The 47,027-nt window shown below is 30.9% G+C and carries 39 protein-coding genes, 1 tRNA gene and 1 rRNA gene (1 of these 41 running past the window's edge); 37 read left to right on the top strand and 4 right to left on the bottom strand.

Annotated features, from left to right (window positions below):
* Positions 1-69 precede the first annotated feature (69 nt).
* The 11 genes from rrf (at position 70) to KQI89_RS14400 (ending at position 12,745) form a co-directional block, all read left to right on the top strand.
* Positions 70-186: ribosomal RNA gene (rrf, locus tag KQI89_RS14450) — 5S ribosomal RNA — on the top strand.
* 33 nt (positions 187-219) lie between these two features.
* Positions 220-294: transfer RNA gene (locus tag KQI89_RS14445), tRNA-Asn, on the top strand.
* A 306-nt stretch (positions 295-600) separates the two neighbouring features.
* Positions 601-1,620, top strand: a complete 1,020-nt coding sequence (locus tag KQI89_RS14440) for a polysaccharide deacetylase family protein (protein ID WP_216457633.1) — start codon at positions 601-603, stop codon at positions 1,618-1,620.
* 215 nt (positions 1,621-1,835) lie between these two features.
* A complete protein-coding gene (locus tag KQI89_RS14435) occupies positions 1,836-2,537 on the top strand; it encodes a response regulator transcription factor (RefSeq protein ID WP_032120714.1) in 702 nt (233 codons plus the stop codon).
* The gene (locus KQI89_RS14430; protein WP_425514091.1) at positions 2,521-3,921 is read left to right on the top strand and encodes a sensor histidine kinase; all 1,401 of its coding nucleotides are present in this window, start codon (positions 2,521-2,523) and stop codon (positions 3,919-3,921) included. The genes KQI89_RS14435 and KQI89_RS14430 overlap by 17 nt, the downstream gene beginning before the upstream one ends.
* Before the next feature lie 42 nt (positions 3,922-3,963).
* A complete protein-coding gene (locus tag KQI89_RS14425) occupies positions 3,964-5,439 on the top strand; it encodes a hypothetical protein (protein ID WP_216457631.1) in 1,476 nt (491 codons plus the stop codon).
* Between the two features lie 182 nt (positions 5,440-5,621).
* A complete protein-coding gene (locus tag KQI89_RS14420; protein WP_216457630.1) occupies positions 5,622-7,001 on the top strand; it encodes a TldD/PmbA family protein in 1,380 nt (459 codons plus the stop codon).
* Positions 7,002-7,018: 17 nt separating this feature from the next.
* Complete coding sequence (locus KQI89_RS14415) at positions 7,019-8,371, top strand: TldD/PmbA family protein (protein WP_216457629.1); 1,353 nt, start codon at positions 7,019-7,021, stop codon at positions 8,369-8,371.
* 188 nt (positions 8,372-8,559) lie between these two features.
* Positions 8,560-9,138 (top strand): sulfurtransferase-like selenium metabolism protein YedF, encoded by a 579-nt coding sequence (gene yedF, locus KQI89_RS14410; RefSeq protein ID WP_032120719.1) that lies wholly within the window; start codon positions 8,560-8,562, stop codon positions 9,136-9,138.
* 344 nt (positions 9,139-9,482) lie between these two features.
* Positions 9,483-10,370, top strand: coding sequence for a diacylglycerol/lipid kinase family protein (locus KQI89_RS14405; protein WP_216457628.1), 888 nt, complete (start codon positions 9,483-9,485; stop codon positions 10,368-10,370).
* A 392-nt stretch (positions 10,371-10,762) separates the two neighbouring features.
* Complete coding sequence (locus tag KQI89_RS14400) at positions 10,763-12,745, top strand: fructose-1,6-bisphosphatase (RefSeq protein ID WP_216457651.1); 1,983 nt, start codon at positions 10,763-10,765, stop codon at positions 12,743-12,745.
* Between the two features lie 14 nt (positions 12,746-12,759).
* Here KQI89_RS14400 and KQI89_RS14395 read toward each other — a convergent pair whose 3' ends face one another.
* Entirely contained in the window at positions 12,760-13,254 is a 495-nt protein-coding gene (locus KQI89_RS14395) for a LiaI-LiaF-like domain-containing protein (RefSeq protein WP_032120722.1), read from the bottom strand.
* Positions 13,255-13,574: 320 nt separating this feature from the next.
* Here KQI89_RS14395 and KQI89_RS14390 point away from each other — a divergent pair, with 320 nt between their 5' ends.
* From KQI89_RS14390 to KQI89_RS14355, 8 genes are all read left to right on the top strand, one after another.
* Entirely contained in the window at positions 13,575-15,611 is a 2,037-nt protein-coding gene (locus tag KQI89_RS14390; RefSeq protein WP_216457627.1) for a urocanate hydratase, read from the top strand.
* A 93-nt stretch (positions 15,612-15,704) separates the two neighbouring features.
* A complete protein-coding gene (gene ftcD, locus KQI89_RS14385; RefSeq protein ID WP_216457626.1) occupies positions 15,705-16,610 on the top strand; it encodes a glutamate formimidoyltransferase in 906 nt (301 codons plus the stop codon).
* A 5-nt stretch (positions 16,611-16,615) separates the two neighbouring features.
* Positions 16,616-17,863, top strand: coding sequence for an imidazolonepropionase (gene hutI / locus KQI89_RS14380; RefSeq protein ID WP_216457625.1), 1,248 nt, complete (start codon positions 16,616-16,618; stop codon positions 17,861-17,863).
* 338 nt (positions 17,864-18,201) lie between these two features.
* The gene (locus KQI89_RS14375) at positions 18,202-18,705 is read left to right on the top strand and encodes a hypothetical protein (protein ID WP_216457624.1); all 504 of its coding nucleotides are present in this window, start codon (positions 18,202-18,204) and stop codon (positions 18,703-18,705) included.
* 262 nt (positions 18,706-18,967) lie between these two features.
* Complete coding sequence (locus KQI89_RS14370; RefSeq protein WP_216457623.1) at positions 18,968-19,951, top strand: hypothetical protein; 984 nt, start codon at positions 18,968-18,970, stop codon at positions 19,949-19,951.
* A 202-nt stretch (positions 19,952-20,153) separates the two neighbouring features.
* A complete protein-coding gene (locus tag KQI89_RS14365; RefSeq protein WP_216457622.1) occupies positions 20,154-21,590 on the top strand; it encodes an NAD(P)/FAD-dependent oxidoreductase in 1,437 nt (478 codons plus the stop codon).
* Between the two features lie 36 nt (positions 21,591-21,626).
* The gene (locus KQI89_RS14360) at positions 21,627-22,886 is read left to right on the top strand and encodes an NAD(P)/FAD-dependent oxidoreductase (protein ID WP_216457621.1); all 1,260 of its coding nucleotides are present in this window, start codon (positions 21,627-21,629) and stop codon (positions 22,884-22,886) included.
* 5 nt (positions 22,887-22,891) lie between these two features.
* Positions 22,892-23,257 carry a DUF1667 domain-containing protein gene (locus KQI89_RS14355; protein WP_216457620.1) on the top strand — a complete coding sequence of 122 codons (366 nt, stop codon included), beginning with the start codon at positions 22,892-22,894 and terminating at the stop codon, positions 23,255-23,257.
* Positions 23,258-23,336: 79 nt separating this feature from the next.
* Here the strand turns inward: KQI89_RS14355 and KQI89_RS14350 are convergent, their stop codons facing one another.
* Entirely contained in the window at positions 23,337-23,933 is a 597-nt protein-coding gene (locus KQI89_RS14350) for a GDSL-type esterase/lipase family protein (protein ID WP_216457619.1), read from the bottom strand.
* An 83-nt stretch (positions 23,934-24,016) separates the two neighbouring features.
* Here KQI89_RS14350 and KQI89_RS14345 point away from each other — a divergent pair, with 83 nt between their 5' ends.
* Complete coding sequence (locus tag KQI89_RS14345; protein ID WP_216457618.1) at positions 24,017-24,856, top strand: homocysteine S-methyltransferase family protein; 840 nt, start codon at positions 24,017-24,019, stop codon at positions 24,854-24,856.
* Here KQI89_RS14345 and KQI89_RS14340 read toward each other — a convergent pair.
* The gene (locus tag KQI89_RS14340; RefSeq protein ID WP_032120732.1) at positions 24,853-25,479 is read right to left on the bottom strand and encodes a RusA family crossover junction endodeoxyribonuclease; all 627 of its coding nucleotides are present in this window, start codon (positions 25,477-25,479) and stop codon (positions 24,853-24,855) included. The two genes, KQI89_RS14345 and KQI89_RS14340, sit on opposite strands and share 4 nt — an antisense overlap.
* Positions 25,480-25,730: 251 nt before the next feature.
* Between KQI89_RS14340 and tsaD the strand changes: the two genes are divergently transcribed.
* The 14 genes from tsaD to KQI89_RS14270 all read left to right on the top strand — a co-directional run bounded on the left by tsaD (position 25,731) and on the right by KQI89_RS14270 (position 40,946).
* Positions 25,731-26,753 carry a tRNA (adenosine(37)-N6)-threonylcarbamoyltransferase complex transferase subunit TsaD gene (gene tsaD, locus KQI89_RS14335; protein WP_216457617.1) on the top strand — a complete coding sequence of 341 codons (1,023 nt, stop codon included), beginning with the start codon at positions 25,731-25,733 and terminating at the stop codon, positions 26,751-26,753.
* Between the two features lie 2 nt (positions 26,754-26,755).
* A complete protein-coding gene (locus tag KQI89_RS14330; RefSeq protein WP_216457616.1) occupies positions 26,756-27,766 on the top strand; it encodes an alpha/beta fold hydrolase in 1,011 nt (336 codons plus the stop codon).
* Positions 27,767-27,998: 232 nt separating this feature from the next.
* On the top strand, positions 27,999-29,291 hold the full coding sequence (locus KQI89_RS14325) for a S1C family serine protease (protein ID WP_216457615.1): 1,293 nt from the start codon (positions 27,999-28,001) through the stop codon (positions 29,289-29,291).
* Positions 29,292-29,470: 179 nt separating this feature from the next.
* Positions 29,471-30,367 (top strand): intracellular short-chain-length polyhydroxyalkanoate depolymerase, encoded by an 897-nt coding sequence (phaZ, locus tag KQI89_RS14320; RefSeq protein ID WP_216457614.1) that lies wholly within the window; start codon positions 29,471-29,473, stop codon positions 30,365-30,367.
* Between the two features lie 465 nt (positions 30,368-30,832).
* Positions 30,833-31,699 carry a branched-chain amino acid ABC transporter permease gene (locus KQI89_RS14315; RefSeq protein WP_216457613.1) on the top strand — a complete coding sequence of 289 codons (867 nt, stop codon included), beginning with the start codon at positions 30,833-30,835 and terminating at the stop codon, positions 31,697-31,699.
* A gap of 2 nt (positions 31,700-31,701) precedes the next feature.
* Positions 31,702-32,706 (top strand): branched-chain amino acid ABC transporter permease, encoded by a 1,005-nt coding sequence (locus tag KQI89_RS14310; protein ID WP_246583127.1) that lies wholly within the window; start codon positions 31,702-31,704, stop codon positions 32,704-32,706.
* Position 32,707: 1 nt separating this feature from the next.
* The gene (locus KQI89_RS14305) at positions 32,708-33,487 is read left to right on the top strand and encodes an ABC transporter ATP-binding protein (protein WP_032120738.1); all 780 of its coding nucleotides are present in this window, start codon (positions 32,708-32,710) and stop codon (positions 33,485-33,487) included.
* Positions 33,480-34,184 carry an ABC transporter ATP-binding protein gene (locus KQI89_RS14300; RefSeq protein WP_032120739.1) on the top strand — a complete coding sequence of 235 codons (705 nt, stop codon included), beginning with the start codon at positions 33,480-33,482 and terminating at the stop codon, positions 34,182-34,184. Before KQI89_RS14305 ends, KQI89_RS14300 begins: the two co-directional genes overlap by 8 nt.
* A gap of 36 nt (positions 34,185-34,220) precedes the next feature.
* On the top strand, positions 34,221-35,450 hold the full coding sequence (locus tag KQI89_RS14295; RefSeq protein ID WP_216457612.1) for an ABC transporter substrate-binding protein: 1,230 nt from the start codon (positions 34,221-34,223) through the stop codon (positions 35,448-35,450).
* A gap of 23 nt (positions 35,451-35,473) precedes the next feature.
* Complete coding sequence (locus KQI89_RS14290) at positions 35,474-36,289, top strand: alpha/beta fold hydrolase (protein WP_216457611.1); 816 nt, start codon at positions 35,474-35,476, stop codon at positions 36,287-36,289.
* A 172-nt stretch (positions 36,290-36,461) separates the two neighbouring features.
* On the top strand, positions 36,462-37,856 hold the full coding sequence (locus tag KQI89_RS14285) for a sigma-54 interaction domain-containing protein (RefSeq protein WP_032120742.1): 1,395 nt from the start codon (positions 36,462-36,464) through the stop codon (positions 37,854-37,856).
* A gap of 302 nt (positions 37,857-38,158) precedes the next feature.
* The gene (locus KQI89_RS14280) at positions 38,159-39,187 is read left to right on the top strand and encodes a 3-oxoacyl-ACP synthase (protein ID WP_343216376.1); all 1,029 of its coding nucleotides are present in this window, start codon (positions 38,159-38,161) and stop codon (positions 39,185-39,187) included.
* A gap of 19 nt (positions 39,188-39,206) precedes the next feature.
* Positions 39,207-40,502, top strand: a complete 1,296-nt coding sequence (locus KQI89_RS14275; protein ID WP_216457610.1) for an acetyl-CoA hydrolase/transferase family protein — start codon at positions 39,207-39,209, stop codon at positions 40,500-40,502.
* 21 nt (positions 40,503-40,523) lie between these two features.
* Positions 40,524-40,946, top strand: a complete 423-nt coding sequence (locus KQI89_RS14270; protein ID WP_216457609.1) for a MaoC family dehydratase — start codon at positions 40,524-40,526, stop codon at positions 40,944-40,946.
* Positions 40,947-41,081: 135 nt separating this feature from the next.
* Here KQI89_RS14270 and abc-f read toward each other — a convergent pair whose 3' ends face one another.
* On the bottom strand, positions 41,082-42,995 hold the full coding sequence (gene abc-f / locus KQI89_RS14265) for a ribosomal protection-like ABC-F family protein (RefSeq protein WP_216457608.1): 1,914 nt from the start codon (positions 42,993-42,995) through the stop codon (positions 41,082-41,084).
* Between the two features lie 450 nt (positions 42,996-43,445).
* Between abc-f and KQI89_RS14260 the strand changes: the two genes are divergently transcribed.
* The 3 genes in view from KQI89_RS14260 to KQI89_RS14250 are tightly spaced (at most 24 nt apart) and all read left to right on the top strand, a layout consistent with a single transcriptional unit that may run on beyond the window.
* Positions 43,446-44,069, top strand: a complete 624-nt coding sequence (locus tag KQI89_RS14260) for a TetR/AcrR family transcriptional regulator (RefSeq protein WP_216457607.1) — start codon at positions 43,446-43,448, stop codon at positions 44,067-44,069.
* A gap of 24 nt (positions 44,070-44,093) precedes the next feature.
* Positions 44,094-46,190, top strand: coding sequence for an efflux RND transporter permease subunit (locus KQI89_RS14255; protein ID WP_216457606.1), 2,097 nt, complete (start codon positions 44,094-44,096; stop codon positions 46,188-46,190).
* Positions 46,191-46,210: 20 nt separating this feature from the next.
* On the top strand, positions 46,211-47,027 hold the beginning of the coding sequence (locus KQI89_RS14250) for a hypothetical protein (protein WP_216457605.1). The gene runs 1,979 nt beyond the window's last position; the window shows 817 of its 2,796 coding nt (coding positions 1-817); its start codon is at positions 46,211-46,213; its stop codon lies off the right edge, out of view.

Below are 47,027 nucleotides of genomic sequence, written 5' to 3'. Positions count from 1 at the left end.
GAAACTCACTCAGCAAAGCTGAGGAGTACGATTCTGTAAGCTAAATCAAAGATTTAGACAGAAGTCGCATCTGGTGATTATGGCTTAGTGGTAACACCCGTTCCCATTCCGAACACGATGGTTAAGCACTAAAGCGCTGATGGTACTGCAAGGGAGGCCTTGTGGGAGAGTAAGTCGTCGCCAGGTAAATCCTTAAGATTTACCTTAAGGATTACATATTCCGCGATAGCTCAACGGTGGAGCACTCGGCTGTTAACCGATAGGTTGGAGGTTCGAATCCTCTTCGCGGAGCCATTTTTTTATTTTTAATAAATTTTAATATTGAAATTAGTAAGATAAAGCTACAAAATATGTAGCTTTTTTTGTTTTTAATACCAATTATAGATTTTAATTCATATGGTTGAAAATTAATTAAATTTAAGAGATAATAGATTGATGTTTTTATAACCTTATGCAGAAATTAAAGTTGTTTTTACTAATTTGTAATTTTTTATTATCAATAAAGAGTTATTATTGTATTATAAGGTATTTTTATAGATTAACTATGTAGATATAGATTAATTTATGAAAAACATGAGGATAAATCTAAGGAGTGGGGATATGTCAAATTTTCGTTCAAGAAGGAAAAAAACTGTTTTTAAAAATCGAAAAAAGGTGAGAAATAAAAGGTTAGCTGTTAGCATTTTAGTTTTGGCTGTATTGTTAGGCTGTGTATTGTTAGGACAATTAATAATAAATAGATCTAATGAAAAGAAAACACAGGCTACTGCATTAGAAGCAGGGTTACCTGAAGCTAAAGATGAGACAAAAGATTCACCTAGTGTAGATAAAAAGGCAAATGAAGCTAATGCCAATAAATCGGACAAGCAACAGGATAAGTTAAAAGATGATCAAAGTAAGTTAGTTTACAAAAATACTTCTGATGAAGGACAAAAATATATATCTTCTGCTGAGGAGGCGGAAAAGGCAGTAAAGGGTAAAGCTCAATCAGATGGGAAGAAAATAGTTTACTTAACCTTTGATGATGGACCTTCCACCACTGTTACACCTAAGGTGTTAGATATTTTAAAAAAAGAAGATGTAAAAGCAACATTTTTTATAGTAGGTAAAAATTTATCTAAGGATGGAACAAACATCAATGAAAAATCCGGAGAAATTTTAAAGAGAACATATAATGAGGGACATGCTATTGCAAATCATAGTTATTCTCACAATTATGAGTATTTATATCCGGGTAGAACTATAAATGTTAATAGATTTTTAGAAGAGGTAGAAAAGACCAATTCATTAATGAAAAGTATTATAGGTGAGTCTTTTGAATCTAAAGTTGTAAGATTTCCAGGAGGATTGATGTCTTGGAAGGGACAAGATGCAGCATTAAAAGCTTTAAAGGATAAAGGCATTAATTATGTAGATTGGAATGCATTAAATGGTGATGCAGAAGGAAAGAAAAGGGATGCGCAAGGATTAATAGAAAGAGCTATAAGTACTAGTGGAAGTCAGGAAAAAGTTGTTTTACTTATGCATGATACTTATGGTAAAGAAACTACAGCAGAAGCTTTACCAAAAGTAATTCATCACTTTAAGAGTAATGGATATGAATTTAGAACATTAAATTAGTTAGAAATAAGCATATAAAAGTGAAAAATTAAGAAGTAAGGTTTTGTGTTTACAGAAGATGGGAACTATTACTAGTAGTCATAGGATAAATTATGGTATAATAAAAGAGAAGTTATTTAACTTCTCTTTTATTATAGGTTTATGTTTTGAATAGAATAAATAGTATCAACAATTTTATTAAGCATAACTTATTATAAATATGGAGAGAGGATATTATGGATAAAAAAGTACTTATTGTGGAAGATGAAAACAGTATAAGAGGTTTTTTAAGAATAAATTTCCAAAGAAATGATTTTATTGTAATTGAAGCTAGTTCTGCTGAGGAGGGGCTTAGAAAAGCTATATTGGAAAAGCCTCATATTGCAGTGTTAGATGTTATGTTACCAGGGATGGATGGATTTAGTCTTTGCAAAAATTTAAGAGGACGTTTTCCAGAAATGGGTATCATTATGCTTACTGCTCGAAATCAAGATATGGACAAAATAATGGGATTAGAACAGGGAGCGGATGATTATTTAGTGAAGCCATTTAACCCTCTGGAGTTAATGCTTAGAGTTAAGGCAATAATTAGAAGAATTGAAGGAAAACTCATATCCGCCGATGAAGAAATAATTCATAGGTATGATTTTAAATTGAATCTATACTCTCAAAAATTATATAAAAATGAAAAAGAAATATGTGTTACGCCTAAAGAATATTTGCTCTTTAAATTGTTTATTGAGAATCCAGGTAAGGCATTTACTAGAGATGAATTATTGAATATAGTATGGGGATATGATTTTTTTGGGGACCCTAAGATAGTTGATGTTAACATAAGAAGGTTAAGAACTAAGATAGAAGAGAACCCATCAGCGCCTAAGTATATAGAAACGGTTTGGGGTACAGGATATAGGTGGAATGATGAAAAAGAAGGATAACTTTAGGGAAAGTATTAGAATAAGACTTGCAAAAAAATTTTTAATAATAATACTATTTACTGTATTTATTTTGGAAATTTTACTTATAGGTTTTGTTCGTCAGTATTTTTATAAAAATACTGACGATATTCTTACAAGTCAAATAATTAGTGCTGCAAATTTTTATAATAGCTATTTTTCAAATGCATCTTTAGAAGAAAATATATTAGAAAATGTAGATGTATTTTGGAAGCAAACTAATGCGCAAGTACAGATATTAGATAGTGAAGGAAAACTTTTAATGGATTCCCTTGGAGCTACCTCAAAAGAGTATATAGATTCTGTAGATGTTAAAAAAGCTATTGCTGGAGAAAAGGGAAAGTGGACTGGAAATGTAAGCTATTACAATCATAAGGTTATGGCGGTTTCATATCCACTAAAGTCTCATACTGATACAGTAGGGGTTATTAGATTTATAACTTCTATGGAAGAGGTAAATAAGTCCATATATGCTATATCAATAATGTTTATATTAATAGGATTACTTGTGTTATTATTATCAGGAGTAATTAGCTGGTTTGCAGCAAGAAGTATAATATATCCAGTAAAAGAACTTACTATAACTGCGGAGAAAATGGCGGAAGGAAATTTCTATATACGAAATAATAAGGTAAAGGATGATGAGATAGGAAGGCTATCGGATACTTTAAATTATATGGCAGAAGAGATATTAAAAAAGGATCAATTAAAAAATGAATTTATTTCAGCGGTATCTCACGAACTTAGAACACCTCTAACTTCAATAAAAGGATGGACTGTTACTTTAGGTTATGATTTAGAAGATAAGAGGATGATAAAAGACGGTTTAGACATAATCGAAAAAGAATGTGACAGACTTACTAAAATGGTAGAGGAATTATTAGATTTTTCAAAGTTTGTATCTGGAAAAATAACTTTAGAAAAGAAAAAGATTAATATAATTGACTTAATTAATTACATTGATAGATATATGAGACCAAGGGCTGAAAGAGAAGGCATAAATTTCGTAATAATAGTTGAAGATAATATTCAAGAAATTTATATAGATGTAAATAGAATGAAGCAAGTACTTATAAATTTATTAGATAATGCATTTAAATTTACACCAAGTGGAGGAGATATAATCTTAAAGACATGGTGTAATAAAGAATACGTAGTTATTATGATAAAAGATACAGGTACTGGAATTAGTAAAGAAGACCTTCCAAGAGTAAAGGAAAAATTTTATAAAGGAAAAAGCAGTAAATCACAAAATGGAATTGGATTATCTATTTGTGATGAGATAATACGGCTTCATGAAGGCAAATTTACCATTGAAAGTGAGGAAGGAAGAGGAACAGAAATAAGGGTGAATCTTCCATTATAAAAGTATTTAGTTTATAAGTATTATGATTTTGTGGGTGAAAAAATGAGAAGGTTTAATATAATACTGTGCTTTTGTTTAATTTTTATTCTGTCTGGTTGTAATGCACCAAGATTTAGTGGAGCTCCTAAGATACTGTCACCTGAGAATAATGATTTAATGATAAAGGGAAAGTGGTACGTAGAGGATTATAAAAATATAAATCATAAAAGTGTACAAGGTAATAATTCTAATAAGTATATAAATTCATATATTCAAATAAACAATAATTTTTTATCCCTGGGTGGAGAACTATACTTAAATCCAAAGTATAAGTATAGAAGAGTAAATGCTCAAAATTATTTCTTAAATCACCATAAGATCGATGGAAAAGTCTTAGGTATAAATAGAGAGGAACTAGAAATATTTTCTGTAAGTATAGAAGGGAAACCTCTATATGAATTTATAAAGTATAGTCCAGATAAAATACTGTTTTTGTCAGATGGTGTATATTATTTTGCAAATAGAAGAAGCAATGATACAGATTCAAATCCTAAAGCTAAAAGTGTAAAAGAGGAATCTAAGGATAGCTACGAACCAGTAAATAAAAATGTTAAGTCAGGAATTTTAATTGGGCTAAGAAGTGAAAGAGATAAGGATGAAGATGGTAATATAGGTGAAAGTGAATACAGGACTTTGTGGATATCAGCTATAAATAAAAATATTTTTTCTTATAGAAAAAAGCCTAATATAATATTCCCAAGAACTTCTGGATTTTGGGAGTTGGAAGTAAGAAGAGAAAATTTTGATGGATATTTCAATGAGGGGATATATATAAACTCTTATGGAAATAAAAGTAATGGATATGTTAGAAATTATTCCAGAGGATTAGATACAAACATTTGTAGAAATATAAAGTTCATAAGTAACGATTATCTTGGAATGGAATTTATTGAATGGGATAAAAATAATATATCAAAAGCAGAAAGTTATGTGGTTTTACCTGTAGATAATATCCAGCAGATTAAAGGATTAAAGTTTTCAGATATTTTAGGTGAACAAGGGAAGATAGTTCAAGAAAATTCAGCTAAAGGAGCAATAGCATCACATGAATCTTTGAAGAGTAAATTAGAGACTAATATAAAGGAAGAAAATTTTACAATGGTAAGAAAAAATGGACATTGGATGTTTAAAGGTAGGATTGATTCTAAAAATGGGGAGAAGGATTTATTTTTAGATTATAATATAAATATATTGCCACCAAAGAAATTTATATTTTATGATGAACTGCAAGTACCTTGGAATAAAATCAAAGAAAGAATACCTGAAGCGGTAGATGTTTATACATCTCCTAATAATGACATAGCAGTAGTTCTTACAAAACACAATCTGTTTGTTTATGATATATATGGAGGAGAACTAGGAGAAAAACCATTAAAAAAAGTGAAACTAAAAGATGGAGAAACTGTTATAATGGCTGAATGGGCTTTAGATGATTTTGTTGATAAATGGGACAGATTATTTAAAGAGCAAAATCATTAATTTTTAATAATTTTAAGAAAATATTTAAAAAAGAGCACTATCAGTTTCAAAAAAATGCAATACAGACTTTTATAATATTTTAATAATATTATTGTGAATATTTCTATAATAGTATAAAATTGAAAACAGATACCATATGGATATCTGTTTTATTTATTTTAAATTTATTGGGGAGTGATTTAATGTTAGCAAAAAGTGTAATTAAACAGGTACTAGCGAAAGCTCTAAGTACAGGGGGAGATTTTGCAGAAATTTTTGTTGAGAATAGCATAAATAATAATATAACTTTAATAGATGGAAAAATAGACACTGCAGTGTCAGGTAGAGATTTTGGAATAGGTATAAGAATATTTAAAGGCTTTAAAAGTGTATATGCTTATACTAATGATAATAGCCTTCAAAGCATGATGGACACAGCTTATAAGGCAGCTTGTGCCATAGGAGATTTGAAAGAAAACATAGATATAAACCTTATGGAAAGAATGAATACTAATATACATCCTATACTGTATGTACCTTCTAGCATAAACAATCAAAATAAAATAGAAGTAATGAAGAGGGCATATAAGGCAGCAAAGGATTATAGTTCGGAAATAGCTCAAGTTGGAGTAAATTATCTAGATAGAGATCAAAAAGTTCTTATTGCCAATAGTGAAGGATTACTCACAGAGGACAGAAGAATAAGAACTAGGATAGCTATAAGGTCTATTGCTAGTAATGGAGTAGAAAATCAAATTGGATCTGAAGCTCCAGGTAGATTTATGGGATTTGAAATGTTTAATCATATAGATGTAGAAAATTTTGCGAGAGAAGCTAGTAAGACTGCTATTACTATGCTACATGCAAAAAATTGTCCAGCAGGAAAAATGATGGTAGCTATTGAAAATGGGTTTGGAGGAGTTATATTCCATGAAGCATGCGGACATGCTTTAGAAGCAACTGCTGTGGCCAAAGGTAATTCTGTATTCTGCAATAAACTAGGTGAACAAATAGCTTCAACTAAGGTAACAGCTATAGATGATGGAACAATGAAGAATTTATGGGGATCACTAAATATAGATGATGAAGGTACTAAAACTAGAAGAAACGTACTTATAGAAAATGGTATATTAAAAGGCTATATGATAGATAAGCTTAATGCTAGAAGGATGAATATGGATCCCACTGGTAGTTCAAGAAGAGAATCCTATAGATATGCTCCAACTTCAAGAATGACTAACACCTATATTGATAATGGTGACGATGATAATGATGCTATATTAGCTTCCATTAGTGAAGGATTATATGCTAAAAAAATGGGAGGCGGTTCTGTAAATCCTATAACTGGAGACTTTAATTTTGCAGTAGCAGAAGGATATTTAGTTAAAGATGGGAAAATCCAAGAGCCAGTAAGAGGAGCTAGTTTAATAGGTAAAGGTTCAGATATATTAATGAAGATAGACATGGTAGGTAAAAACTTAGCACAAGGACAAGGTATGTGTGGTTCTGAAAGTGGAAGTATACCTACAAACGTGGGGCAACCTCTTATAAGAGTATCAGAGATAACTGTAGGTGGAAGATAAAAGGGGGTAAGAACATTATGGATATAAAAACTTTTAAAGAAATAATATTTGAAAGAGCTAAAAAAGAAGGTTTTTCTGATTTTGAAATATATTATAGTAAAGACGAAAATCTTAACATAGGAGTATATAGTGGAGAAATAGATAAGTATAGTGTAAATACTACTATGGGAGTAAGTTTTAGAGGTCTATACAAAGGCAAAATGGGTTATTCCTACACAGAATTAATAGATGAAGAATCTATAGATGCTCTTTTAGAAAGTGCAAAGGAAAGTGCCTTATCTATAGATAATGAAGATAAAGAAATTATATTTGGAGAAAGACAAGATTATGCTAAACTAAATACCTACAATGAAGAATTAGAAAAAGTATCTACAGAAGAAAAAATAAGTTTTATAAAAGCTTTAGAGAATAGGGTGCTAAATTTCAATGAAAAGGTTGAAACTGTAGCAGGTTGTGAATTAGAAGGTTCCACTATAGAATATGGAATAATGAACTCTAAAGATATAGAACTTATGAATAGGAAAAATTTCATAGTATCTTACGTTGTACCAGTAATTAAGCATGAGGAAATAAGATATGATGGATTTAAATTTAAGATAACCCAAGATTTTAAAGAATTAGACATTGAAGAATTTGCAAAAGAAGCTGTAGAAGAAGCTATGTCTAGAGTTGGAGGAGAGTCAGTAAAATCTGGAAACTATAAAATAGCATTAAAAAATGATATTATGGCTGTAATGTTAAGAACTTTTATAAGCGTTTTTAATGCTGAAAATGCACAAAAAGGATTGTCTCTACTAAAAGGAAAAGAAGGAAAAGTTATAGCATCCTCTTTAGTTAATTTGGTTGATAATCCACATTTAGAAGGTGGATTTGCTTCAACTACATTTGATGCAGAGGCTGTAGCAACTTATAATAAGCACATGATTAAAGAGGGTAAGCTAAGCACACTTTTATATAATTTAAAGGCGGCAGATAAAGAAGGAAAGAAAAGCACAGGAAATGCATATAAAGAATCTTTTGCTTCACCAGTAGGCATAGCGCCTACTAACTGCTATATAGAAAAAGGTAAGGGAACCTTTGAAGAGGTGTTAAATCACGTAGGTGAAGGGATATTAATAACTGATCTAGAAGGAACTCACTCTGGAGCTAATGCTATTACAGGAGATTTTTCACTGGCTGCTAAAGGATTCTGGATAAAGGACGGTAAAGAGGCAGAGCCAATAGAGCAAATAACTGTAGCAGGAAACTTCTTTAAATTACTTGAAGATATAGAATATATAGGACAAGATTTAGAATTCACTATACCTATGGGAGCTAATTTTGGATCTCCAACAGTAGTGATAAAATCTCTATCCATAGCTGGGAAATAATTAAGGAAATACACCCCCGGGGGTGTATTTCCTATTTATTTCCCCTTTGGGTTATATTTGATTATCAAATAAATAAGTTAAATGCTATTGATAAAATAAATAATTACTATTTACCAATGATGTTATAATTGAATTAGTATTTTAAATAATTAAAATATTTATTATTAAATATATATGAGGTGAATAAAATGATTTATACAATTGATTGCAAAGGTTTAAAATGTCCTCAACCAGTTATAAATACTAAGAAGTATTTTGACTCTATAGATGAAGGACAAGCAGTGATTATTGTAGATAATGAAGTAGCAAAGAATAATATATCTAAATTTGCAGAAAGCAATGGATATAAATTTGAGGTGAAGGAAGAGGAAGGTTTATATAACATAGCTATAGAAAAAGAACACTGTGATTGTGAAGTTATGTCTTTTGAAAAAAAATTTGTTATAGTAGTAAGTACTGATAAGCTTGGAGAGGGAGATGATACATTAGGGTATAATCTTATGAAGAGCTACATGTATGCTTTATCTGAAAGTGATGATATGCCTTCAGATATTATATTTTTAAATGGTGGTGTTAAACTTACTACAGAGGGTTCAGCTGTTATAGAAAGTCTAAATGCTCTAAAAGATAAGGGAGTAAATATAATGAGTTGTGGAACTTGTCTTGATTTTTACAATATAAAAGATAAGTTACTTATTGGAGATATATCAAATATGTACACTATAGTAGAATTAATGAATAAGGCTGATAATACTATTAAACTGTAATCTTTAGTATGGAAGCAAGATACATGATCTTGTATAAGTCACTTAAGCAGATACCAAAATCTATGATTTGATGGTATTCGTTTACTTTTCGAGTACTATCTGAAGTCATGGAGATAAGTTTCATACTACATTTATAATTTAAAAAGTAAATAAAGAAATAAGATTTATTAAGCTTCTCAATTAAATTTGAGAGGCTTTTTAAATTTTTCTTGTGATTTTATTAAAGCCTATTTTTATATTTCTTATTTTACATTACACTATACATATTCTTATAAGATATAATTAATACATTATAGGTTATAATTAGTATTATAAGCTTAATTTTAGACTAAAGGGGAAGGTATATGAAGCACTTATTTATAATAAATCCTGTAGCTGGAAAGGGAAAGGCAGTTGGCTTTATTCAAGATATAAAAGAGTATTTTGATAAAAGAGATGATTATTTTTTAGAGGTTACAAAAAGGCAAGGTCATGCCGCTGATTTAGTACGCGAATATGTATCTAAAGATACTTATAGGGTATATTCTATAGGGGGAGATGGAACCTTAAATGAAGTATTAAATGGCCTAGTTGGTAGCAATAGTAGCCTTGCTGTTATTCCAGCGGGAAGTGGAAATGATTTTATTAAGAGCATTATCCAAGATGAAAATAAAAACTATGAAAATATACTTGAAAGAACTATAGAAGGAGAGGAACAATTAGTTGATTTAGGATCTATAAACTATAGATATTTTATAAATATATCCTCTGTGGGTTTTGATGCAGCGGTTACAAAAAATGCAAGAAATCTAAAGAAAAAGCCCCTTATAAGTGGAAGCTTGGCTTATCTTTTAAGCATTTTTTCAACTATATATAAATTTAGAGGAATAGATGTGGACATATATATAGATGGAGTGGAAATGAAAAGAAAGGCAATCTTGATTGCTATAGCAAATGGAAAGTACTATGGTGGTGGAATGAAAGTGGCACCAAATGCGGAGATTTCAGATGGAAATTTAGATATTTGTGTGGTTAATAATATGAATAGATTAAGACTTCTAAGACTATTCCCAAAACTTATAGACGGAACTCATGGGGAAGTAGAGGAGGTAGAATTTTTTAAAGGAAAAGATATTTTAATTAAGGGTAAGGAAAACTTTCCTATTAACATAGATGGAGAAATTCTTGAAGATGGTAAGGTACAGGTACAAGTGAGGGAACAATACGTAAAAATAGTTAAACCTAGGGTATAGTTACCTAAGCAGAGAACTAAGAACTACAATCTTCTGTGAATCGTTTAAGCAGATACCCCAAATTATGGTTTGCTGGTAGTGGCTTACTCTTTGAGTACTCATCTGAAGTTATGAAGATGAGTTTCCTAAGCAGAGAACCAAGATCTACGATCTTGTGTGAATCGGTTAAGTGGATACCCAAACCTATGGTTTGCTATAAAAAGTATTACATCAAGTAGTTACAGAATAAAAAGAAATTTCATTAAAACACTTCTAGAAAGAAGTGTTTTTTTAAACAAATAATTACTATAGAATTTATAGAATCACACTAAATAGTATAGTATAATACAAATATGTAATATACTATATATGGTTTACTATAATATTTGGGTGGAGGGGTATCAATGGCCTTTATGTATGAACCGTCAACTAAGGAAGTGACTAAAGACTTAAGATATTTAAATCTGTTAGCTAATCAATATCCTACAATTGCAGCAGCAAGTACTGAAATAATTAATCTTCAGGCAATACTTAATCTTCCAAAGGGTACTGAACATTTTTTAACGGATATACATGGAGAGTACGAGCCTTTTATACACGTGCTTAAAAACGCTTCTGGAGTAATAAAGAGAAAGATTGATGATATATTTGGAAACTCTTTAAGAAGTTCTGAAAAAAAGAGTTTGGCTTCTCTTATATATTATCCAGAGCAAAAGCTAGAGATAATATTAAAAGAAGAGGATAACATCGAAGATTGGTATAGAATAACACTTTATAGGCTTATTGAGATATGTAGATATGCTTCATCAAAGTATACAAGGTCCAAGGTTAGAAAGGCTCTGCCAAAGGATTTTGCTTATATAATAGAAGAGCTACTTCATGAAGAGCCTGGTAGAGTAGATAAACAGGAATACTATAGTGAAATAATTAACACAATAATATGTATTGATAGGGCAAAGGAGTTTATAATAGCTTTGTCTAAATTAATTCAAAGATTAGTTATAGATAGACTTCATATTGTTGGGGATATATATGATAGGGGACCGGGAGCACATATAATACTAGATACGTTAATTGACTACCATGCAGTAGATATTCAATGGGGAAATCATGACATACTTTGGATGGGAGCAGCAGCAGGGTCAGAGGTATGTCTTGCAAATGTACTAAGGATTTCAGCTAGATATGCTAATTTAGATACTGTAGAAGATGGATATGGTATAAATATGCTACCATTGGCTACTTTTGCTCTAGAACATTATAGAAACGATCCTTGTTTACATTTTAAACCTAAATTTGATTGTGAAAATGCTTATAGTTTAAATGAAATAGAACTCATATCAAAAATGCATAAGGCTATAGCTATAATACAGTTCAAATTAGAAAAGGATATAATAGATAGAAGACCGGAGTTTTATATGGAACACAGATTATTATTAAATAATATAAACTATGAAGAAGGTACTATAGAACTTTATGGAAAAACCTATAAACTTACAGATAATAATTTTCCAACCATAGATCCAAAAGATCCATATAAATTAACTCCAGATGAAAGAATTTTAATAGAAAAATTAAAGTCATCATTTATTAATAGTGAGAAACTTCAAAAACATGTAAGTTTTCTTTTTGCAAAGGGAAGTATATACTTAAAGCACAATTCAAATTTATTATTTCATGGATGTATGCCATTGGAAGAAGATGGAAGATTTGCTACGGTTAGATTAAGAGATAAGGAATTTAAGGGAAAAGCACTTTTAGATGAATTTGAAAGACTGGCAAGGGAAGCTTATTTTTATAAGAGCAAATCTTCTGTTAAGCAGTATGGATTAGATGTAATATGGTATTTATGGACAGGTGAATTTTCACCTTTATTTGGTAAGGATAAGATGACTACCTTTGAAAGATACTTTATAGAGGAAGAAGAAACTCATAAGGAACCCAAAAACCCTTATTATAAATACAGGGATGATGAGAATACTTGTAATATTATATTTGAAGAATTTGATTTAGATAAGGTCAATTCTCATATAATAAATGGACATATGCCAGTACAAAAGAAAAATGGAGAAAGTCCAATAAAAGCTAATGGAAAACTTTTAGTTATTGACGGAGGCTTTTCAAGGGCTTATCAAGGCAAAACAGGAATTGCTGGATATACCTTGATATATAATTCCTTTGGACTGCAGCTAGTTTCTCATGAGCCTTTTAAATCCACAGAAGCTGCTATAATAGAAGAAACGGATATACTATCTTCCATGGTAGTATTAGAACAAAATGTAGATAGAAAAACTGTAGGAGATACAGATGTAGGTGAAGAGCTAAAGATGCAAATTAAAGATTTAAAGATGTTACTTTCAGCTTATAGAAAAGGATTAATAAAAGAAAAAAGATAGAGAGAATTTTCTCTCTATCTTTTCCATTCATTAAATAATATATATAAGCCTATAGCTATTAAAATTATTGGGAAGATTATTTTGTAATTCATCCAATAGAATACTTGACTAAATAATTGATTTATTAGTGATATGGTAGAAACTAGAGTCAAGATAAACACTGGAATTAAAAGTCCTCTTTCTCTATTTCCGAACCAGTATAATTGAAATAATCCTACTGCCACGGAAAGAGGGTATAAAGGCCATATATATTGTTTAAGTTGCCAGTTTGTAAGATTTTCTAGTAAAAACAATACACCTAGAGTAGTTAATATTCCACCAGGTACTAGTATGCCTGGATCCTTTCTTGTTTCAAAATATCTTACTTCAAACATTATTCCTGGTATCAATAGAAAAAGAGGCCAAAGATTCTTAAAACTAATAATATCTATAAAGAAAATTCTATTTATTAAAGATCCTAAGCCTATAAGTATTAATACAATACCAAAGGTCATATTACTTTTTTTCATTTATTTCCACTCCTCTGCAAGATTTATTCTATATATAAATTCTATTACATCGCATAGAAATTGTAAAATGATTAAAGTAATAATTATAGTGATAACTATTATGACTACAGTCATAACTTAATAAATTTTAACAATTTATCAAAAAAGTTTTTGAATACTAGATAGTTTTTTTATAAGAGGCACTATCTATTCATATATTCGAAAAAAAAAACAAGGTTTAAAGAATATGTGGATTATTCTGAATTTAACATATAAAATATAATTGTATGGATATTTAAATATTAGGGAATATTTAAAATATTTCAGAAAGGGTGGTTTTTATGATAAGCAATGTAGATATTTCAGAAGCAATGACCATAAAGTTAGATGATGTGCTTCCGGAGATGCCTGAATTTAAAGAAGGCATAAGACGTGCTCCGGACAGAGGATTTACTCTTACGAAGAAACAAACAGAAACAGCCTTAAAAAATGCATTAAGATATATACCAGAAAAATATCATGAGGTTTTAGCTCCAGAATTTATGGAGGAGCTTATGACTAGAGGAAGGATATATGGATATAGATTTAGGCCAGAGGGAAGAATCTATGGTAAATCCATAGATGAATATAAAGGGAACTGTGTAGAAGGAAAAGCTTTTCAAGTTATGATTGATAATAATTTAGATTTTGAAATAGCTCTTTATCCTTATGAGCTTGTAACCTATGGAGAAACAGGACAAGTATGCCAGAATTGGATGCAATATAGATTAATAAAAAAATACCTAGAAGTTATGACAGAAGAACAAACTCTGGTTATAGAATCAGGACACCCATTAGGGCTCTTTAAATCAAAACCAGATGCTCCAAGAGTTATAATAACAAATGCTTTAATGATTGGTATGTTTGATAATAACGAAGACTGGCATTATGCTATGCAAATGGGTGTAGCTAACTATGGACAGATGACTGCTGGAGGTTGGATGTATATAGGACCACAGGGAATAGTTCATGGAACCTTTAATACAATATTGAATGCAGGAAGACAAAAGTTAGGGGTAGGACCAGATGAGGATTTAAGAGGTCATATATTTGTATCCTCTGGGCTTGGAGGAATGAGTGGAGCTCAGCCAAAGGCCATAGAGATAGCTGGTGGAGTAGGTATAGTTGCAGAGGTAGATTATTCTAGAATAGAAACAAGATATAATCAAGGATGGGTTGCAAAGGTATCATCAAACTTAAAAGAAGTATTTACTTTTGCTAAAGAATATATGGATAAAAAAGAGCCTATATCTATAGCTTATCATGGAAATGTTGTAGATTTGCTACAATATGCAGTGGATAATAATTTCCATATAGAATTATTATCAGATCAAACTTCCTGTCATGCAGTTTATGAAGGTGGATATTGTCCTCAAGGAGTAAGCTTTGAAGAAAGAACGAAACTTTTAAAAGAAGACAGGGATAAATTTAAAGAGTTAGCAGATAAGAGTTTAAGGAAACATTATGAACTTATAAAAGTTCTAGTTGATAGAGGGACCTATTTCTTTGATTATGGAAATTCCTTTATGAAGGCTGTTTACGATGCAGGTGTTAAAGAAATAGCTAAAAATGGGGTAGATGAAAAAGATGGATTTATATTCCCTTCATATGTAGAGGATATAATGGGGCCAGAGTTGTTTGATTATGGATATGGACCTTTTAGATGGGTATGTTTAAGTGGAAAACATGAAGATCTTATAAAAACTGATAAGGCAGCTATGGATTGTATAGATCCAAATAGAAGAGCCCAAGATAGAGACAACTATGTATGGATAAGAGATGCAGAAAATAATAAGCTAGTGGTAGGAACAGAAGCAAGAATATTATATCAAGACGCTATGGGAAGAACAAAAATAGCTTTAAGATTCAATGAAATGGTTAGGAAGGGTGAAGTTGGACCTATAATGCTAGGAAGAGACCATCATGATGTAAGTGGAACGGATTCACCTTTTAGAGAGACTTCTAACATAAAAGACGGAAGTAATATAATGGCTGATATGGCAGTTCAATGTTATGCTGGAAATGCCGCTAGAGGAATGAGTCTTATAGCCCTTCATAATGGAGGAGGCGTTGGTATAGGTAAGTCTATAAATGGAGGATTTGGTCTTGTTTTAGATGGTAGTGAGAAAGTAGATAATATAATAAAAACTGCTATGCCCTGGGATGTAATGGGAGGAGTAGCAAGAAGAGCTTGGGCTAGAAATGAAAACTCTATAAGTACAAGTATGGAATATAATAAGATGAAATCAGGAGAAGATCATATAACGTTACCCTTTATACCAAAAGAAGACTTAGTGGAAAATGTTATAGAAAAAGCTTTTAATAAGTTGAATAATTAAGGGTTAAGAGTGAAAATAGCTCTAACTCTTTAATTAAAGAAATAATTTAAATGGACAATATATAAATGTACCAAAGAAAGGATGGACTTTAATATGAGTAATGATAGAAAAATAATTGAGTGTGTTCCAAACTTTAGTGAAGGTAGAGATTTAGAAAAAATAGAAAAAATTATAGGAGCCTTCAGAGGAAAAGAAGGAGTAAAGTTATTGGATTACAGTAGAGACGAAGATCACAATAGATTAGTTGTTACTGTGGTTGGAGAACCAATAGCATTAAAGGATGCAGTATTAGAAGCTATGGGAAAGGCTATAGAAGTTATAGATATGAGAGAACATAAGGGACAGCATCCAAGAATGGGAGCAACAGATGTAGTACCTTTTATTCCTATAAAAAATGTAACTATGGAAGAGGCTATAGATCTTGCAAAACAACTGGCTAAAGAGGTATCAGAAAAGTTTAATCTACCAATTTATTTATATGAAAAGGCTGCTTCACGAGCAGAGAGAGAAAATCTTGCAAAGGTTAGAAAAGGTGAATTTGAGGGAATGAATGAAAAGTTCCAAGATCCTAACTGGAAACCAGACTTTGGTCCAGACAAGGTTCATGAAACTGCTGGAGTTACTGCTATAGGTGCTAGAATGCCATTAGTTGCTTTTAATGTGAACTTAGATACTCCAAATTTAGATATAGCTAGTAGTATAGCAAAAAATGTTAGATTCATAGGAGGAGGATTAAGATTCTGTAAAGCTATGGGCGTTGAACTAAAAGAAAGAGGAATAACTCAAGTATCCATGAATCTTACAGATTATACTAAGACAGCTATATATAGGGCCTTTGAAATGGTTAAAATGGAAGCTAAAAGATATGGTGTAAATGTAGTAGGTAGCGAAGTTATAGGACTCTTACCTATGGAAGCTTTAATTGATACAGCAGTTTATTACATGGGAATAGAAGACTTCTCCTTAGATCAAGTTTTAGAAAATAGATTAATGGAGTAGTAGGAATGAAGGATAAGGTAATAATAAAAAATGCTTCTGAGGTAGTTACGTGTACAGGTTTTAAAGAAAAAAAAGGAGAAGCTATGAAGGATATAGGAGTGATATATAACGCTTCTATAATCATAGAAAATGAAATTATAAAAGCAGTAGGTGCTACAGAAGAGATATTAAAAGATATAGATGAAAGCCAATATGAAGTTATATCTGCAGAGGGAAAAACTATACTTCCTGGATTTGTAGATCCTCATACTCATTTCATATTTGGAGGATATAGAGCAGAAGAGTTTTCGTGGAGATTAAAGGGCGATAGCTATATGTCCATTATGGAAAGAGGTGGAGGTATAGTAAATACAGTAAAGAGTACAAGAGAAGCTACAGAGGAAGAACTTTATGCTTTAGGCAAGGAAAGGCTAAACTCTATGCTTGAATTTGGGGTAACCACTGTGGAAGGAAAAAGCGGTTATGGATTAGATCTAGAAACAGAGTTAAAACAACTAAAGGTTATGGAAAGATTAAATAAGGATCATGAAATTGATGTAGTGTCTACATTCTTAGGAGCCCATGCTACACCAGCAGAATACAAAGGTAGAACAGAAGAGTATGTAGAATTTATAATAAATGAAGTTTTACCTAAGGTTAAGGATAATGCGGAATTTTGTGATGTATTTTGTGAAAAGAATGTATTTTCTATAGAGCAATCAAGACGTATATTAAAAGCTGCTAAAAGCCTTGGCATGAAACTTAAACTTCATGCAGATGAAATAGTTCAATTAGGTGGAGCAGAGCTTTCGGCAGAATTGTCAGCTATTTCAGCGGATCACCTATTGCAGGCTTCCGATGAAGGTATAGGGGCTATGGCAAAAGCAGGAGTGGTAGCAACTTTACTTCCTTGTACTGCTTTTAGCTTAAGAGAATCTTTTGCAAGGGGAAGAGAGATGATAGATAAGGGGTGTGCCGTTGCATTAGCTACAGATTTTAATCCAGGTAGCTGTTTTACTAATTCAATACCTTTATTATTTGCACTTTCTTGTCTTCAAATGAATTTAACTATAGAAGAGTCTATAACTGCTCTTACTATAAATGCGGCAGCAGCTATTCATAGAGCAGAAAGTATAGGCAGTATAGATGTAGGAAAGAAAGCAGATATGGTAATGCTGAAATACCCATCCTATAAGTTTATTCCATATAATATAGGAGTAAATACTGTAGAGAAGGTAATTAAGAAGGGCAGAATAGTTTATAGCAAAGCCTAAATTTAAAAGGATAATCATTAAATTAAATAATAAAAATCCCCACTTTAATAAAAATTAAAGTGGGGATTTTTATATATTTTTATCTCATTGCTAATAGTGTATTAAGGAAACTCATCTTCATGACTTCAGATGAGTACTCGAGGAGTAAGCGACTACCATCAAATCGTAGATTTGGTTACCTGCTTAAGTGATTCACACAAGAGGGGAGATATTGGTTCTGCAGAAATAATTTAAAAGAAATATTTGAAAGTATATAGGTAACATTGGATACTGATTTAAAGATTAAAATTGAGTTATACTATTCAGTAGTAAGTTCATGTTAAGGGGAGAGTTTTTAAATGAGTATAGATGAAAACAAAGAAAAATCTACTAAAAGAATGCAATTTTCATTAGATTTTGATCCTTTTGAAGGATTTAATGTAGATAGAAAAACTGAAATAAGGGAAGAGAATACAGAAGAATTTCATATTTCTTCAGAGCTAATGCAGTGGCCAATAAAACTAAATATTATAAGTCCATGGGCTTTAGCTTTTAAAAAGGATGAGCTACTTATAGCAGCAGATTGCACAGCTTACGCCTATGGCAACTTTCATAAGGACTTTATAAAGGGTAAAACTACATTAATAGCCTGTCCAAAATCAGAGCACAAGGAGGTTTATGAAAGTAAAATAAAAGAAATACTAAGTATAAATCATATAAATGCCATAACACTAGTGCGTATGGAAGTGCCTTGTTGCATGGATATGAAGGAAATAATAGTTAAGGCTATAAATAGAGTAGGTAGAGATATATCCTTTGAAGAAATAGTAATATCTACAGATGGGGAAATAATTACAAAGTAGCATAAGTTTCATTTCAATTAAAGATTTAATTTTACATTGACCTTAAATAAAATATCCCTTGTTAGAAAAAGAATAAAGATTGAAAATTAAGGTATAACATGATTTTCAACCTTTATTTACAAATTCGTAATCCTTTAACCCTTTGTTGCGTATATAATATATATATAATATAATGTAAATATTAGTCTTAGGAATAAATTTACATATATTCCATTATAAATGATATAAATATATGATAAACATTGGGAAGAGGTGAGTATCCTTGCTAGATAACCTATTTAATTTTTTTAATGATATAAAAACAATAAATTTATGGGACAAACTATGGATTAAAAAAATAGAAACTGATGGAAAAGGCTTTATTAAGAGGGTACATGAAAGAAAATTTAGAGAAGGTGAAGTTAAGGAAATAAATAAAGATAATAAGAACAATGTTTTAACTATTAAAGAATATAGATATAATGAAGAAAAGTATTTAGAAAAAGTAGTAAATAAAAATGGAAATGGATCTATAGAATATATTAATGAAATAAGCTATAATGAGGAAAAAAACTTTAAAGAAATAGATAGTAAGGGGTTTGCGGCTAATATAGTACAATTTTGCGAATATGATAGAGAAGGAAAAAAAGTCTGCGACGAAATGATAAGAAGGATAGATATAACTTCTGATAGTGTATTAAGTAAAAGTCAATATTTTTATGATGAAACAGGTAAATTGTCTAAGATTAAACGTTGTGAAGATATAGAACTTGAAGAGCTATTTAGCTATGATGAGGATGAAGATTTGAGGGAAGTTCTTATAAAAGATTCTATAGGAAATGCTATAGGAAGAATACTTTATAATTATAAATGGATAGAATGTAGCTGTAAGGAACATAGTGATACTATAAAAGTAAAGGATAATATAGCATTTCAATTAATAAAAGAGAATAATGAATTTAAGGAAGTTTTTATAGGAGAATTTTTATATGATATAGAGGGCAGAAATATTTGTGAGTACAGACCTATAACTATAAAAGGGAGGTCTGTAAAAAATGGTATAGAAGATTTTAATATATTATTTTTAATGGAAAAGAAGTTTTATGAAGGAAATAAAACATTACCTTGTAAAACCGTGGTACAGGATGAAGAGGGAAATATTCTTCAACAATGCTACTATAATACTAATGGAAGAGCATTGAAGATAGTTACTTATAAAGAAGGAGTTATAGAGGAGACTATAGAGTATTTTTATAAGGACTTTTGAAAGATATAAAGGTCATTATTTCAAATATATTGTTAACACTATTGAATTAAAAACTATATTGTGATAAAATTAAGACAATAATTATAAATTAAATATTTCATTTTAAATTTTGGTGGAGTAGAAGAGAACCAGATTTAAGTAGTTTACTTAAATTTTGTTCTCTTTTTTGTTTTATCATTTGACAAAGAATGGAGGGTTTTCAATGTTTGATGTTATTATTATTGGAGCTGGTGTAGTAGGAGCTTCTATAGGGAGAGAATTAAGCAAATATCAATTAAAAACTTGTATTATAGAAAAAACTGAAGATGTATCCTCAGGAACTACTAAGGCTAATAGTGCTATAATCCATGCAGGTTATGATGCAAAGCCAGATACATTAAAGGGTAAGCTAAATGCTAAAGGAAATGCTATGTTTGATAAACTTGCAGAAGAATTAGATTTTCCATTTAAAAGAAATGGGTCCTTTGTTTTGTGTTTTGAAGAAGAAAGTAAATATAGATTAGAAAATTTGAAAAAGCAGGGTGAAATAAACGGAGTACCAGACATGAGGATATTGTCAAAGGAAGAAATATTAGCAATGGAACCTAATTTATGCGATGAAGTTGTAGCTGCTCTTTATGCTCCTACAGGTGGAATAGTGTGTCCTTATGAGTTAACCATTGCATTATCAGAAAATGCTGCTAAAAATGGAGTGGAGTTTAAATTAAATACAAAGGTAGAAAATATAACTAGCAGTGAAGAAGGATATGTGATCCATACTAATAAGGGAGACATAAATACAAGAGTTGTAATAAATGCTGCTGGTGTTTTCGCAGATGAGATAAACAATATGGTAAGCAAAAATAAATTAGAAATAGTTCCAAGAAGAGGAGAGTACTGCTTATTTGATAAAGCTGCAGGAGATATGATAAAAAGAACTATATTCCAATTACCAAGTAATATGGGTAAGGGAGTGCTAGTAACTCCAACAGTAGATGGAAACCTTTTAGTAGGTCCAAATGCTATAGATATAAATGATAAAGAAGATCTTAATACTTCTAAGGAAGGTCTTGATGATATATTGCAAAAATCCAGAAAAAGTGTTAAAAATATTCCTCTAAATCAAATAATAACAAATTTCTCTGGACTAAGGGCTCATAGCACTACGGATGATTTTATAATAGGAGAAGTAGAGGATGCTAGAGGATTTATAAATGCTGCAGGAATAGAATCCCCAGGACTTTCTAGTGCTCCTGCCATTGCGGAAATGGTAAGCAACATAGTAATAGAAAAACTTAAGCCTTCAATAAATAAGGATTTTAATCCTATAAGGAAATCCATACCGAGATTCAGAGAAATGAATAATGATGAGAGAAGAGAGTTAATAGCTAAGGATCCTAAGTATGGTAAAATAATATGTAGATGTGAACTTGTAACTGAGGGAGAAATAATAGATTCCATAAGAAGACCTCTAGGTGCTACTACTCTTGACGGTGTAAAAAGAAGAACAAGAGCTGGTATGGGTAGATGTCAAAGTGGTTTTTGTTCTAGCAGGGTAGTAGACATTCTATCTAAGGAGCTTAAACGTCCTATAACAGAAATAAAGAAGAATAGAGGAAATTCTAATATATTAGTAGCTGAGAATAAAGAAGGAATCTAAGAGCTTTAATAGGAATATAGAGTGGAGGTTTTAGTAATGCAAGAATTTGACGTAGTTGTAATTGGTGGTGGGCCTGCAGGAATGGCAGCTGCTGTATCTGCAAAGGAAGAAGGAATAGATAACATTTTAATACTTGAAAGAGAAGATCATTTAGGTGGAATATTAAATCAATGCATACATAATGGTTTTGGGCTCCATACTTTTAAAGAGGAACTAACAGGACCTGAGTATGCTCAAAGATTTATAGATAAGATAGAAGAATATAAAATACCTTATAAGTTAAACTCTATGGTAATTGATTTAAACAAAGATAAAGTTATAACAGCAGTAAATCCTGAGGATGGCATAATGGAACTAAAGGCAAAAAGTATAATATTAGCCATGGGATGTAGGGAAAGACCAAGAGGAGCTATAAATATACCAGGAAGTAGATGTGCTGGAATATATACTGCTGGTACAGCACAGAAGTTTGTAAACATAGAAGGATATGTTCCAGGAAAAGAAGTAGTTATACTTGGTTCAGGAGATATTGGGCTTATAATGGCTAGGAGAATGACTTTAGAAGGGGCTAAGGTTAAAGCGGTAGTAGAACTTATGCCTTATTCAAGTGGGCTTAAGAGAAATATTGTTCAATGTCTTGAGGACTTTGATATACCTCTAAAACTTAGTCATACTATCATAGATATAAAGGGAAGAGACAGGGTAGAAGGAGTAACCATAGCTAAAGTTGATGAAAATAGAAGACCTATTAAGGGAAGTGAAGAATATATAGACTGCGATACTCTATTATTATCAGTAGGATTACTTCCAGAAAATGAATTATCAAGGAAAGCTGAAATAAAACTATCTAGTGTTACAGGTGGTCCTGAAGTTGATGAAAGTATGCAAACAGAAACAGAGGGAATATTTGCCTGTGGAAATGTGCTTCATGTTCACGACTTAGTGGATAATGTTACAACAGAGAGCTATAATGCAGGTAAAAATGCTGCTAATTATGTTAATGGAAGCAGATTCAATGGGGATAAAATAGAAATAATGGCTACTGAGGGAGTAAGGTATACAGTGCCTAAATTTGTAAACCCTGACAATATTAAAAAACAATTAGAAGTTAGATTTAGGGTAGGAGAGGTTTATAAAGATTCTTATATAGCTGTGTATTTTGATGGGACTCAAGAAATGCATATTAAAAAGAGAATTCTTACTCCAGGAGAAATGGAAACCGTGAGATTAAACAAAGATATGTTGCTTAAACATAAAGATTGTAAGAAGATCACCATTAAAGTAGAAAGGGAGTAAGAGCCATGACAAAGAGAGAATTAGTGTGTATAGGATGTCCTATGGGATGTATGCTTGAAGTAGAAATAGAAGGAAAAGAAGTCATTAGAGTTACAGGTAACACATGTAAGAAAGGTGAGGAGTACGGTATAAAAGAATGTACAAATCCAACAAGAATAATAACTTCTTCAGTTAAAGTTGAGGAAGGAGATATAGATATGGTGCCTGTAAAGACAGAAAAAGATGTTCCAAAGGGAAAGATACTGGATTGCATAAAGGCATTAAAGGGGTTAAAGGTTATAGCCCCTATAAATATAGGAGATGTAGTGCTAGAAAATATAGCAGGTACAGGGGTTAATGTAATAGCTACACGTAAAATTGATATGAAGTAAAAATAATAATCTATTTATAAATAAAAGGGACTATACTTAGACTTATAGGATAAATTAAGCTAAATATAGTCCCTAAATTTTAATACTGATTTTTTATAAGAATCAAGGAGAATTTTTCTATAAAGTTCTCTATCATAATTTTATGACCCTTTTCTGAGGGGTGAAGACCGTCTATAAAATACTCTTCTTCATTTTCTTTATTCACTATATTTTCAAGGCTCTTATAAAAGTCAACATAATCTATATTATTCTTACTACAAAGCTTTATTATATTTTCCCTGTATGTATAGATTAGGGAGTTTACAAAGGAATAATCTATATAAGAGGACCAAGAAATCTTAGCCATAGAACCTATGATAAAGGGTTGAATTCCTATTATGGGAGTTATATTATTTTCATTACAATCCTTTATTAAAATCTCTATATTAGAAGTTACATTAAATAAATCTCGTCCTAATAGAAAGTCATTGCTTCCAGCCATTATAAAAGCAAAATCAGGCTTTTGACTAATTACATCACTATAAAATCTTGATAAAATACCTGTGGTGGTATCTCCGTTAACTCCTTTATTCATAACCTCAAGGTTACTATTTTCTTTAAATAACTCAATCCATCTATATCTTTTTTCTACACCATAACCAAAGGTCAAGCTGTCACCAATAAAAACAATTTTCACAATTAACCTCCTGTTAATAAATTAATTCTATGTATATAGTACAATTATAATATACACTTATTAAAATAGAAAGGAAATAAGCTATGGATAATAAGATTAAGAAGGACTATATATTGTTAGATGGAGCTATGGGAACTTTATTGAAGGAAAAGGGAATTAAAGACTATAGCCTTATTCCTAAGTTGAATCTTAATAAAGGATCTTTAATTAGAGAAATACACGAAGACTATAGAAAAGCAGGTAGCAATGTGATACTTACTAATAGCTTCTCTCTAAATAGAATAGCTTTAAAGGAAGACTATCATAGCATGAAAGGCATAATAGAAAAATCTGTTTATCTTGCAAAGTTCACTTCCATTGATGGATTAGTGGCTTATGATGTAGGACCTTTAGGAATAAATATGAAAGAGGTAAGTGAGGATTATATATATGAAGTTTATAGAGAAATAGCTAAAATAGTTAAAGAAGTTGATGTGGATATGATATTCATAGAAACAATGTATCAAAGTTCAGAGGTCTTATGTGCATTAAAAGCTTTTGAAGATATAAATAAAGATGTTTTATTAAGTTTTACTTTTAATGAGGATAATAGGTTATATTCAGGAGAATCTGTAGAGGAAATAATAGATATAACAAAGGGTTATAATATAAAAGCTTTAGGATTTAACTGTGTAAATATAGGTGAAAATGCAATGAGTTTGGTAAAGGAATTTAAAAGGTATTCTAAACTACCTATAATAGCTAAACCAAATTTAGGCAAGCCTAAAGATGACAGTGGTAATTTAAGATATGAGGTTTCTATAGAGGAATTTAGCGATAATATGGTTGAGCTTTATAAGGAAGGAGCAAGATACCTAGGTGGATGTTGTGGTACAACTCCTTCACATATAAAAGCTTTAAAGCAGAGTTTATTAAGGCTTTAAAATAGCTTTTTAAAACAGGTTGTACATATAAATGTATTTCCTTTATTGGCAGAGACACCTTCATTTTCTCCTAAAGCTTTTCCACAAATATCACATAGTTTGCCAGACTTTACTTTGGAAGCTTTTGAATTTAAAGATAATGAATGGGTGGATTTTTTATTAGAAGGAGGGGAATACTCTATGGGACTTAATGGGTCTTTCCTTTTACATATTTTATAACCTATATCATAGTGACTTTCTGAAAAAAGCTCTAGTTCAAATCGGGGGTTTTCTGGATCATAGAATTCCTCTATATATAATTTTCTTACTTGAGCATCATTTATTATTAAACCACTTTTTTCTATACCGTCAAATATACTCTTAGTTATATTATTAGTGTCAGGATGACGTTTAGAGCTCTTATAATAAACCTTTAATACTGCTATTAAGGATTCTGTAATAGTTATATTTGGGTTTTGATTCATAGCAGCATATGCAATTTCTTCCTCATATAAAGCATATCTATCGTGATATTTTCCTGAATTATAAGGTAATATAGCTCTTCCTTGAGTATTAAATAACTTAAAATTAGATTTTGAAATAGGAGAGCCTTTTACTATGACTTTAGCATAATGACATGACATAATTATTGCTCCTTTATTAGCATTGACAACTAGTTATTAGTTATATTGTTCAAATATTCAATGCTTTATATTATTTTAGTAGTCCATCATATTTATTTTATCATTGAAAACTTATGTTCTCAAGGTGAACTTATTTCTTAATAAATTATGATTTTTCCAGTGTATAACCAAACTTATTGATTATATAAGTGGTATTAAGTATAATATAATGATGAACGCAGTCTATTTATAGATATTAAGGAAGGTATAATATGGATAATAATGTAAAAATTTTAGCGATAGAAAGTAGTTGTGATGAAACTTCAGCAGCAGTAGTAGTAAATGGTAGAGAAGTTCTTTCAAATATAATTTCTTCACAGATAGATATACATAAAAAATTTGGTGGTGTAGTGCCAGAGGTAGCTTCAAGAAAACATATAGAAGTTATAAATGCCGTAGTGGAAGAGGCTTTAGAGGAGGCAAAGCTTACTTTAAAGGATATAGATGCTATAGGGGTAACTTATGGACCAGGGCTAGTTGGAGCTTTGTTGGTAGGTATGCAGTATGCAAAAGGATTAGCTTATGGAATGAAAAAACCTTTAATAGGAGTAAATCATATTGAAGGACACATAAGTGCTAACTTTATTGAACATAAAGATTTAAAACCTCCTTTCGTGTGCCTTGTAGTATCTGGAGGTCATACCTTTATAGTGTATGTTAAAGATTTTGGAGAGTTTGAGGTTATAGGGCAAACTAGAGATGATGCAGCTGGTGAGGCTTATGATAAGATAGCAAGAGCATTGGGACTAGGATACCCTGGAGGACCTAAGATAGATAAATTAGCTAAAGAAGGAAATGAGAATGCAATAAAGTTTCCAAGAGCTAATTTTCATGATGATACTTTAGATTTTTCTTTTAGTGGTTTAAAATCAGCGGTTTTAAATTATTTAAATAAGATGGAGATGACAGGAAAAGATATAAATAAAGCAGATATAGCAGCTTCTTTCCAAAAGGCTGTAGTAGATGTACTTACGAATAATGTAATTAAAACCTGCAAAATAAAAGAAGTAGATAAGGTAGCTATAGCTGGAGGAGTAGCTGCAAACTCCGCACTAAGAAATAACCTTATAAAAGAAGGAAAAGAAAATGGTATAGAAGTCTTATTTCCAGCACCTATATTATGTACAGATAATGCAGCTATGATAGGTAGCGCGGCATACTTTGAGTTTATGAAAGGAAGAGTAGCTTCTATAGATTTAAATGCAAAACCAAATCTTAAATTAGGAGAAAGATAATTATGAAGTTTTTACCTTATTCTAATAGTTTGCATAAATATAAAGTTAAAAGAGAGGTAAATAAGCTAAAAATATTTGAAATAATATTTGTGGTTTTATTTGTGGTGTTATTTTCTGGTATGTTATATGAAAATATAACTAGCCATAAAATTGCTCTCAACTCTAAAGAAAAAGGAAAGTATGTATCCATTGATGAAAGTAAGATATTCTATGATGTAGTAGGCCATGGAAAGGCTACCATAATATTAGATTCTGATATAGGTGCAGATCATTTAGAGTGGAGTAAGTTTGTAAAAAGTATACCAAAGGAATTTAGGGTTTTTTATTATGACAGAGCTGGTTATGGATTAAGTGAAGCATCTAACAAAGAAAGAACCATGGAAGATGAGGTTAAAAATCTTTCGGATATTTTATATAGAGGAGCAATTAATGGTCCTTATATCTTTGTAGGAAACTCTTATGGTTCTCTTCTAGCAACAAATTTTGCTAAGGCTTATCCAGAACAGGTAATAGGAGTTATGCTTATAGATCCTATCTTAGAGAAGGACTTAATGGTTAAAGAAAACCAAAAGACCTTATCTAAAGAAATAAGGATTAAATCCTCACAAAAGTTTTTTGCTAATGTAGGTTTTGTAAGAATGTTAAATAACTTGAAATTAGTAAACATAAAAAATGACATAACTTCACTACTTACACCAGAAAATGCGGAGGTATTTAATTCTTCTACTGTAAGTAAAAAGTATCTTAAGGCCTATAAGGAAGAACTAAATATTTTAAAAAACTATAATCTAAAGTCTCAAGAAAAAGCATTGCTTGGAGAAAAACCTTTGGTGCTTTTATTAAGTGAAAATAAAGGAGAACAGTATTTAGAAGAGGCCAAGAAATTAGCTGAACTATCATCTAAATCAGAGATAAAGGTTATTTCTAGTGTAAGCAATATACCACTGCAAGGAGAAGATGAAGTGGTATTTCATTTAAGAAATATATTAGAACAAACAGGAAAACTTAAGTAAAAACATAAGTAAGGCTTTTAAGGGATGACTTTGAAAGCCTTTTTTATTATGAATTTTATTCCATTTACACCCTTATTAATCCTGTTTTACAAGGAAACTCAGCTGAATTTAAGAAGAACTTTATATTAAGTAATCCATTCTTATTTTTTTACTTTGACATATAATTGTAACATTTGTGGCTTAATATATATATAAAGGTAAAACAAATAGGAAACAGAGGAGGGGATTTTATATGGATAATAAGTATGAAAATAATTTTAATAATAAAGAAGATAATAATTCAAGAAGTTACGAACCAAATTTTATAATGGTTCCAAAAGAGGATACTTCAAAGAAGGATAAGAATATAGGAGGTGAAAATAAAGGTATGGAATATCAAGATAATAATCCTAAAAAGATTAAGAAAAAAAAGGATAGGAGCATTTTTCCATATATAGCCCTATCTTTAGTATTTGCAATAATAGGTGGACTTTTAGGAGCAGCAGGTGTTCTATATATTGCTCCACAAAGTGATAATTTTAAAAATACAGCCTTATATAGAAGGATTATACAAGAGAAAAATATAAATTATGGACCAACCACTTTAGCTTCAGAAAAAGATGCACTTTCAGCTACAGAAATTATAAACAAAGTTGGACCCGCAGTAGTAGGGGTTACTACAAAGAGCGTTAAAGACTATGGCGTTTTTGGAAATCAGGTAGCAGAAGGGATAGGATCAGGTTTTATAATAAATGAAGAGGGATATGTACTTACAAATTATCATGTTATAAAAGGTGCTCAGGATGTAAAAGTCATATTAAATGATGGTAAGGAAGCCCAAGCAAAGGTTATAAATTATGATGCGGAAAATGATATAGCAGTAGTTAAAATAACAGAAAATATTACAATGCCTGGTATAGCTGAATTAGGAGATTCAGATTCTGTTCAAGCAGGAGAATCTGTAGTTGCTATAGGTAATCCATTAGGAAAAGAGTTTTTAGGAACAGTAACTTCTGGTATAGTAAGTGCTATAAATAGAGCAATAAATATAGGTGGTAAAGACTTAACACTTATTCAAACTGATGCAGCTATAAATCCTGGTAACAGTGGAGGACCTTTATTAAATTCCAGAGGTCAAGTAATAGGAATAAATACCGCCAAGATAAATTCCCAATCTGCAGAAGGTGGAGTAGAGGGTATAGGTTTCTCAATTCCTATAAATCAAGCTAAAAATAAATTAGGAGATTTATCTAAGCCAATATTAAAAATAGGTATTGGTGGTAGAGACTTATCAGAAAAGTTAGCAAAAGAGAATAAATTACCTGCAGGAGTATATGTAATACAAGTTGAAGAGTTTAGTTCAGCAGAAAAAGCGGGCATAAAAACTGGAGATGTAATTATAGGCTTCGATGGTAATAAGGTTACAACAATGGCTGAACTTAATAAATTTAAATCACAAAAGAGTGCAGGAGATAAGGTTAAAGTAGAAGTTTATAGAGAGGGAAAGAATAAAACTTTAGATCTTACACTAGAAGAACAAAAGTAATAAAAAAGACGATTAAGTTCGTCTTTTTTATTATGCTTAGAATACCAAAGGTTACACCTCTGCTTAAGAAAAGTTTACTATAGAAACCAAGCTTCATTTGGTATGTTTGTTGCTATATAATATTAAGTAATAAAAAACATTAGAAAATTTAGAATTTTTTATTTATGGGAGGGTAAATTATGGATCAAAGTATTACATTAAAATCAATAAAATTACCTAATGAAGAAACTATGAGCTATAGAGAAGCTGGTAAAGGCAATAAAATCATGATTTTAGTTCATGGAAATATGACTTCATCAAAGCATATGGAAATATTAATGAAAGAGTTTTTAGACCAGTATAAAATATATGCAGTAGATCTTAGAGGATTTGGACAATCAACTTATAATAAAAGGATAGACTCACTTAAAGATTTTTCTGATGATATTAAATTATTTGTTGATGCTATGGGCTTGAAAGACTTTCTTATGATGGGTTGGTCTACAGGTGGGGGAGTAGCTATGCAATTTATAGCGGATTACCCTGGTTATGTAAGTAATCTAATACTATTAGAATCTGTAGGAATAAAGGGGTACCCTATGTTTAGAAAAGATGAGAATGGACAGCCTATACTTACAGAATTAATAAGTTCAAAGGAAGATATAGAAAAGGATCCAATCCAAGTGGTACCAGCGCTACAAGCCTATGCTACTAAAAATAAAGAGTTTATGAGAACTTTATGGAATATGGCTATTTATACAAAAAATAAACCTGAAGATAATCTTTATGAAGAGTATCTTGAAGATATGATGACACAAAGAAACCTTGTAGATGTAGATTATGCCCTTGTCAACTTCAATATATCTAATGAGCATAATGGAGTAGTTAAAGGAAATGGTCTTGTAGATAAAATAGATATACCAACTCTAGTGTTTCAAGGAGATAGAGATTATGTAGTTCCAAGAGAAATGGGAGAGGGAATAGTAAGAGGAATAGGAAAAAATGCTAAACTAGTTATTTTAGAGGATTCAGGACATTCGCCATTAATAGATTGCATGGACAGGTTGGTTAAAGAAATAAAACAGTTTTTAAGATAGTATAAAGATTCATTATAAAACTATGTCACAAAAATAAACAATATTGTCATAAAATAAATCCTTACCTACAGGACTTTAAATTATATAGGAGAAAAAATATTCTTTTAATATTAGAAATAAAGAATTCTAAAATTCATTTAATAAATAGTAAGCTGATTAAAGGCTTTAAGATTTTGATGAATTAGAATTCTTTATTTTTTATGTAGTATTTTACTTGTTAATAGAAGTTTTAGGTATTTATACCTTTGATTATAAGAATATTCTATATGTTGGCATGAAAACTGCTGTGTAATATGGCAAGTAAATAATTTTTTAAGGAGAGGATATATGCTGAAATAAAAGATAAATAAAAGCTAACAGCACTGTGCACTTGTTATACTTTTATGAAAATTAAGTAAAAAGAATAATTTAGTGCATGTATTAAAAAAATACAATGTATCATTTTATTACATAGGAGGTGGACTTATGCTTCAAGTTATTATCAGCGGTCTGATAACAGGAAGCTTGTATTCATTGGCAGCACTTGGATTAGTTATGATTTTTAAAACTTCAGATATAGTTAACTTTTCTCAAGGTGAAATGGCCATGTTTAATACTTTTATTGCATTTACATTATTAACATCCCTTAAGGTACCATATTTTTTAGCGATGATCATTACTATGGTATTTGCGGCTGTCATGGGACTTACTCTCCATAGGATAGTAATAAAGCCCCTTGAAAAGGCTCCATTAGTAAGTTCCATGATAGCTACACTAGGACTTATAATGATATTAAATGGTTTGGCAGGTAATCTGTTTGGATTTGATACAAAGCAATTTCCTAAAATGTTTAGTGGGAAAAATGTAGAGTTTTTAGGGGTATCTGTAGATCCAAATAGTATACTTACTATAGCAGTAACTGTGGTAATAATGCTTGCACTATTTTATTTTTTCAAATATACAAAGACTGGACTTGCTTTAAGAGCTGCCTCTCAAAATCCTGAAGCAGCTGAACTTATGGGTATATCAGTAAATAAAGTTATTACACTTACTTGGATTATAAGTGCTGTTTTATCATCTATTGCAGGTATGTTAATAGCACCTACTACTTTCCTTGATATTAACATGATGGCTGACATTCATTTGAAATCATTTTCAGCAGCGGTGCTAGGTGGCTTTACTAGCTTTGTTGGACCTGTAGTTGGAGGATTAATTCTTGGAATTTCAGAAAACCTTTTCGGAAAGTATGTTTCTTTATCATGGAAAACAGTGTTTGCTTTCGGTTTAATAATTGTAATGTTGGTAATAAAACCAAATGGTATCTTAGGAAAGACTTATAGAAAGAAGGTGTAATCTTGAAGGGTTTAAAAGAATTTTTATTAAAAAATAAGGTAAATATTATTGTATTACTTATAGCCATAATATTTCCAAATATAGTCCCTCTAAAGACAAGCACCATAACTCTTATAAACTTAGGAGGAATATTTGTAATTGCTGCTATAGGCTACAATATTCTTTTAGGATATGGAGGACAGATATCTTTAGGACACGCAGCTTTTATTGGCTTAGGAGCTTATATAACAGCTAATCTATCAATTAGATTCAATGTCCACTTTATAATAGCTTTAGTTATATCAATACTAGTAACAGCGATATTAGGATTTATACTGGGACTTCCAGCCCTTAGGCTTGAAGGAAACTATCTAGCTATAGCAACCTTAGGATTTGGAGTTGCTTTTGAGCATGTATTTATGGAGTTTGAAAAATTTACTGGAGGTTTTTCAGGTCTTAAAGGTATAAATCCACCTAAAATTTTAGGTTACGCATTTAAAACACGCATAAGCATGTATTACTTTATTCTATTTTTTATAGTCATTGCAGTTATAATAGCTAAAAACCTTATAAATAGTAAAACTGGAAGAGCCTTAATGGCTCTTAGAGATAGCGAAATTGCAGCAAGTTCCTTAGGAGTTAATACTGCAAAATATAAAACTATAGCCTTTGTGATAAGTGCGGCTTACGCTGGGGCAGCAGGAAGTTTGTTTGCATATCTTTATAGGCAAGTTTATCCTCAATCCTTTGGCATGGCGGTTTCACTTAACCTATTGGCTATGATAGTAATAGGAGGATTATCCTCAATATCAGGTTCTATTATAGGTGCTATGTTTATGACCATGCTACCTGAATATATTAAAGCTATTCCTATAAAAAACGGCGCAACTATAATCACGGGAATACTTTTAATATTAACGGTTAGATATTGTCCATATGGAATAAATCAAATAATACAAGCTATAAAGGGTAAATTATCAATGAAGAGTTCAAAGAGTAATGCTTCGATACAGGGAAAGGAGGCTTAGCATGGGGAAAAATCTTTTAAATGTAGACAATATTTCTATAGCCTTTGGAGGATTAAAAGCTGTTGATAGTTTAAGCTTTTCTATAGAAGAAGGGGAGATCTATGGACTTATAGGGCCAAATGGTGCGGGAAAGACTACTGTTTTTAATCTTATCAGTCAGTTTTACAAACCAGATCAGGGTAAAGTTATATTTAATGGCATAAATGCTACAGAGTTAAAGGTTCATCAAATGGTGGATATAGGAATAGCTAGAACTTTTCAAAATGTGGAACTCTTTAAACATATGACTGTGCTAGATAATCTGCTAGTGGGGGAACATTCCACTATAAAGTATGGAACACTTTTAAGTATGTTTAAGCTTCCTAAGGTTAAAAAAGAAGAAGAAAGTGCAAAAAAGAGAGCCGAAGACATCTTAGATTTTTTAGAAATAAGAGAATATGAAAATAGGTTAGTTTATAACCTACCTTATGGAGTCCAAAAGCTAGTAGAGCTTGGAAGAGCTCTTGTAGGAAATCCTAAGCTTATAATTTTAGATGAACCAGCAGCAGGGATGAATGATACTGAAACCAATATATTAGCAGAGAGAATAAGAAATATAAGAGACAAGTTTGGTATAACTATACTTTTAGTAGAACATGATATGTCATTGGTTATGAGCATATGCGATAGAATGACAGTTATAAACTTCGGTAAAAAAATTGCTGAAGGTACTCCAAAGGAAATACAAAGTAATCCAGTAGTTATTGAAGCATATCTAGGGGAGGGAGAAAAGGATGTTTAAGATACGAGACCTAGAGGTTAATTATGGATATGTAAATGTTATAAAGGGTATTAATTTAGATATAAAAGAAGGTCAAATAGTTAGTATCTTAGGAGCCAACGGTGCCGGTAAAACTACCACCCTTAAATCTATTTCAGGGCTAGTGCCAATTGCAGGAGGGAGTATAGAGTTTCAAGGAGAAAAGATTAACTCTCTTTCTCCAGATAAAATAGTTTCAAAAGGTATAGTTCATTGCCCAGAAGGTAGAAAAATATTTCCACAACTTACTGTAGAGGAAAACCTAAAAATTGGAGCTTATTTAAGAAAGGATAAAGAAAAAATAAAAGAAGATTTTCATATGGTTTATGAATATTTTCCAAGATTAAAGGAAAGAAATAGACAGCTAGCTGGTACCTTAAGTGGAGGAGAGCAGCAAATGTTAGCTATAGGCAGGGGACTTATGGCTGCACCTAAACTATTTATAATGGATGAACCATCATTAGGACTCGCCCCTATAGTGGTTAAAGATATCTTTGAAATAATAAAAGAAATCAATAAAAGAGGAGTGACTATACTTCTTGTAGAACAAAATGCTTTCCAAACAGTTAAAATTTCTGATTATATCTACATACTAGAGACAGGAAATATATCTTTAGCAGGAACAGCTGAGGAAATAGGAAAAAATGAAAGCATAAAAAAATCTTATTTAGGTGGTTAAGCAATATATTTCATATATATTAAAGGAGGATTATTTATGAAAAAGAAAATATCAATGCTTCTAGCAGGTATATTATCAGTATCTCTATTAGCAGGTTGTCAAGGTGGTTCTAATGGAGAAAAAGAGGGAGAGAAATCAAAAGGGGAAGTAGCTCAAGGGGTAGAGGGTGATACTATAAAGGTAGGTACTATAGCTCCTACCTCAGGTGGTGTAGCTGTAGTTGGAATACCTGTAACTCACGGTATGGAAGCATATTTTAAAATGATAAATGAAGAGGGAGGAGTAAATGGCAAAAAAATAGAACTTGTAGTGAAAGATGATGGATTTAAGCCAGACGTTGCTCTTCAAAAAGCAGAAGAATTAGTGGAAAAAGATAAGGTTTTTGCTATAGTTGGACAAACTGGTACACCAGGAGCCCTTTCGTGCATAGACTACTTAAGTGAAAAAGGAATACCAGCAGTATATCAAGGAACTGGAGCAAGCAAATTATCGCAAGTTAAAGGGAATTATTTCCCAGTTCAACCTAACTATATTTTTGAAGGTTCTTTAATGGCAAAATATATGATAGATGATTTAAAAGCTAATAAAATAGCTGTTATATACGAGAATAATGATATAGGTAAAGAAGGATTAGAAGGAATAAAAGGAAAACTTAAGAAAATGGGAAAAGAGTCTGCATTAGTTACAGAGGTTCCATATAATCCAGCAGACGTTGACTTCTCTGCTCATGTTCAAAAGCTTTCTGAAAATACTCCAGATGTTACTGTGATTTATGGAAATGCTAAACCAGCAGCTGGTATAGCTAATGAAGCTAAAAAACAAGGCTTTAAAACTCAATTTTTAGCTTCTTATATAGTTGCAGATATTACTTTATTCCAACTTGCTAAAGATGCATGGGATGGAGCTATAACAGCGGCTTGGGTTCCAGATATAACAGATCCTAATAATGCTGAAGCAAAGAAATTTAACGATACATTTAAAAAATACTTCCCTGATGAAACTCCGAATGCATATGGAGTAGCAGGATGGGTAGCAGCACAAGTATTTACAGAAGGATTAAAGAGAGTAAAAGGCGATTTAACTTGGGAAAACTATATTAAATCTATGGAATCATTAAAGGACTACAGTGAAGGTATAGCAAAAGGTATAACCTATACTGAAGACAGAAGAAATGGTGTTGAAAAAATGTATTTCATGAAAGCTAAATATGTAGATGATAAGAATTTTGGTTATGAAAAAATAACTGATTTTATATCAGCTGAGTAAGAATTCCAATAGGAGATGATTATATGAACAAAGTTACCATAGGGGAATATGAGTTAAATTATGAATGCTATGGAGAGGGAGAGCCAGTCATATTTTTAAATGGTATAATGATGAGTAGCTTAAGTTGGAGGCCATTCATAGAGCATTTTAGAGATAATAAAGTTATATTTCTAGATCTTATAGATCAAGGATCTTCTAGTAAAGGCAAAGAGAGTTACACCCAAGAATTACATGTAGATATGCTAAATGATTTCTTAGATAAGCTATCTATAAAAAAGGCCCATATATTAGGAATATCCTATGGGGGAGAAGTGGCGATGAGATTTGCACTAAAGTATCCTAAAAGGCTATTAAGTCTAATATTAGCAAACACTACAAGCTATACTACAGAAATAATGAGGGGTATAGAGAAACTGTGGGATTACGCTGCAGGAACATATGATGGTGAAGTATTCTTTAATGCCACTATGCCATATATATATTCACATAAATTTTATGAAGAAAATGCAAAATGGCTTAAGGTAAGAGAGGAACTCATAATAAATAGTTTTAAAAAAGAGTGGTATGAAGGGTTTAGAAGAGCTATTAAAAGTGCTTCAGATCTTAATGTAACTAATAGATTGCAGGAGATTCATGTACCTACTTTTATTATAGGAGCAGAATATGACATCATAACGCCTGTGATCTATCAGGAAATTATTCATAAAGGAATTAAGGATTCTAGTATGGTAGTTATAAAAGAGTCAGGGCATGCTTCTATGTACGAGAAACCCATTGAGTTTGCAACTTTAGTTAGTGGATTTCTTAGAAACTATAATAAAAACATAAGAATACTTTAACGAAAATATGAATAGCTGGAGAAATCCAGCTATTTATGTTCTATTTAAAATATTTCTATAGTACTTTAACTTAAGAAGTATGAAAAAATTATATTTTGTGAAGATTTTAAATAAAACCCTTTGATATATGTATTAATTTTGTATAATAATACTTAAGGGAGTTGATGATTCGATGAATAACATAATGATTAATAAAGAGTTTATACAATTTTGCTACGCGGTTTTTGATGAGCTTCCTATAGCTGTAGATATATTAGACAAGGAAGGAAAAATAATATACATAAATAAAACCTTTAGCGATTTTTTAAAAAAACCTAGAGAAGAACTTATAGGAAAATTGGTTACAGAAGCTAATCCTACCTCTAAGTTTTTAGATACATTACATAGAAAACAAGCTGAAATAGCATGTAAACATAGATTTGATAATGGTAATGAGGCAATTGTTCATCGTATACCTATAATGGATGATGATGGGAAACTTATGGGTGGCTTTGGTATGGTAGTCTTTGAGGATATTAGTAAGCTTCAAGAAGTTATGGATAAATACAGAGTTTTAGATAAAGAATTAAAACTCTATAAGAATGAAATAGCAAAATTAAACATAGCAAAATATAATTTAGATGATATTATAGGAAGATCCCAAGAAATATCAAAATGTAAAAATAAAGTTAAAAAGATGGCTAGAGTAAAGTCTAACGTATTAGTAATAGGTGAAAGTGGAGTTGGTAAAGAATTATTTGCTCATTCTATACATAATGAGAGTAATAGAAAAGATAAGGCATTTATAAGTGTTAACTGTTCAGCCATACCAGAAAATCTTATGGAATCCGAGTTCTTTGGATATGAGGATGGCAGTTTTACTGGTGCTAGAAAGGGTGGAAATATAGGAAAGTTTCAATTAGCTAATGGAGGGACAATTTTCTTAGATGAAATAGGAGAAATGCCTCTACATCTACAGGCAAAGCTTTTAAGAGTTCTTCAAGAAAAAGAAGTACAACCTATAGGAGCAAAGTCGCCACTTAAGGTGGATGTAAGGGTCATAAGTGCTACTCATAAAAACTTGCTTCAGTTAGTTAATGATGGAAAGTTTAGAGAAGATTTATATTATAGATTAAATGTATTAACCTTGGAGATACCGCCTATAAGAGAAAGAAGAGTGGATATTCCAGAGCTTATAGACAAATTTTTAGGGTTATTCTATAGAGAAACTGGAATGTATAGAAATGTACCTAAAAATATAATGGATATACTAGTTAATTATGATTGGCCAGGAAATGTAAGAGAACTTAGAAATATAGTTGAAAAAATATGTGTAAATGCAGATGATGTAAACATTTCCATAGCTGATCTGCCACCTTATTTAATAAACAGATCTATGAAGAGTAAGGTAGTTAACAAAACTAGTGGAAATTTAAAAGATATTTTAGATTCGGTAGAAAAAGAGATAATTATAAATACACTTAGAGAATGTAATTACAATAAATCTGAAACATCAAAGAAGCTTAATATACCAAGAGCTTCTCTTTATAGGAAATTAGAAGAGTACGGTATAGATGTGAAAATGTAATAAAGGGATACACTGTTTAAATTTTTTACAGTTTATATTTATAGAAAGTTTTATGATAATATAACTAAATATTAAATTTTTAATAAAAACTGTTATAGCAAAGTTTTATAAGATTAAACTTATTGAACTTATTAGGCTATGACGGTTTTTTTATTTTAAATAGGTTAATAAGCATATTATTATTAAATTTATAAAGACTTTCAAACTATGGCATGGTTATTGCTTAATTAAACAGTAAAAATAATTGTTAAGGATTACATAATTGAAATAGGTAATTACAATATTTGTTTGGAGGGATTTTTGTGCATAATCATGTAGGAGTAGTAGGATTTGGAACTTATTTACCAAAACACCATATGACGGCTAAAGAAGTAAGTAAAGCTACTGGAGGAGTTTGGGCAGAAGAGGCAGTTATAGAAAAGTTAGGATTTGTTAAAAAGACTATTGCAGGTCCAGAGGATGGGACTCAAGAAATGGGATATCTTGCAGCTAAAGACTGTATAGTTAGTACAGGGGTAAACCCACTAGATATAGATGTTATCATCTGTATTGGTGAGGAATGGAAGGAATATCCTTTAACAACTTCAGCTATGTATATTCAACATAAATTAGGAGCTATTAATGCTTATGGATTTGATATAGCTCAAAGGTGTTGTACTGCAATAACAGCTATGAAGATAGCTAAAGATATGATGCTTTCTGATGAAAGTGTAAATACAGTTTTAATCTGTGGCGGATATAGAAATGAAGATTTTATAGACTATAAAAATAGCAGGGTAAGCTTTATGTTTAACTTAGCTACTGGAGGGGGCGCAGTTTTATTAAAGAAGAATTATGGTAAAAACGAATTACTTGAAACTTCCATAATAACAGATGGCTCATTTGCAAGAGATGTAGGAGTTGTATATGGTGGAACGCTCAAACCAATAGATAATGGAAATCTAGGTGAAGCCTATAAGTCTTTAGATGTTATGGATGTGGAGGGTATGAAGAGTAGGCTTAATGAAAAATCTACACCGAACTTCTTAAAGGTTATAAGAGAATCATTAAGAAAGAGTGGATACAGTCAAGAGGACATAGATTATATTGCAATGATACATTTTAAATATTCTGCTCATAAATTTATATTATCAGAATTAGGAGTACCAGAATCAAAATCTATATATTTAAAGGATTACGGGCACCTTGGACAAATTGACCAAATACTATCAGTTAAATTAGCTCTAGAACAAGGAAAAATAAAAAATGGAGATATAGTAGTTACTGTAGGAGCAGGAATTGGGTATGCTTGGGCGGCTAACACTATTAAGTGGGGAGAGATCTACGAATAATAGTTAGGAGGACAGTTATATGGATTTCAGAGAAGAATTTAAAAGAAAATTAATAACTGTGGATGAAGCAGTAAGTAAAGTTAAATCTAATGATGAAGTAGTGGTAGCTATGGCAGGTTCAGAGCCAAGGGCATTTCTTAAAAACCTCCATAGAGCTAAAAATAATGTTGAAAATGTATCTGTGGTTACATGTTTAAATATGGAAAACTATGAGTTTACATCATCAAAAGACATGAAGGGGCATTTTACTAACGAAACTTGGTTTTATAGTCCCTTAACGAGAAAGTCACATGAATTTAAGACTACTACATTTATACCAAATCATCTTCATCTTTCTGCAGTAAAAAGGTTAGATTATAAAAAGCCAAATATATTTGTAGGTACTGCTACACCTATGGATAAACATGGATATTTTTCATTATCTTTATCTGTAACCTATGAGAGAGAGTACATTGAAAATGCAGATATAGTTATATTGGAGATAAATGAGAATTTACCAAGAGTATATGGAGATACTTCTGTCCATATAAGTGAAGTGGATTTTATATATGAAAATCATACAGATGTACCTGAACTACAAATTGTTGAGCCAAGTGAAAAAGATATGATAATTGGAAACTACATTGCAGAGCTTGTGGAGGACGGTTCCACAATACAATTGGGTATAGGTGGAATACCTAATGCAGTTTCTAAAGCCTTAATGAATAAAAAGGATCTTGGTATCCACACTGAAATGATAACAGATGGAATGTATGACCTTTATAAGGCTGGGGTTATTACAAATAGAAGAAAAACTCTTCATAAAAATAAATTTATTGGAACCTTCGCTCTTGGAACAAAGAAATTATATGATTTTATAGATGATAACATGGGAGTAGAGCTTAAAAGAGGAGGATACACTAATGATCCTTATATAATAGGACAGAACTATAAAATGGTATCTATAAATACCACTTTGCAAGTTGACCTTACAGGACAATGTGCCTCTGAATCTATAGGATTAAGACAGTATAGTGGAACAGGAGGGCAATCAGATACTGCTGTTGGAGCTTTAAATAGTGTGGGAGGAAAATCAATTATTGCTTTATATTCCACAGCTAAAAAAGGAAGTATATCTACTATAGTACCTTTTCTTACACAGGGAGCTGCAGTATCACTTTCAAGAAATGATGTAGATTATGTAGTTACTGAATATGGAGTGGCTAATTTAAGAGGTAGAGGATTAAAAGAAAGAGTAGATAATCTTATCTCTATAGCCCATCCTGATTTTAGAGAAGATATAAAAAGAGAAGCTGAAAAGAACTTATTATGGTAATAAAGAAAGGTGGTCATTAATATGATGGGTAAAACTATTGAGGAAATAAATTTGGGAGACAAGGCTTGTTTTGAAAAAACAATTTCTGAATCAGATGTATATCTTTTTGCTGGTATAACTGGAGATTTAAATCCAGCACATATTAATCAAGTAGCTTCTGAAAATACAATGTTTCAAGGCAGAATAGCTCATGGAGTGTTGGTTTCTGGATTAATATCTACAGTTCTAGGTATGCACTTACCTGGTCCTGGAACTATTTATCTTGGACAAGAGTTAAAGTTTACAGCTCCCGTAAAGATTGGAGATACAATAAAAGCGGAAGCAGAAGTTATAGAAATGATAAAGGAAAAGAATAGAATTAAGTTGAAAACTATTTGCACAAACCAACATGGAAAAGTGGTCATAGAAGGAATAGCAACTGTAATGCCTCCAAAGGTTTTATAGTATTAGAATGTAAATTATAATATATAATAAAATTAAAAAATGAGCATGGATTGAAATATTAGAATAGATAGAAATAGATAAGTTCATACTTAAAATGAACATGGAATAAAATTTAAAAAAGCTGATATAGTTAAACTATATCAGCTTTTCCCACTGTTTATATAAATCTTCCACATTTTGCTCTAGTTCAGAAATTTCCCTGTGGATAGATTCGCTTTTTTCTGGATTAGAGTATACTTCTTCTAAACATAAAAGTTCTTGTAGTTCTACTATATTAGATTCTATGGTAGCTATTTTTTCCTCTATAGATTTAACTCTTTTTACTTCGTCCTTTGCCTTTTTATCTGCTTCTCTTTTTTTACGTCTTTCCTCGGCTATTTGAGTTTTACTTTTATTTTGAAGCTCTTCTAAGCCTTCATACCTTTGAGGATTTTTTTTCTTCTCTTGAAAATAAGTATAGTTTCCTAAATACTCTTTTATTCCATCAGAGTTAAGCTCAAAGATTTTATCTATTACTTTATTTAAAAAGTATCTATCGTGAGATATAACTATAATAGTGCCATCATAGCCACTTATAGCTTCTTCTAAGGCTTCTCTTGACATAATATCTAAGTGGTTAGTAGGCTCATCTAATAGTAGGAAGTTAGCTTTTGATAACATAAGCTTTAAAAGATTTATTCTACACTTTTCCCCACCGCTTAGCTTGCTTATATCCTTAAAAACATCATCACCAGTAAAGAGGAAGGAGGCTAAAGCGTTTCTAACCTGAGTAGTAGTCATATCAGGATAGTCATCCCAAATCTCATCTATAATAGTTTTTTCCTCATGTAGGTCAGATTGCTCTTGATCATAGTATCCTATAAAAACATTTTTACCTAGAACCTTTATTCCTCTATCAGAAGGTAATTTATCCATTATTATATTAAAAAGAGTAGTTTTACCCCTACCGTTTTCGCCAATAAGTGCAATGCGCTCTCCTCTTTTCACATCGAAGTTAACCTGTTCAAATAGCTTATTTTCTCCAAAACTTTTACTTAGATCTTCTACATGAAGTACATCATTTCCACTTTTTACTAAGGTTTCAAACTTTATTTTGGATGCCTTAGGATCTTTATCCGGTGCTTCTAATCTTTCTATTTTAGCTAAGGCTTTTTCTCTACTTTCAGCAGCACGAATACTTTTTTCTCTATTAAAAGATCTATATCTTTCAATTATATCCTCCTGCCTTTTAATTTCAGACTGTTGAAGATTATAAGCCTTTAATTTTGTTTCAAACTCTTTTTTTCTAAGATCTATGTATTTTGAATAACTTGCATTATAGCAATCCACATGTCCATTTATAAGTTCAAAGGTATGGGTGGTTATAGCATCTAAGAAAAATCTATCATGGGATATAATAATTATAGTCCCCTTATATGCCTTTAGGTATTCTTCCAGCCATTCTATAGCCTCTAAGTCTAAGTGGTTTGTAGGCTCATCAAGAAGCAGTATTTCAGGCTTTGTAAGAAGAAGCTTACAAAGGGCTACTCTAGTTTTTTGACCTCCACTTAAAACTCTTATAGGTTTATTATAATCCTCTTCTAAAAAACCTAAACCTTTTAAGACTCTATTAATGTCACCTTTATATACATATCCACCTTTATTATTATACAAGTCAGTGAGTGTAGTATATTCTTTTATAAGCTTATCATGATAAGCAGCTTTATTAGGATCATAAGGTTCATTTAATTTTATCTCTAACTCTCTTAATCTTTCTTCCATATTAAGTATGTCACTAAAAACAGAAAGCATCTCATCATAAATACTATTATAAGACTCTAAAGACAGATGCTGAGAAAGATAACCTAAGGTTTTGTTTTTATCTATAAATACATCTCCACTATCTTGAGATAATTCTCCGGTTAATATTTTAAACAAGGTAGATTTACCAGCACCATTAGCCCCTATAAAACCTACTTTGTCACCTTCATTTATAGAAAATGTGATTTTATCTAATATTACATCTATACCATAACTTTTATGTACATCTTTACAACCAATAACAATCATTTTTAATACCGCCTTGCCCTTTTTATTTTATATAGCTTATTGCTAGAATCTTTCCTTATTAATATAAAAACAAAGTTTATATATTCACCCTACATTATACTATATTATTAATTTCCATATCAAACAGAAAAAAACATCATTTTATCAAAGCTTAGATAAGCAAATTTTATAATTTACACTAAAATGTATTGAAGAATTTTATTGTATATTTGATATAAAATAAAAGTATTTAAAATTACGCATAATAATGAACAAATGAAACTTAGTGCTTTCAAGGAAGTAAATGTATACACTTAAAATTTGTAAAATTTAGTTCAAATACCCTTCAAATATTGTTAACAAAATAGTTGGTAAAAAAATATTGACTATTGGTCATTTAGTTATATAATAATATATGTAAATTAAATGACTAATGGTCATTAATATTAATTTTGATCAGGAGAGGATGAGATGAGAGAAGTAACAAAAGAAGTTCCAAAGAGAGGTAGAGCGCAAGATAAAAAAAATATGAAAGAAAAAGATTTGTATAGTGCTGCCTATGATCTCTTTACCACAAAGGGAATTCAAAATACGGCAATAGATGATATTGTAAAAAAGGCCGGAGTGGCAAAAGGAACCTTCTATCTTTACTTTAAGGATAAGTATGACATAATAAACAAAATAATACTTCAGAAGAGTTCAATGGTTATAAAAGAAGCTATGGAAAAAACAAAGGAAAGAACTTTTGATAGCTTTACAGATATGTTTCTGTTTAATGTGGATTATATAATTGAGTACTTTAAAGATAATAAGCTCATGCTTAAGCTTATAAACAAGAACTTCTCTTGGGGGGTGTATAGAAGGGCTATAATGCAGCCAGAGCAGCATGCTGACATGAGAGAAATAGTAGCTGTATTCATAACAAATATGAAAGCTTTAGGAATAGATGAAGAGGAATGTGAAAAGACTCTTTTTATGATTATAGAGCTTATAGGAAGTGTTTGTTATAGCAGCATTATACTAGAAGAACCTTATGGAATAGATAGTATGAAACCAACGCTGTTTAAAACTATAGAGAAAATGTTAAAAGCTTAAAAGCTAAGAAAGGGATGAAATGACTTGAAAAAATTTGGTGAATTCATAGCTAAGCACAGAAATATTGTGCTTATAGTAGCAATAGCACTTTTACTTCCTGCTGCTTACGGTATGATAAATACTAAGATAAATTATGATATACTTACCTATTTACCACAGGATTTAGATTCTATGAAAGGACAAGAAATACTAGATAAGAATTTCGCTAGTGCATCATTATCCATGCTGATTATTGAGGATACAGAGTCTAAAGATGTGGCAAAAATAAAAGAAGATATTCAAAAAGTTGATGGTGTAGATAGCGTATTATGGATAGATGACGTTTTAGATATCACCATTCCAAAAGAGATATTACCAGATAAAATAAAAGATTCACTCTATAGTAAAAATTCTACAATGGTGATAATAAAGTATGAAGAAGGTAGCTCATCAGAAAAGACTCAAGAAGCTATAACTTCTATAAGAAAAGTAATGAATAAACAGAGCTTTTTAAGTGGTTTGTCTGCTATTGTAAAAGATACAAAGGATCTTTCTGATAAACAGACTCCAATATATGTATTGATTGCAGTAGCATTATCCACTGTGGTACTAGCACTTACCATGGAATCTGTGCTTATACCATTTATATTCTTAGCATCCATTGGATTTGCTATTTTATATAACTTTGGAACTAATATATTCTTTGGACAGGTTTCCTATATAACTAAAGCATTAGCAGCTGTATTGCAGTTAGGAGTTACCATGGACTACTCCATATTTTTACTTCATAGATATGAAGAAGAAAAATCAAAGGTAGATGATAGAGAAAATGCTATGGCGGAGGCTATATCAAAAACCATAGTAGCTATATCAGGTAGTTCACTTACAACTATAGCTGGATTCCTTGCACTCTGTGCTATGCAGTTAGCTTTAGGAAAAGATATAGGAATTGTAATGGCAAAGGGAGTTTTATTAGGAGTAATATGTACAGTAACAGTTTTACCAGCTCTAGTACTTTATTTTGATAAGGCTATACACAAATTTCAGCATAAGACTATATTACCTGAATTTAAGAAGGTTTCAGAATATGTAACTAACCATTATAAAGTTTTTGTAGCTATATTTTTAATAGCCTTTATCCCAGCAATTTATGGGTCTAACAACACAAAGGTTTATTATAACTTAGATGAATCTTTACCAAAGGATATGGAATCTGTAGTAGCTACAAGCAAACTTAAAGAAGATTATCATATGACTACTACACATATGGTAGTAATTAATGATGATATACCAGCTTATAAAAAGAAAGAAATGGTAGATAGAATAGAAAAGGTAGATGGAATAGAAAAAGTTTTATCCTATGATAAATTAATAGGAGGCTCCATTCCAGAAAGCTTTATACCAGAAGACATAAAAGCAAACTTTAAAAAGGATGGATATAATTTAATAATTGCTAATTCAATATATAAGGCGGCTGAAGATGAGGAAAATGCTCAAATAGATGAAATAATAAATATAGTAAAAGAGTACGATAAGGATGGAATGGTTTCAGGAGAGGGACCTTTAACTAAGGATCTTATACAAATTGCAGATCAAGATTTTAAGAGAGTTAATGTAGTATCTATTGCAGCTATATTTGCAATAATATTTATGGTATTTTTATCTTTCTCTTTACCAGTTATCTTGGTTTTAGCCATAGAGCTTGCAATATTTATAAATCTAGGTATTCCATACTATACAGGAACTTCAATTCCATTTATATCAAGTATTGTAATAGGAACTATTCAGCTAGGAGCAACAGTAGATTATGCCATTTTATTAACTTCAAGGTTTAAGGAAGAGATAAAAAATGGACATGATAAATTTGAAGCTATGAAGATATCTGTAGAGGGATCAGCAAAATCTATAGTAACAAGTGCTCTTACTTTCTTTGCAGCCACTGCAGGAGTTGCGCTTATTTCAGATATGGAACTTATAAAGAGCTTATGCTTTTTAATGTCTAGAGGTGCTCTTATAAGTATGCTAATTATAATATTTATATTACCATCTATTTTAATAGTTTCAGAAAAGTTTATAGGTGTTACAACAAAAGGATGGAGAGAAAAAACAGGTAAAAAACAGGACGTTAAGTTATCTGCTTAAAATCATAGGAGGGAAAAATTATGAAAAATAATAGATTTAATTATATGTCAAAAACACTAGTTAGTCTTGTAGTAGCAGCTTCAATAATAAGTCCTAACTTAGTACAAGCAGCAGAGTTAGTGAAAAAGGATGAATCAGTTTATATAACTTTAGATAAACAAGGAAATGTTCAAGAAAAAATAGTAAGCAATTGGCTTCATAATCCTAATGGTGGAGAGGTTAAAGATAAATCAAACCTAAAGGATATTAAAAATGTAAAGGGTGATGAAAAGCCAGAAATAAATGGACAATCAATTACATGGAAGTCTAAAGACAATGACATTTTTTATCAAGGAAAAAGTGATAAGGATCTACCTTTAGATATAAATATTTCTTATTCTTTAAATGGACAAAGTGTAAAACCAGAAGAGCTAGGTGGAAAATCTGGTAAATTAAAAATGGTTTTAGATATGAAGAATAAGGATGCGCATAATGTTACAATTAATGGTAAGGAAAAAACTATATATACTCCATTTACAGCTATAGCCTTAGTTAATCTGCCTCTAGATAACTTTAAAAATGTTAAAATAAACTCAGGAGAGGTAATATCTGATGGAAATAATACTGTAATAACTTATATAGGATTACCAGGATTAAAAGAAAGTTTAGGACTTGATGGAAAAGATATTAATATAGGAATAGAAGATAAACTTGAAATAGAAGCAGATGTAGAGAGCTTTAAGTTAGGACCTGTTATGATAACAGCTACACCTAATCTTCCAGAAGTAGAAGCATTAAAAAAATCAACAAATCTTTCAGAATTAGTTGATGGAATAGAACAATTAAAAGAAGCTAGTA

Origin of the sequence: Clostridium simiarum, assembly GCF_018919175.1 — a bacterium.
Lineage (GTDB): Bacteria > Bacillota > Clostridia > Clostridiales > Clostridiaceae > Clostridium_L > Clostridium_L simiarum.
Note: the sequence above shows the minus strand (reverse complement) of the source record. Positions and strands in the feature narration are given on the sequence as shown.

Coding starts and splice junctions, on each gene's coding strand:
- KQI89_RS14440 (WP_216457633.1), top strand. CDS start 601: ATGTCAAATTTTCGTTCAAGAAGGAAAAAAACTGTTTTTAAAAATCGA.
- KQI89_RS14435 (WP_032120714.1), top strand. CDS start 1,836: ATGGATAAAAAAGTACTTATTGTGGAAGATGAAAACAGTATAAGAGGT.
- KQI89_RS14430 (WP_425514091.1), top strand. CDS start 2,521: ATGAAAAAGAAGGATAACTTTAGGGAAAGTATTAGAATAAGACTTGCA.
- KQI89_RS14425 (WP_216457631.1), top strand. CDS start 3,964: ATGAGAAGGTTTAATATAATACTGTGCTTTTGTTTAATTTTTATTCTG.
- KQI89_RS14420 (WP_216457630.1), top strand. CDS start 5,622: ATGTTAGCAAAAAGTGTAATTAAACAGGTACTAGCGAAAGCTCTAAGT.
- KQI89_RS14415 (WP_216457629.1), top strand. CDS start 7,019: ATGGATATAAAAACTTTTAAAGAAATAATATTTGAAAGAGCTAAAAAA.
- yedF (WP_032120719.1), top strand. CDS start 8,560: ATGATTTATACAATTGATTGCAAAGGTTTAAAATGTCCTCAACCAGTT.
- KQI89_RS14405 (WP_216457628.1), top strand. CDS start 9,483: ATGAAGCACTTATTTATAATAAATCCTGTAGCTGGAAAGGGAAAGGCA.
- KQI89_RS14400 (WP_216457651.1), top strand. CDS start 10,763: ATGTATGAACCGTCAACTAAGGAAGTGACTAAAGACTTAAGATATTTA.
- KQI89_RS14395 (WP_032120722.1), bottom strand. CDS start 13,254: ATGAAAAAAAGTAATATGACCTTTGGTATTGTATTAATACTTATAGGC.
- KQI89_RS14390 (WP_216457627.1), top strand. CDS start 13,575: ATGATAAGCAATGTAGATATTTCAGAAGCAATGACCATAAAGTTAGAT.
- ftcD (WP_216457626.1), top strand. CDS start 15,705: ATGAGTAATGATAGAAAAATAATTGAGTGTGTTCCAAACTTTAGTGAA.
- hutI (WP_216457625.1), top strand. CDS start 16,616: ATGAAGGATAAGGTAATAATAAAAAATGCTTCTGAGGTAGTTACGTGT.
- KQI89_RS14375 (WP_216457624.1), top strand. CDS start 18,202: ATGAGTATAGATGAAAACAAAGAAAAATCTACTAAAAGAATGCAATTT.
- KQI89_RS14365 (WP_216457622.1), top strand. CDS start 20,154: ATGTTTGATGTTATTATTATTGGAGCTGGTGTAGTAGGAGCTTCTATA.
- KQI89_RS14360 (WP_216457621.1), top strand. CDS start 21,627: ATGCAAGAATTTGACGTAGTTGTAATTGGTGGTGGGCCTGCAGGAATG.
- KQI89_RS14355 (WP_216457620.1), top strand. CDS start 22,892: ATGACAAAGAGAGAATTAGTGTGTATAGGATGTCCTATGGGATGTATG.
- KQI89_RS14345 (WP_216457618.1), top strand. CDS start 24,017: ATGGATAATAAGATTAAGAAGGACTATATATTGTTAGATGGAGCTATG.
- KQI89_RS14340 (WP_032120732.1), bottom strand. CDS start 25,479: ATGTCATGTCATTATGCTAAAGTCATAGTAAAAGGCTCTCCTATTTCA.
- tsaD (WP_216457617.1), top strand. CDS start 25,731: ATGGATAATAATGTAAAAATTTTAGCGATAGAAAGTAGTTGTGATGAA.
- KQI89_RS14330 (WP_216457616.1), top strand. CDS start 26,756: ATGAAGTTTTTACCTTATTCTAATAGTTTGCATAAATATAAAGTTAAA.
- KQI89_RS14325 (WP_216457615.1), top strand. CDS start 27,999: ATGGATAATAAGTATGAAAATAATTTTAATAATAAAGAAGATAATAAT.
- phaZ (WP_216457614.1), top strand. CDS start 29,471: ATGGATCAAAGTATTACATTAAAATCAATAAAATTACCTAATGAAGAA.
- KQI89_RS14315 (WP_216457613.1), top strand. CDS start 30,833: ATGCTTCAAGTTATTATCAGCGGTCTGATAACAGGAAGCTTGTATTCA.
- KQI89_RS14305 (WP_032120738.1), top strand. CDS start 32,708: ATGGGGAAAAATCTTTTAAATGTAGACAATATTTCTATAGCCTTTGGA.
- KQI89_RS14300 (WP_032120739.1), top strand. CDS start 33,480: ATGTTTAAGATACGAGACCTAGAGGTTAATTATGGATATGTAAATGTT.
- KQI89_RS14295 (WP_216457612.1), top strand. CDS start 34,221: ATGAAAAAGAAAATATCAATGCTTCTAGCAGGTATATTATCAGTATCT.
- KQI89_RS14290 (WP_216457611.1), top strand. CDS start 35,474: ATGAACAAAGTTACCATAGGGGAATATGAGTTAAATTATGAATGCTAT.
- KQI89_RS14285 (WP_032120742.1), top strand. CDS start 36,462: ATGAATAACATAATGATTAATAAAGAGTTTATACAATTTTGCTACGCG.
- KQI89_RS14275 (WP_216457610.1), top strand. CDS start 39,207: ATGGATTTCAGAGAAGAATTTAAAAGAAAATTAATAACTGTGGATGAA.
- KQI89_RS14270 (WP_216457609.1), top strand. CDS start 40,524: ATGATGGGTAAAACTATTGAGGAAATAAATTTGGGAGACAAGGCTTGT.
- abc-f (WP_216457608.1), bottom strand. CDS start 42,995: ATGATTGTTATTGGTTGTAAAGATGTACATAAAAGTTATGGTATAGAT.
- KQI89_RS14260 (WP_216457607.1), top strand. CDS start 43,446: ATGAGAGAAGTAACAAAAGAAGTTCCAAAGAGAGGTAGAGCGCAAGAT.